The sequence below is a fragment of the Marivita lacus genome (assembly GCF_014637725.1).
GTDB lineage: Bacteria > Pseudomonadota > Alphaproteobacteria > Rhodobacterales > Rhodobacteraceae > Marivita > Marivita lacus.
Window position 1 is genome coordinate 1 of the sequence record NZ_BMFC01000017.1, and the last position, 55,778, is coordinate 55,778.

The following is a 55,778-nucleotide window of genomic DNA, read 5'->3' on the forward strand; positions in this document are numbered from 1 at the left end:
CATAGGCCCTGAATTCACCGAAATACTTCGTGATCGCCGCCGTCAGCGTCGTCTTGCCGTGGTCAACGTGACCAATCGTGCCAATGTTGCAGTGCGGCTTGCCGCGCTCAAACTTTTCCTTGCCCATCTCTTCAGACGCCTCGTGACTTGGGGGGTCCACCCGACCCGGTTTTCATCGCGGGCGATCTATGCGGAGAAAACGAGAAAATCAAGCCCAAACGAACCACCGCAGGCCGCGCCAATCCGGTGAACCGACTGCGGCGTCTTCAGCGTGTCACGGCGCCGGGAGCGTCCAGCGCAACCGGGGCCGTCATCGCTTGTTCAGGCCCGGATTGATCCACGTCCCTCGCCGCATCCGGGCTGCCCGAAAACCAGCCATCGCTCTCTTGCATTTCGCGCAGCCACACCTCGATCAGGCGGGCCGCCTCTTCGGCAAGACCGGTCAGTTGTTCTTCGCGGTTCTTCGAGATCCGCGATTCAAAGACCTTGATCACGTGGATTTGCTTGGGTTCGGGATTCATCTTGGACTGCACCGCGTCGTCCCAGACCGTCACGTTCAACGCCAGCGCCGATTTGCCGGGGATGATGGGCGGCGGCAGCGAATAGGCTTCGACGCTCACACCGAGATGGTAATACTTGTCGCCCTCGAACCTGCCAAACCGGTCGTCCAGCGCCTTCGTGACCGCAGTGATCCATTCCTCCTGCGTGGCGTCGCGCGACACCAGAAGCTTTTGCAGGTTGGGTGCGACAACGCCGATATGGGCGATGCTGAAATCGCCCAGAGGTTCCGTCGGCTCCGCCAGGTCGCGGGTGGAACTGCCGCATGCGGCAAGCGCTGCAAGCAATGGCAAGGCAACAAGAAAGCGGCGCATCGCGTCCCCCGGAAATGTCATTCCGCCCTTCTAGCCCAGCACGTCAGGCGGTGCAACGCGCCCACACTGGCGACCTGTCCTGCGCGCGCTAACTTCCTCGTGAGATGACAGAGATTTCGAACCCCACGAAGATGCCCACTGCGCCAGCCCTGCCGGTGCGGGCTGCACTTGTTCGCGAGCCGTTAAACGTTCTGCAAAGCTGGCAGGCCTCGCGGCAAAACCTGCTGACGATCATCCCCGAAGCGTCGACCCGTCAGGCCATTGTTTCAGGGCGCACCGGGACGCGATGGCACATGCTGACCGACCCGGCGGCGATCCGGCACGTTCTGCTGGAAAATGTCGATAATTATCCCAAATCCATCGTCACAAAGAACCTGCTGCGCCCCGCCATCGGCGACTCGCTGTTCATTGCAGAGGGCAAGCACTGGCGCTGGCAAAGGCGCACCGCCGCCCCCGCCTTTTCGCACCGCAACGTCGCGGCCCTTGCGCCCGTGATGACCCGCGCGGCAGAGCGGTCTGCGGATCGCATGGCACAGGTCGGCAACCGCGCGGTCAACCTGCTGGACGAGATGATCACCGCCACCTTCGACGTCATCTCGGACGTGACGTTTTCCGGCGACACCGGCTTCGACCGCACGGCCGTTCAGCGGGCAATCGACCTTTATATCTCGGACGCGGGCAAGGTATCGCTCTTCGACGTGCTGGGCCTGCCCGACTGGATTCCGCGCCCCGGCCGCAACCTTGCCGGCAATGGCATGGGCGACATGAAAGCCGCGGCCGATGCCGTGATCGATACCCGTCAGTCCAAGGGCAGGCAGACCCCGCCGGACCTGCTCGACCTGCTGCTTGAGAGCGAAGACCCCAAGACAGGCCGTCGCATGAGCACCGAGGAGATCCGCGACAACCTCCTGACCTTCATCGTCGCAGGCCACGAGACCACAGCGCTGACCCTCGCATGGTCGCTTTACCTCTGCGCCTTCGACCCCGCCGTTCAGGATCGAGCCCGTCTCGAGGCGCACTCCGTTCTGCAAGGCCGCGCCGCCACCGCCGACGACCTGTCCCGCCTGCCTTATATCCGGCAGATCATCGACGAGGCGCTGCGCCTCTATCCGCCTGCCGCCATCGTGTCGCGCACAGCGCTTGCTCAAGACACGCTCTGTGGCACGCCCATCCGTCCCGGCGACACCGTGATCATCCCGATCTACGCGCTGCACCGGTCCCACCTGCTTTGGGACGATCCCGACCGTTTCGACCCCGACCGCTGGGCACATGGCGCGAAACCCGACCGCTACGCCTATCTGCCCTTTGGCGACGGTCCCCGCATCTGCATCGGCGCCAGTTTTGCACTGCAGGAGGCCGTCATCATCCTGGCAACCCTGTTAGGGCGATTCCGTTTCAGATCGGTTAAGGGCGTCGACCCGGATCCGGTGATGATCATCACCCTGCGCCCCGAGGGCGGCGTCTGGCTCGAGGTCGACCCGCTCTAGATCACCGCTTTCTCGACCTGCGGCGCGCTGCTCGAAAGCCGATCATATCCGAACCCGCTCAGATCAAGCGTTTCATATCCACCAGAACACAGCCACTCAGCCAGCCCGCGCCCCATCGCCGGGGCCTGCTGCAAGCCGTGCCCGGAAAACCCGTTGATGAACAGAAAGTTGCGCACATCCGGATGCGGCCCCAGCACCGCGTTGTGATCAAACACGTTCATCTCGTAATGCCCGACCCAGCTATGGGTCAGCTTGATCGCCTCGAACTGCGGAATCCGTGCCGCCAGCAAGGGCCAGACTTCGGCCTCCCACAGCCCATGATCCATCTCGAAATCGTCGAAATCCACCGCCGGATCATCTCCGAAATGTCCGCCCGCCTGATAGGTGCCGCCGCCGTTCTCGCGCACATGCAGACCCGACGGATCAATCGTCAGCGGCAAGTCGCGGTCCAGCGGTGCCTCGGCCTTGAACACCCAGGACATGCGCTTGCGCGGCTCTACCGGCAGGTCGATCCCGGCCATTGCCGCCACGTGCCCGGCCCGCGGTCCGGCCGCGTTGATCACATGCCCGCAGGCGATCCGCGCGCCGCTTGCCAAAGCGACCGACCGGACGGAACCGCCCGCCACATCCATGCCGACAACCTCGTCCTCGACGTACTCCGCACCGCGTTCAATCGCCTGCCGCCGCATCCATTCAAAGACCGCCATGCTGTCGAAATAACCTTCGCCCCGCGTGTTGATCGACCCAAGCACGATGTCGTCCAGCGCGTAGAACGGATAAAGCTTGTGGATCTGCTCGGGCGTCAAAAGCCGCGTCGCGGCCCCTGCGGCCACCTGCACCGCAGCCCGATCGCGCAGATCATCGGCAAAACCGTCGGTGTCCGCCAGATAAAGATAGCCGAAACTCCGGATCCCCAGCTGCGGCACGCGCGTGTCGCCGCCCATGAATGCGCGCAGGTTGGTGATGAACTCCGCCCCGAACTGGCTGATCTTCACGTTCAATTCGGTCGAGAATTGCTGCCGGATGCACGAGGTCGAGGTGGCCGTGGCCGACCGCTCGAAACTCATGTCACGATCCAAGACAAGGATACGCCCATCAAAGCCGAGATCGGTCAGGAACCACGCAACCGCAGACCCCATGATCGCCCCACCGACGATCACGACATCATAGCTGTCCCGCTCCGGCATGGCGCCCATGGATCAGATCGCGGCCTTGCGGCTTTCGTCGAGGTAGATCTCGCGCAGACGCGCCGTGCGCGCGCCGGGTGTGCCATCGCCTAGGGCCACACCGTCGATCTCGACCACCGGCATCACGAAGGACGACGCCGAGGTGATGAAGGCCTCATCCGCCTTTTTTGCCTCGTCGATGGTGAAATTGCGTTCCTCCACCTGCATCTGCGCCTCTTTGGCGAAGCGCAGCACGGCGGCGCGGGTGATCCCGTGCAGGATGTCATTCGACAAGGCGCGGGTGACGATGGTGTTGCCGGTAATGATATAGGCATTGTTGCTGGTGCCCTCGGTCACATGCCCGTCCTGCACCATCCACGCATCATCGGCACCCGCCTTCTTGGCCATCATCTTGCCCATCGACGGGTAGAGCAATTGCACCGTCTTGATGTCGCGCCGTCCCCAGCGCACGTCCTCGATGGAAATGACCTTCATGCCCACCTTGGCCGCCGGACTGTCCGCCAATCCCGGCTTGTTCTGCGTGAACAGCACCACGGTCGGTTCCGTCGTTTCAGGATCGGGAAAGACGAAATCCCGGTCGCCGGGAGCACCGCGCGTGATCTGCAGATAGACCAAGCCGTCCTCGATCCCGTTCACCTTGACCAACTCACGATGGATCTCCAGCAGGTCACCGAACACCGCCGGCTTCTTGATGTCGAGCTCGTTCAGAGACCGCTCCAACCGCCTGGCATGGCCCGCGAAATCAATGAGCTTGCCGCCCAGCACGCTCGTCACCTCGTAGACCCCGTCCGCCATCAGGAACGCCCGGTCGAAGATCGACACTTTCGCCTCATCTTCGGGCAGGTAGTCTCCGTTCACATACACGGTGCGGGTCATGGGGTGGTCCTTCCGAAAGCAATTTCATGCAAGCCTGTGTCGATCCGGTTTAGCGGCGCGCGGCAGCGACTTTCAAGGTATTTCGCATATGCTGCCGACAGCGCGCAAAAAAGTCATTGACCGCGCCGCGCTCCAGACCTCCCATAGGTCGGACAGCACAGACAAAGACCCTGAATGCAAAGAGCTCCCGAACTTTCCGCCTATATCCGCGACGCCTTGCAATCGGGCCAATCGAAAGACGACATCGCCAAGGCGCTGCGCGCGGCCGACTGGACCGAGACCGAGATCGACGCCGCCCTGGCAGGCTGGCTGCATCAGGATGGCAAGCAGGCCGTACCGCGCCCGATGCGATCCACCGCGGCGCGCGATGCGCTGTTCTACAGCCTGCTCTTTGTGGTATTCGGCATGGTTGTCGGCAGCACGCTCATCCTCCTGTTTGCACAGATCAACATCTGGCTGCCCGAACCCGGCGAGCCTGCGGCCTACGGGCGACTGTCCGGACTGCGCTGGTCGATGGCTGCTCTGATTGTGTTTGTGCCGGTGTTCTGGGCTCTTGACCGCAAAGACCGACAAGCCACAGCCGCAGATCCCGCGCGCATGCATGGTGCCGTCCGCCGCTGGCTGTCCGCGCTGGCGATGCTGGCGGCGGCGATCACGCTTTTGGGTGACGCACTCAACCTGATCTACACTTGGCTGGACGGCCAGATCACCCTGCGCTTTCTGGTCAAATCCGCGATCGTGGCGCTGATTGCGGGGGTGGTTCTGGCCTATTTCCGCGAAACCCGCACCTTACCATCAGCGGCAATCCCACTTCCGGCGGGCTGGGTTCTGATCGGCGTGGCAGCCCTGTCTCTCGGTCTGACCTTTCGGCTTGTGGGCGGCCCGGCACAGGGCCAGATGGAACAGCGCGACCAGTGGCGGATGGCAGACCTGCGCATGCTGGCCAATGACGTCACCCAATGCCCCGAAATCGACCGCGCGAATCTGCCAGACACGCTCGACCCGATGATCTGCGCCCGCAATCCGGCGCGGCTTACTGGCTTTGCCCGCGAGATCACATATGACAGGACCTCGGCAACCGCGTTTTCGCTGTGTGTCCAGATCGAATATCCCTCCGCCGTGGACAGCTACGATGTGCGCCTCGACGCAAACACAGCCTGCATCGACCGGCGAACCGATTAGGCCTCACCCCCAGAGCAACGCGTCGGACGGGTGCACCCCGGCCTCATCGAAAAGCAGCCAATGCGCGCGGTCCGCAGCCAGCAGAAGCGGACCGTCAAGATCCGTGATCGCCGCCCCCTGCGCCACCAGCACCGCCGGGGCCATCGCAAGCGACGACCCGACCATGCAGCCGACCATCACGTCATAGCCCTCGGCGCGGGCTGCATCGCGCAACTTGAGCGCTTCGGTCAGCCCCCCGGTCTTGTCGAGCTTGATATTTACCATGTCATACTTGCCCGTGAGCTTGGGCAACGACCGACGGTCATGACAGCTTTCATCGGCACAGAGCGGCACAGGCCGGTCCACACCCAAGAGCGCGTCATCCTCACCGGCGGGCAAGGGCTGCTCGACAAGCGTCACACCCAGCCGCAAAAGATGCGGTGCCAGATCGGCATAGACCTCGGCAGACCAGCCTTCATTGGCATCCACGATGATCCGCGCCTCGGGCGCGCCCGCGCGCACCGCTTCCAGTCGCGGCATGTCATCGGGCGTGCCCAGCTTGATCTTGAGCAAGGGCCGATGGGCATGTTTCGCCGCCTGCGCCTGCATCGCCTCGGGCGTGTCGAGCGACAGGGTATACGCCGTCACCTCGGGCCCCGGCGCAGGCAGCCCTGCCAGCTCCCACACCCGGCACCCGGCCTGCTTGGCCTCGAGATCCCAAAGCGCGCAATCCACTGCATTCCGCGCCGCCCCGGCGGGCAGGGCCTCCTGCAACGCCAAACGGTCGATCCCCTCGGGCAAGGACCGGATCTGCGCCTCGACACTCTCCAATGTCTCGTCATAGCGCGCATAGGGCACACATTCGCCCCAGCCGGTCACGCCCTCCCGCGTCACGCGCACGGTCAACACCTTTGCCTCGGTCCGGCTGCCGCGCGAGATCGTAAAGACCTGCGCCAGCCGGAACACATCGTGCGTCACCTCGATCATGTGCACTTCCCCTGCTTCTTCTTTTTCCAAATATGCCAAAGCCACATGGCCAAGGGCGCATCGCTCGTGATGGTCAGAGCGCTGCCAAAGCCTCGGCCAAGCGGTCCGCCCCGTGCCGGAACGGATCGACGGCGGGAAGTCCCATCCGGTCCTCCAGTTCCTTGAGATAGGCCACAGCCTCGGCCTGACCCATATGCTGGGTGTTGATCGAAATCCCCGCCACCACGCAATCCGGATTGGCGATCCGCGCCAAAGGCAGCGCCGTGTCGCGCAGCGCCTCCAGCGAGGGCAGGTCATAGCCCGGCAGGCCACGCATATGCGTCCGCGTCGGTTCGTGGCACAGGATCAGCGCGTCGGGCTGCCCGCCATGGATCAGCGCCAGCGTCACGCCGGAAAAGGACACGTGGTAAAGGCTCCCCTGCCCCTCGATCACGTCCCAATGGTCGGCATCATTGTCGGGCGTCAGCCATTCGATGGACCCGGCCATGAAATCCGCCACAACCGCATCGAGCGGCACGCCATCCCCGGTGATCAGGATGCCGGTCTGCCCGGTGGCGCGGAACGTGCTCTTCATCCCCATGGCGCGCATGGACTTGTCCAGCGCCAGCCCGGTATACATCTTGCCCACCGAACAATCGGTGCCGACGCCCAGAACCCGCTTGCCCGACCGCTTCACTCCGTCCGCGATGGGATACTCGACCTCGGGCACCCGCACATCATGCAAGCTGCGTCCCGTGGCCTGGGCCACGGCCACCAGATCGGGCTCGTCACGCAACAGGTTGTGGAGCCCGGAGGCCAGGTCGAACCCCTCTTCCAGCGCCATCACCAGCACCTTCTTCCACGCCTGGCTGATCTTGCCGCCGCGGTTGGCAACTCCGACAACGAGCGTTTCCGCACCAGCCGCGCGGGCTTCGGCGAGGGTCATGTCCGTGAGACCCAGATCGGCCTTGCAGCCCTCCATGCGGAACTGGCCCACGCAATTCCCGGGCCGCCAGTCCTTGATCCCCTGCGCCACCTTGGCGGCAAGACCATCCGGCGCATCGCCCAGAAACAAAAGATAAGGTGTCTTGATCATCGTCGCCCCCTGACATGCGGTATGAGTACAGGAAGAATGACAGTGCCAAGCATCAATTGCATCGCCTCCAGCACCGGAATCAACGCCACTTGCACAAAATTTCTTCTCAATCAGGCCACTTCTTCGCAGAATCTTGCGCAGCCAGACATCGCTGCACGGCAGCAACAATGCCGCAGGTGCGAAATGCACTTGCAGAAATCCGCGTAATTTCATAACCCAACAGAGACTTCAAACGAAATATCCTTACCAAGAGGCGCCCATGTCCTTCCGCATCCAGCCCACGCCCCCCGCCCGTCCGAACCGCTGCCAACTCTTCGGCCCCGGCTCGCGCCCGGCGATCTTCGAAAAGATGGCCAGATCGGATGCGGACGTGATCAACCTCGATCTCGAAGACAGCGTCGCACCTTCGGACAAGGACAGCGCGCGCGAGAACATCATTCAGGCGATCGGTGACATCGACTGGGGCGACAAGACGCTCAGCGTGCGGATCAACAGTCTGGATACTCCGTTCTGGTACCGTGACGTGGTGGACCTGCTGGAACGCGCGCCCGACCGGCTGGACCAGATCATGATCCCAAAGGTGGGCTGCGGGGCCGATCTCTATGCGGTGGATGCGCTGGTCAGCGCGGTCGAGGCCGCCAAGGGCCGGACAAAGCGGCTTGGCTTCGAGGTCATCATCGAATCCGCCGCTGGCATCACCCATGTCGAGGAGATCGCCGCCGCCTCGCCGCGCCTGCAGGCGATGAGTCTCGGGGCCGCGGATTTCGCCGCTTCCATGGGGATGCAGACAACCGGCATCGGCGGCACGCAGGCCAATTACTACATGCTGCACGAAGGGGCGAAACACTGGTCCGATCCGTGGCACTGGGCACAGACCGCCATCGTCGCCGCCTGCCGCACCCATGGCGTGCTGCCCGTGGATGGCCCATTCGGTGATTTCTCGGATGACGAGGGCTTCCGTGCGCAGGCGCTGCGGTCGGCCACGCTGGGCATGGTGGGCAAATGGGCGATCCACCCCAAACAGGTGGCGCTCGCCAACGAAGTCTTCACCCCGACCGAAGCTGCGGTAACCGAAGCCCGCGAAATCCTTGCCGCGATGGAAGAGGCCAAGGCCAAGGGCGAAGGCGCGACGGTCTACAAGGGCCGCCTCGTGGACATCGCCTCGATCAAGCAGGCCGAGGTGATTGTGCGCCAATCGGAGATGATCGCGCCCAAGGGCTGACCTCCTTGCGCTTCATCACACAATGACATCAAAAGCAAACCGCCCCTGCGCCTGAAACAGCGCGGGGCGGTCGTCGCCAACTGCCAGAATTTTATGGTGGCGCCCGAGAATCTTCGTACGAAGATTCTCATCAACATCTTGCAAAAAAGTTGAGATCACTCGCGCCAGGACTTGCGCCCATGAACGCCGGTCTCGTCCAGAACACCCAGACGCTTGGCCTCGAAATAATACCCGCGCGCATACCATCCGACGGCGTCGGCCTCGTCCCCGTCAGACACAAGCCACGCCCCGCGCAGATACCGCACCGCGTAGCGCAGGTTGGTCTCCGCATCCAGCAGGTCCGAGGGCTGGCCCCGAAATCCCATCGTTCGCGCGGTTGCAGGCAGGATCTGCATCAACCCGAAATACGGCCCGTTCCGCGCCTCGGGACGATGCGTGCTCTCCCGCACCACCACCCGCTGCACCAAGGACACCGGCACCTCGTTCTCGGCCGCCGCCTTGACGATCAGCGCGCGCAGCTCCGGCGTTTCATTGGGATAAAGGTTCCGGGTCGAGACGGTCGATTCCATCGGCTCGGATGGCGCAGTGGAACAGGCTGCAAGGAAAAGCGCAGCACACAGGACCGAACAGGCAAATTGCAAATGTTTCATGCGCCAGCCTTGCGACGAACTCTGCGGCAAGGCAATCCCGTCTTTTGCGGCATCGGCAAGGCTTTGCTCAGCGCCCTGCCCCGGACGCCGTGGTCTCCAAATCCACCGGCAGCAACGCAGACCGCTTGCAGTCGCGGCGCATCCGCAACAATAAGGTCCGAACTTCACCGGACAATGCACCGCATGACACCTGACCTTTTCATAGCCCTTGCCAGTTTTGCCCTCGTCACCGTGATCACGCCGGGGCCGAACAACCTGATGCTCATGACATCGGGCGCGAATTTCGGTTTCCGCCGCTCGATCCCGCACATGCTGGGTGTGGGGCTCGGGTTCCCACTGATGATCGTGCCGGTTGGGCTTGGCGTGATGCAGGTCTTCGACCTCTGGCCGCTGTCCTACACGATCCTCAAGGTGCTGTCGGTGTTCTACATGCTCTACCTCGCATGGAAGATTGCCAATGCCGCACCACCCGATGATGCACCCAAGGCAGGCGGCACGCCGTTCACCTTCCTCCAGGCCGCCGCGTTCCAATGGGTCAACCCCAAGGCCTGGTCGATGGCGCTCGGCGCGATCACGCTCTACGCCACGGGACGCGACATCGCTGCCGTGCTCTGGGTCGCGGGCACCTATGTTGCCATGGGCTGTATTTCCACCACCACCTGGACGGTGATCGGTCAGCAACTGCGCCGCCTGCTCAACCGCCCCATCCGCCTGCGGGTCTTCAACTGGGCCATGGCCGGGCTCCTGGTGGCCTCACTCGTCCCGGTTCTCTGGACCTGACGCCAGAGGCACACAAATCTCGGTCTGCAGGGCCTCCGGCGCAACAGAGGTGGGATCATTGAGATACACCTCAAAAGAAGCATGCTCAGCCGGCAACCGACCCGATGCAGGCAGCGCCTTTCCGTAAAGCGCGTCCCACGCAGCCGGCAACCCCGCATAGGGTCCGATATAAAGCATCACCGCATGCGGCCCGCCAGGCAGAACGACCTCCTCCAACACATCCGGCATCTCGAAACCTGCGCCGACCTGCACCCCGGCGTGGCTTCTCAAATCGGCCTCCGGCACGGCAGAGGGATCCGAATGATAAACGCCGATCATGGGCCCGGCCTCTGCCCAAAGCCCGCGCGCCGTAAAGATCGCCGCAACTTCCTGAAATGCCCGACCAATGTCCTGATAAGCGCCCCGGTGCGGCAAGGCCGCCAACCTCACGGGCTCCCGTTCTCGAATGTCATACGCGACCATCTCTCTCCGTCCTTCTCTCAAAAGCTGAAATTCGCCTGACACCCCGGCCGCACGAAAAGCTGCGGGCGTCACCCCGAAATGCACCCGGAACGACCGTGCAAAGCTTTGGACGTTCCGATGCCCCGACCGCACCGCAATCACCGACACCGGCCATTCCGTCTGGATGAGCCAATGCGCCGCCTTGTGTGCCCGGATCCGCCGCACGGTCTGCGCGCAGGTCTCGCCGGTCATTGCCACAAAGACACGATGCCAATGAAACCGCGACATCGCCGCCACAGCCGCCAAGGCATCGAGCGATAGGTCCCCCGCGGGATTGTCATGGATGTATTGCACCACCCGTCTAAGCCGGGCCTCGTAGTTGATCACGTGCACCTCCCCCAATCATCGCCCCCTGATCCTGCCCCAGTCACAAGAGACAAATCTTGCGGAGCTTGTTCCTGCAGTCAGATTGCAAAAGCAGGCCGTCACGGCCATATAGCATCAAGTAACAACAGGCAGATCCACAATGACCAACTACCTCGATTTTGAAAAACCACTGGCCGAGATCGAAGGCAAAGCCGAAGAACTGCGCGCCATGGCCCGCAAGAACGAAGAGATGGACATCGAGGACGAGGCCCGCGCGCTCGACGCCAAGGCGCAGGCGCTGCTCAAGGATCTCTACAAGAAACTGACACCCTGGCGCAAATGCCAGATCGCCCGCCACCCCGAACGCCCGCATTGCACCGATTACATCGACGCGCTCTTCACCGAATACACACCGCTCGCCGGCGACCGCAATTTCGCCGATGACGACGCCGTGATGGGCGGTCTTGCCCGCTTCGACGACCGGCCGGTGGTGGTGATCGGCCACGAAAAGGGCCACGACACCGAAAGCCGCCTCAAGCGCAATTTCGGCATGGCCCGCCCCGAAGGCTACCGCAAGGCGGTGCGCCTGATGGATCTGGCCGACCGCTTCGGCATTCCGGTCATCACGCTGGTGGACACCCCCGGCGCCTATCCCGGCAAGGGTGCCGAAGAGCGCGGCCAATCCGAAGCGATCGCCCGCTCGACCGAAAAATGCCTCCAGATCGGTGTGCCGCTGGTCTCGGTGGTGATCGGCGAAGGCGGATCGGGCGGTGCCGTGGCCTTTGCCACCGCGAACCGCTTGGCGATGCTGGAACATTCGGTCTACTCGGTGATCTCGCCCGAAGGCTGTGCTTCGATCCTGTGGAAAGACGCCGAAAAGATGCGCGAAGCCGCCGAGGCGCTCCGCCTGACCGCGCAGGATCTGCTCAACCTCGGAGTCGCGGATCAGATCATTTCCGAACCCCTGGGCGGTGCCCATCGCGGCCGCGAACAGACCATCCAATCCGTCGGCAATGCCCTGCGCGCCATGCTGGCCGATCTGTCTGATCTCTCCCCGAAGAAACTCGTGGCGCAGCGCCGCCGCAAGTTCCTCGATATCGGCACCAAGGGTCTGGCGGCGTAAATGCGCGCTCTGATCCAACGGGTCTCCGAAGCCTCGGTCACCGTCGACGGGGAGGTGCTGGGCGAGATCGGTACAGGCCTGCTGATCCTGATCTGTGCCATGCAGGGCGACACCGAAGCGCAGGCCGAAAAGCTGGCCGCCAAGATCGCCAAGCTGCGCATCTTCAAGGATGACGAGGGCCGCATGAACCGGTCGCTGCTCGACATCGAGGGCCGCGCGCTGGTGGTGAGCCAGTTCACCCTCGCCGCAGACACCTCGCGCGGCAACCGCCCCGGCTTCTCCACCGCCGCCGCGCCCGACGACGGCAATCGACTATACGAGTATTTCGCGGGTCAAATGGCTGCACACGGCATCGCCGTGGCCATGGGCCGCTTCGGTGCGGACATGAAGGTGCGGCTTTTGAATGACGGGCCCGTCACCATCTGGATGGACACCGCCGACTGACCACAACCGGTTCGGCCTTTTTCACCCGCGCTTTGGCATATTTGGAAAAAGAAGAAGCAGCAGGTGGCACATGCGCCTTAACGCGCAATTAACCTTGACCGGGCATCAATGGCTGTACGGTACAGGCAGGCATGCCGATGACCGTAAAAGGAGAAGCCCCAACCCGAGGTCGACCAAGAGCCTCGCTCGAACAGGGTGCCTTGGGTGGGGTGGACCAAGCCCCGATTTCTTCTTTTTCCAAATATGCCAAACATGACCGACCACGGGTCCGACGCCTTCTTGGGCGTCACATCCCCACAGGCCCGAGCCGCAGGCGAGACACCCTGTCATGGCGGGCGCAGCCCGGCATGTCCTCAAGGTTCGCGCAGCGCCTCGCGCGATTTGTAAAGCGGTTTGAGCAGGTATTGCAGCACGGTCTTTTCCCCGGTGTGCAGCTCGACCGTCGCCTGCATGCCGGGGCGGATTTCAAGCTGACGCTGCCGGTCTGTCAGGGAGGTCTTGTCGACCCGCACGGTCACCTTGTAATGCGCCGGAGCCTCGGGGCGGCGTTCGTCCTTGAACGTATCCGCCGAGATCACGTCGACCCTGCCCTTCAACGATCCGTGGATGGTGAAATCATAGGCCGACAGCTTGATCGTCGCTTCCTGACCGGGGCGGATGCCGGCGATGTTCTCGGGCGCGACCTTGGCCTCGACATAGAGCTCCTCGCCCAGCGGGATGATCTGCAGGATCTCCTCACCCGGGCGCACAACGCCGCCGATGGTGGTGACCATCAGCTTGTTGACCACGCCGTGCATCGGGCTGACCAGAACGGTGCGGTTCAGCTGGTCCCGGGACGACCGCAGGTTCTGCCGCAGCGTCGCCAGTTCCTTGAGCGTTTCGGAAAACTCCTCTGCCCGCATCAATTCGGTCTGGGTGATGATCTCGTCCATCTTGATCTGCGCATCGGCATGCGCCTTGCGGGCACGGGTCACCTCGATCAGGGCGACGACCTTCTTGTCGAGAAGGTCCTCCATCAGTTTCTTTTCCTGCGCCGCCTGTTCCAGGACACGGCGCGCACCGTCATAGCGCGAGTTGAAATCAAGCTGACGCGCGGCCAGAAGCGCCTGTTCGGAAGCGGCCATTTCCGGGCTGCGTTCCCGCAACGCCCACGGCACGTCGAACTGCACCAGACCTGCCATTTCCGCCTCGATCCGCAACCGCCGGATGTCGAGCGCGGTGATCTGGTCTTCGAGGTCGTCCACGGACGACCGGAACTGCGTGCCGTAAAGCCGGGCCAGCACGTCGCCCTGCATGACCTCGTCGCCTTCCTTGACCAGCAGCTCCGCCAGAATCCCGCCTTCGAGGTTCTGGATGATCTGCGGGCGCGAGGTCGAGATGAACTCTCCCTCGGCGCGCACGATCTCGTCGATCCACGCATAGGCCGCCCAGACGACGAAGAGCCAGACCGCGGCCGCCGACAGCCAGATGACCATCGACGGGCCCCGCAGACGGCGGCCAAGCTGGGCGCTGAGATCGGTTGTGCTGACAGCCATCGCTTACGCCCCCTGTGCCGTGCGCAGGTGATCGAGCACCTGGTCGCGTGGGCCATCGACCACCAGCCGTCCCGAGGCCAGAACGCTGGTGCGGTCGGCCAGCGCGAGGATCGGCACCCGGTGTGTGGCGACAATCGCGGTGCGGTCGGCCAGCCAGATTTCCAGCCGCGAGATCAGCGTCTTTTCCAGCGTCTGGTCCAGCGCGGCGGTCGGTTCGTCCAGCAGGCACACATCGGGGTCCTGCAGCCACAGCCGCGCCCAGCCGATGGATTGCCGCTGTCCCACGGAAAGGCCTTCGCCACCGTCGCGGATGGGCAGGTCGAGCCCCTGCGGATGGCCCTTGACGAAGGGCCCCAGCCCGGCAAAATCCAGCGCCTCGAACAGCCGGTCGTCATCGCGCTCCATCATGTTGAGGTTCAGGTTGTCGCGCAGATTGCCGTGGAACAGCCGAACGTCCTGCCCCAGATACCCCAATGACCGGCGGATGTCGCGCATGTCGATCTGGCCCATGTCGGTGCCGTCGACCAAGATCGACCCGGATGTGGGCGCATAGAGTCCCGACAGCATCTTGAGCAGCGTGGATTTGCCAGACCCGTTGGTGCCCAGGATGGCCAGGGTCTGACCGGGCTGGATCACGAGGCTCGGAATATCCAGAACCGCAGGGCTTTCCGGGTCGTAGCGGAAGGTGACTTCGCGCAGTTCGAACCGGCCTTCGAGCTTTTCGCGGCGCAGGTACTTACGGTTTTCCTGCCGGTCCTGCGGCAGGTCGGCGATCCCGTCCAGCGCATCGAGTGCAGCCTTGACGTTGCCCCAGCGCGCCATGATGCCCGAAAGCTGTGTCAGCGGCGCCAGCGTCCGCGAGGTCAGGATGCCCACGGCGATGATCGACCCCACGGTGAATTCACCTGCAAAGACAAGGTAGGTGCCCGCGATCACGGCCCCCACATAGGTCGCCTGCTGCACGCCCTGGCTCCAGAAGGTCAAAGCGGCGGCAAGGCGGCGTTGTTCGGACGATTTCAGCGCCTGCACCGAGGTCAGCTCTTCCCACTGGCGGGCAAAGCGATCTTCGGCGCGCTGTGTCTTGATCGTGTCAAGTTCGGTGACTGTCTCGTTCAAAAGCCGCGACTGCTTGGTCGAGGCGCCCTGCATTTCGCGGGTGATGCGGATCATCTTCTTTTGCAGGAAGAAGCCGGGCAGCACCATCAGCAGCGCACCGGCGACCAGCACCCAGACCACGCTGCCCGCGATGGACCAGACCATCAGCAGGAACAGCACGATGAACGGAATGTCGGCCAACGCACCCACTGTGCCCGCCGTGAAGAACTCGCGCACCGAACTGAATTCGCGCATCGACGCGAAAAGCTGCGAGGGCGACCGCCCGGCCGCATCCGATCGCATGCCCAAGAGCCGGTTCAGCAATGTCTGCTGCACCCCGGTTTCGATCTGCCGCCCGGCCCCGTCCAGAAGCGTGGAGCGTGCCACCTTGAGAAACGCCTCCAGCATCAGCGCCATCGCGGCGCCGATGGCCAGCACCCACAAAGTGGCCGAGGATTGGTGCGGGATCACGCGGTCATAGACCTGAAGCGAGAACAGCGCGACCGACAGGGCCAACACGTTCGCCACGAAAGACCCAAGCGCGACCTCGCCGAACTGGCGGCGGTAATTGGAAAAGCTGCCCCAGAACCAATGGGCTTTCTCCCCCGCATCGGTATGCGTGTCCACCAGCGTCTGAACCGGCGCTTCCCCCCGGACCAGAACTCCGCTGTAGAAGGGCGCGAATTCCGCCACGTCGACGCGTTCGGTCTTGTCCTTGGCCGATGGGTCCCAGATCGACAGGGTCATGCGATCCTGTGACAGGACCAGCACCGCCTGCCCGTTGGTCATCAGCGCAATCGCGGGCCAGTGATCCGGCGTCGGGCGCGGCACATGCAGCCCCTGCGCCAGCATGCCCGCGGCCTTGGCCCCCGCGATCAGCGCGTCCTGCCCGACCCGCCCGTTGGCGTCCTGATGCAGGGCGATGGCCTCGTTGATGTCGCTCGCCACCGTGGTCAGACCCAGACGGCCCGCATAGGTGCGGATCAGGTCGGTCCGGGCGCGGACGCGGTCGGAATAACGCGGGGCGCGTTTGGGCTCATTCGCAGGCTTGACCCCCTGCGGAACCATCCGCAAAACCGCGTTCTTGGCGCGCCCGGACAGCAGGGTGATGTTGTTGACGCCGCTCAAATCTTTGCTCCATCCGCAAGAACGCCAAGTCGCTTGGCTGCATCCAGCTCGGCGCGGGCGGCCTGAAATTTCAGGTCGAGTTGTTTCTCAAGCGCCCGCAGGAAGGTCTCGTAGACGCTGACCACATCCATCACCTGACGCGTGCCCGCATCATATTGGCGCTGGAAGAGGTCGAGATTGGTCTTGGCCTGTGCTGTCAGCCCTTCGGCCTCGGCGGCTTGCCGCTTCAGCGCGGCGATGCTGCGCTGATCGGCTTCGATGGCGCGGCGCGAGATGTCCTCGGCCTCGGTCACCTTGCGGTCAGCGGTGATCTTGGTGGCTTCGATGGCCTGCAAGGAGGCACCGGTGCCGATGCCGAGCATCTGTTCGGTGTTCACGCTCAGCGCCAGACCTTCGCCGCCATTGCGCACACTGCCCCCGGCGGACAGCCCCGGCAGATGCGCCGCGCGGGCGATCCGGGCCTGCGCCAGTTGCCGGTCGCGTTCCACCTTGGCGCGCAGCACGTCAAGCGACTGGGTTGCAGGGGTTGCCCCCATCCCGCGCAAACCGCGCTGGTCCGCCAGCGACACTGCCGACAGTGCATTCAGCTCGGCCACAGCGCGGGTGGTCTTTTCCCGCGCCGCCGCATCGCGGGCGCGCAGATCCGCCAGCTTTTGTTTCAACACGTTGAGGTCAGAGAAATCCGAAACGCCGCCTTTGACGCGCTCGTTCATGACCCATTCGAACTGGCCCATGTCCCTGAGCGCCTGACCATAGAGGTCTGCCGCAGCACGGCCTTCTTCGGCCTGAAGATACAGGACCAGCCCGTCATGAACCCGGTCATTGCTGCTTTCCGACAATGCCACGGCAGCCAGTTCCACATCGGCCTTGGCAAGATCGCGTTCCGCCTTCTTGCGACCGTTGTCGAACAGCACCTGGTTGATCACCAGGTCGGCCACCAGGTCACCCAGCGATGTCAGCGTGATGCGCGGAGAAATCGTCGGCCACCAGTTCCTCGACGCAGCCTCGGCGCGCAATTGCGCCACCTGCAATTCGGCTTCGGCCACGCGGGCATCGGCGGCCAGCACACCGGCGGCCACCTGCGAATAGGGGCTGCCGGGAGTCAGTACGCTCTGACGTGTCGCCAGCTCTGCAATGATCGGAGACGCCTCTTGCGTCGTGACCGCCATGGATGCGGCAGTCTGTGTCTCGCCTGCGATGTCCGTGGGTGCGTCCGGTTGGGCGGACAGGAACCGCGACACGGTCCCGGCGCCCATGTCCTGCATACATCCCGAAAGAGCCGTTGCCGCAAGCAAAGCCCCTGCCAGTGCCCTTGTCTTCTGCCTCATGTCGATTGAGCCCCCGCCTTTGGCTTCTTTTTGTGTCGGGGCTCGGGCCGTCACCTCAACGGCCCGAACGAAATCATCCTCTTCCTCAGATTGAGACGTTGTTGATGTCCTCGTCGATCAGCAGGGTGGCATCGCCCAGTTCGTAGACGTTGAAGTTCGTGCCATCCTCAAAGCGCGAACCGGTGCGGGCGGCGCCGGTGATCCGGACGGTTTCGTCCGAGTTGCCCAAGACGCGCACCGTGTTGTCCTCGCCGGTAAGTGCAACGATCTGTGCCTCGGTGATGGTCAGCGTTGCCTCTTCGGTGAATTCGAGGTCGATCGTGTCGATCTCCCGACCGCCGATATTGCTGGCAAGGCTCACGTTGCTCCGGCTGACATCCGGGTCGCCAAGCACGACGTAGGTGCCCGTGCTGTTGCCCGCACTGTCGGTCGCGGTGACCACAAGATGGGATCCGTCCGGCACGACATTGTTGAAGGTGTAGCTGGTCTCGCCGGTAAAGCTGTTGTCCTGCTCGTTGAAGGCAACACTCTGCGCACCGCCCGAGCCGACCCGGACGATGGACACGTCATGGTCTGTGGTCTCGAGGATGATCCCGCGAGGCGCCTGGGTTTGATCCCAGGTGACCGCCGTCATGTCCGGCGCATCTGGGGCCACGTTGTCCACCACCATGGTCTCGGTGATGGACCTGGTGTTGCCCGCCCGATCCGTGGCCGCGATCTGGATCGACACGTTCTCGCCATCGGCGGTCGGGATCACGCTCGCGGGAACGGCGACGGACCATGTGCCGCCGCTGACCTGTGCGGTCATGCGCTGGCCACCAATGGTTACTTCGACGGTCGATCCCTGTTCGACCTGCCCGGTCAGGGTAAAGCCCTGCGCCGCTTCGGCTTCGCTCACCACGCCGTCGCTGCCACCCGGCTGGCTGGTCGAGGTCAGCGGCACCACTTCGGTATCCACCTGGAAGGTCTTGGAGGTCGTCGCGGTGTTGCCAGCACGGTCCTGCGTGCTGATCTGGGCGGTGGTGGTGTAGGTGCCATCCGGCAGTTCAAGCGATGTGAAGCGCGCAGTCCAGTTGCCCGCCGCATCGACGGTGGCCGGGCGGCTGACGCCTTCGACCACAACGGTGACCGTCGCACCCGGTTCGGTTGTCCCGCTCAGCGTCACGCCCTGCGTCTGTTCGGCGTCGTTGACGATGTTATCCGCCGTCACGGGGTTCGCGCTGACTGCAAAGTTGCGCACGAAGGTGTCGACCATCACCGTGTCGGAGCGCGTCAGCTCGTTGCCCGCCGCATCCACGGTATAGGCTGTGATCTGCGCCTCGTATTCGCCGGGGCGGATTTCACCCGGTGCATAATTCGCGCGCCAGATGCCGAACCCGTCTGTCTGCACGGTCTTCGTGACGCCATCCAGCGTAACATCGACAGCCTGGAACGGGGTCGAGGTGCCAGTGATCTGAACGCCATCCGACGCTTCGACCTGGTTGATCACATCATCGGTTTCGATCGGAGCCGGGCTGATTGTCAGAAGACCCGCATCGGTGTCGAACACGACGTTTCGGGTCTCGGTGGCCGTGTTGCCCGCAAGATCGGTCGAGCTTGCCGTGAGGATCACCGTCTGTTCGCCCGAAGGCAGTTCATTCGCCGAGAACGTCACCGTCCAGTTGCCGTTCGCATCGACGCTTGCATTGCGGGACGCACCACCGCCCAGCGCAACGGACACCGAAGCGCCCGGTTCGGTCGTGCCGGTCACGGTCATGCCCTGCATCGCCTCTTCGGCGTTCACGATGCCATCGGCACCTCCCGCCTGGCTGGTGATGTCGAAATTGCGCACCCAAGTGTCGAGGACAACCTGCCCGGTTGCGCTGCTGGTGTTGCCCACCTCGTCGGTCGAGGTCGCGTTGATCGTCAGGTTCTGTTCACCGACCGGGATCTCGGTTGCGGTAAAGGTCACGGTCCAATTGCCCTGCGCATCCACGAAGGCAGTGCGCGTGTAGCCGTTCATGTCAACCAAGACGGTCGATCCGGCATCGGTTGTGCCGGTAATCTGCACGCCGTCGGTGCGCTCTTGCGCGTTGATGATGCCGTCTGTTTCGATGGTCGTCGTATTGATCGTCACACCCGAGACCGTGTCGATCTCGATCCCGTCATTGATCGTGGTCGAGTTGTTGAAGCTGTCGGTCGCGATGACGGTGATGTTCTCGATATATTCGCCACGCTCGAAGGTCGAACTGGTGAGCGTCACGCTCCAGTTGCCTGCGGCATCCACATCCGCGACATGGCTGACGCCACCCGCGATGAGCACAACCGTCGCGCCGATCTCGGTGGTGCCTGTGACTGTCGTGCCGCCGTCGAATTCACTGTCTGTGATGATGTCGCCAAATGCCGTGGTGCCGCTGGTGATCGCAACCGGCGGAGGCGTGGTGTCGATGATCACCGTGGGGCCGTCCAGATCGGTTTCGCCGTCCGTGCCCGTGACCTTTACATCCACCTCGTATTCACCATCAGGCGGGAAGTTCGGCCCTTCGAAGACCACTTCCCATGTCCCGTCCGGCCCGGTGGTCGTGGTTTCCGTGTTGTCGCCGATCACGACGACAACCGTGTCGCCCTCGTTCGCGGTGCCGCTGACCAGAACCGTGCGGTCTTCTTCGGTCAGGCCATCGCCACCGATCACGTATTCGCCGTCATTGACGGTCGGAGCCCGAGGGCCGCCGCCTTCGCCCTCGTTGCCAATGAGCCCGCCGCCGCTACCGTCACCGCCGCCGTCACCACTGCCACCGATCACCGCCGCGCCGGTCGCAACCGCAGCACCGCCCGCCAGCCAGGGCAGCATGCCGCCACCCGCCAGAAGTCCCGCCGCCAGCATCGTCACGCCGCCTTCGTTTTCGGCGGCAACGTAATCCGCCGCAACCACATCTGCGCGATCAAAGAAGACAAGAGCGTCGTCCGGGCTCCATTTGCCCCAGGCCGCGACATCGGCGTATTGCGCAAACAGCGCCCCGCCATCCCCTTGGACAAAGGCCACTTCGCTCAGAACGCCGTCCGTGCTCAGGAACAGGCGACTGTTGCCGTCCCGCCCGAAATAATCCTCGAGAACGATCACCCGGCCATCGGCCAGCAGAACATGAAGATCGTTTTCCGCGCGGTCATAACTGCGCAGATCGGACCTGTGAATGTTCAGAGATATTTCGCGGCCATTAGAAGCGTCGATCAGATATCCGAGATCTTCTGCACCAACCACACCACGCTCGACCGCGCCCGCACTTGTACGGACCACGAAATTAATCGCGTTCATAACCACACCACTCTACCTCAAAACCGCCCGTTTTCGGGTTCGGCATATTTTTGCTCTATCTTTTGATAGATGAAAAAAACAATCGGGCAAAGCATAGAATGTGGCGAAATTTCGTTTTTTTCCCCCTAAGCGCAGAGTGTTGCGGGAAAAGCCCGCCCTGAATATGGTCAAATCTGGTCGATCACGCTCCGCGTCATGGCGGAATTTTGCGCAGCGAGCCCCATCCGAACCGCCCATGCACCATCCTCTATTGACACGTCCGGCACACCGCCGTTGCGCACGAGATCGAGGAACCGCGCGTGCTGGTAAAAGGTCGATCCGTTGTGGTCGCCCGCCTCGAGGATCGTAGGATCGACCGGGATATCCACCGCCTGCGGCCCCTTGGGATGGCGCGGGCTGATGATCACCTGCGGCACCGGCGGCGCGCCCAGATGGGTCGGCCAGAATCGCCCCGGCCCCGGAACGAAGGCCTCGATCTTGCCATTCGGCCCAACCGCGCTGATCTCTTCCTGATAGCGCGCGCCTTCGGCATACATGCACAGCTCCAGCATCGCCCGCGCGCCATTGGCGAAATCGACGATCACGTAGGCGCTGTCCCAGATGTCCGGCACCTCGCCGTTGTAGTGCTCGTCCAGATGGTTCACCTCCTGCCCCGCGCTTGCGGTCACGCGCACCGGATCGGACCCGAGGATCAGCCGCATCAGGTCGAAGAAGTGACAGCATTTCTCGACCAGCGTGCCGCCGGTGTTGCGGTTGAAGCGGTTCCAGTCCCCCACCTTGTGCAGGAACGGAAAGCGGTGCTCGCGGATGGTCAGCATCTTGACCCCGCCCGTGGCGCGCTGCACCTCTTCGGCAAAGGTCTGGATCGGCGGCATGTATCGATATTCCATCGCCACCCAGATCGGCGCGGGATAGCTGGCGGCGATCGCCTCGACCCGCGCGATGTCCGCCGCATCGGTATAAAGCGGCTTTTCCATCAAAAGCGGCAGCGGGTTGAGTTCCGCGATCTGCTCCAACGCGTCGATATGGCAGTGGTTCGGGCTGGCCACCAGAAGGCAGTCCAGATCATCGCGTGCCAGCAGATCGGCGATGGAGGATTCCAGCGTGGCACCCGGCACGATCGCCTTGGCCGCCGCCGCCATGATCTCGTCCGGCTCAAAGATCGCCGCCACCCGCGCGCCTTGAAGCAGGGCGATATTGCGCAGATGTTCCTGCCCCATCATGCCGCATCCGATAATGCCGTAATTCACAACGTCCATGGTGGTCCTTGAGGTGATGCGCGCGACGTGGCGCGGTCTAGGTGATGCGCGCCACGTAGCGCGCGACGTCCGTGTTGATCCAGTTCCACGAGGCTTCGGCCGCCTCGCCTTCGGGGCCGTAGCTGACCCGCGTTGCCCGCATGCAGGGCTGCCCGGCGGACGGCCCAAAGGCCGGCGGCGCCCAATCCGGCACCACCGCCAGATCAAGCCGGTCCACCGCCTTGGTGATCCAGAGCCCCAGCGTCTCGCGGTAGTAAAGATAGAGCGACTCGCGAAGTGCAATCGCGTCGATCACATCCGCATAAGACCCGTCCAGCCAGATCTCCTCGAGCACTGCAGGCACATTGTTCAAGCGCCGCAAGCGCCGGATGCGGTGACCCTCGGGTGACGCTCCAAAGCGCGGAAAGCCGTCAGGCTTGACACGCCTGTCCACCGACAAAAGCTCTGCCGTAGGCAGTCCGCCGCCCTCGATCAGTTCGACCCGGAAGAAGGCGTAGACGGAGTGCGCGTCGGGCTTGGCCCGCACGTAATTGCCCGACCCCTGCACACGTTCGAGCAGCCCCTGCACGGTCAATTCATCCAGCGACTTGCGCAGCGTGCCCACGGAAATGCCAAGACGCGCCGCCATCTCCCGCTCGGGAGGGAGGCGTTCGCCATCCACCAGCCGACCAGCCTGAATGTCACGGATCAGCAATTCGCTGATCTGGACGTATTTCGGCAGGGCATGGCTATCGGACATTTCTCGCACCAGCAATTGATACACTATTGATCTACATTTTTGGCGGTGCTACGCAAGAGGAAATGATACGTTGCGGAGACACCTTATGACCATCGTGCCGATCACCTCCCCCGACCTCAATGCGGTCGAGGTGTCGTGGTTTGCGGCCCTGTGTTCCGACGATTACCAGTTCCTCGGCGTGCCCGATGGCAGCCTGCGGTCAAGCTTCGCGCATTGTTCCAACATCGTGAAAGAGGCCGAGGCGCAGGGCTTTCGCAACATCCTGTGCCCGTCCTCCTACCAGGTGGGTCAGGACACGCTGTCCTTTGTCGCCGGTTGCGCACCGATCACCGAACAGATCAACATGCTGGCCGCCGTGCGCTGCGGCGAGATGCAGCCGATCATGCTGGCGCGCACCATCGCGACGCTGGATCACATGCTCGAAGGGCGTCTGACGGTGAACATCATCTCGTCCGATTTTCCCGGCGAAAAGGAAGACAGCAAACTGCGCTACCAGCGGTCCCGCGAAGTGGTCGAAATTCTGAAGCAGGCGTGGACCCAGGACAGCATCACCTACAAGGGCGAGGTTTACGACTTCGACGGCCTGACCACCGATCCCGCGAAACCTTACCAGACCGGCGGGCCGCTGCTTTACTTCGGCGGCTACTCCCCCGATGCGCTGGAACTCTGCGGCCAGCATTGCGATGTCTACCTGATGTGGCCCGAGCCCAAGGATCAGATCGCCCAGCGCATGAAGGATGTGAACGCGGTGGCCGAACGCTATGATCGCACGCTGGATTACGGGTTGCGGGTGCACGTGATCGTCCGCGACACCGAGGCCGAGGCCCGCGACTACGCGCAGCACATCGTCAGCCAGTTGGACGACGATCAGGGCAAGACGATCCGCGAACGGGCGCTTGATGCGACCTCGCTGGGCGTGTCGCACCAGTCGAAAAACCGCGAACTGGCCGACATGGAAGGCTTTGTCGAACCGCATCTGTGGACAGGTGTGGGCCGCGCGCGTTCGGGCTGTGGAGCCGCGCTGGTCGGATCCACCGATCAGGTGCTCAGCGAGTTGGAGCAGTACCAGAAGATGGGCATCCGCGCCTTTATCCTGTCGGGCTATCCGCATCTGGAGGAATGCCGCCACTTCGGCAGCCGCGTATTGCCCAAGATGAAAACAGTGCAACTGAACGAAGCCTATGGGCGCGTGCCGGATGGCACCCCGCTCACTCCGCTTGGTGCCGGGGAGCGCCGCTGATGCCCCGTCGCAAGTCACCAGAAATTAATGTAGAGCGCCCAGATTCTTCTACGAAGAATCTGTTACAGACCAGCGCAAGAAAATTCCGGGGGATACAGCGATGACCATGGACCGCGTCACACTCAACGACGCCCTCGACCTCAGCCGCCTTGTCTATGGCATGTGGCGGCTGGGCGACGATGCCGACACAAGCACGGACCATATCCGCAACAAGATCAGCGCCTGCCTCGATCAGGGCATCACCACGATGGATCAGGCCGACATCTATGGCGGCTACGAGGCCGAGGAGATCCTGGGAAACGCCCTCACACCCGAGCTGCGCAACCGGATCGAAATCGTCACCAAATGCGATATCGTGGCCCCGGTCGGGCGCTATGCCGATGCACGGGCCAAGCATTACGATACCTCCCGCGCGCATATCCTGTCCTCGGTTGATCATTCGCTGCGGCTGATGAAGATCGACCATATCGACCTTCTGCTGATCCACCGCCCCGACCCGCTGATGGACCACCATGAAACAGGCGCGGCACTGGACGAGGTTGTGGCAAGCGGCAAGGTCCGCGCGGTTGGTGTGTCGAACTTCCGCCCCTGGGATTGGGAGCTTCTGCAATCCGGCATGACAACCCAACTGGTCACGAACCAGATCGAGATCAGCCTGCTGCATCACGCGCCCTTCACCAATGGCGATATCGCGTTCCACCAGAAGAACGGCCAGCCGCCGATGGCGTGGTCGCCGCTGGGCGGGGGGGCGCTGTTCGATGGCAAGAACGCCGCGCTGCGCACCGCCCTGAAGACCGTTGGGGAAGATCACGGCGTCGATGAAGCCTCGGTTGCGGTCGCCTGGCTCTTGGCGCATCCCGCGCGCATTCTACCTGTCCTCGGCACCAACAATCTGGACCGGATCGCCCGTATCGGCGATGCTGCCCGCATACAGATCGACCGGGAGACATGGTTTGACCTTTACACCCACGCCCTTGGCCATGAAGTGGCCTGAGACACGCGATGAACGACTTGACCCATAGTTTCGATCCCGCACAGGACAACGCCCGCGAGTATCGCGCGGCGCTTGGCCGTTTCGGAACCGGTGTCACCGTCATCACCTGCGATACAGGTGACGGCCCCCTGGGCATCACGGCCAACAGCTTTGCCAGCGTGTCGCTCGACCCGCCTCTGGTGCTGTGGTCACCCGCGAAATCCTCGAGCCGGTACCCGTTCTTCATGGCGGCGGATCATTTCGCCATCCATGTGGTCGGCGCCGAACAAGCCGAGCTGTGCACGGCGTTTGCGCGCAACGGCAACCCGTTCGACCAGTTCGACTGGGACCGGGGCGATCACGATGTGCCCCTGCTCGACAACTGCCTGAGCCGGTTCGAATGCACCAAGGTGGCCGAACATGACGGCGGCGATCATTCCATCGTCGTGGCCCGCGTGCGCCTTGTGACAACGCGGGACGGAGACCCGCTCCTGTTTTTCAGTGGACGCTACGGAGGCTTTACGGAACCGACATAAACCGCCCCGATAACAGCAAAAAACGGGGCCACCGGCAGGGAGGCCGGTGTGGGAGAGGGAGGAGGCCGCATGGCCATTTTGCTGGGGCTTCTGGCTCCGTTTCAGATGTTCAACGACGTTGTGCTGCGCTTGGGCCGTGGCATTGCCATCGTTGCCATCGGCCTGATGGTCTGCGCCATCCTTCTGCAGGTGTTCTGTCGCTACGTTCTGGGCGACGCCCTGCCCTGGCCCGAAGAGGCCGCGATTTTCCTGATGCTCTGGATGACCGCCGTCATCGCGCCCTCGGCCTATCGCCGGGGCGGGTTCGTGGCGCTGGAGATCCTGTCCTCCGCCCTGCCCAAACGCGGTGCCGCCGTGCTGGCGCTGCTCCTGCTGCTGATCTCGGGCATGGTGCTCTATATCGGGGCGCAGATGGGGCTGAGCGAAATGTCCGGCCTTGCCGGCAAGTTCAAGAGCGCGTCGCTCAAATACCCGACACCGGATGGCTGGGTGAAGATGCCGAACTCCTGGCAGATCGCCTCCCTTGTGACCGGGCTCTGGCTGCTGTTCATCGTCAATATCGAATTGATCCTGCGCAATCTCATCACCCTGGCCGGAGGAGAAGACCGCTTGCGCTCCAACCTCGACGCCGAATTGACGGTGGAATAATCCCATGCTGGTCTGGTTCCTGCCCTTGTTCCTGCTGTTCCTGATGATCGGCCTGCCGGTGTTCTTCGGCATGCTGGCCGCCCCCGGCCTGCTGCTCTGGCTCAACGGTCAGGACCGCGACCTGATCCTGCTCTATCGCAACGTCTATAACGGCATGGCCAGCTTTCCGCTGATGGCGATCCCGTTCTTCATGCTGGCGGGCGAATTGATGAACCGGGGCGGCATCACCATGCGGCTGGTGGAATTCAGCCAGGCGATGATGGGCCATTTCCGCGGCGGCCTCGCGCATGTGAACGTGCTGTCCTCGATGCTGTTCGCGGGTCTGTCCGGCTCGGCCGTCGCCGACACCTCTGCGCTGGGGTCGATGCTGATCCCGGCGATGCAAAAAGAAGGCTACACCCGCAAATTCGCCGCCGCGATCACCGCTGCCAGTTCCGTCATCGGCCCGATCATCCCGCCCTCGGGCATCATGATCATCTACGCCTACGTGATGGGCGAGTCGGTCGCGGCGCTGTTCCTTGCAGGCATCATCCCCGGCATCCTCGTGGGCATCGGCCTGATGATCATGGTCAAGGTGATGGCCGACAAATACGATTTTCCCGCATCGCGCAGCAAAGCAAGCTGGGGCGAACGCGGTCAGGCGTCGCTCAAGGCGTTCTTCCCGCTGATGACGCCGGTGATCATCCTCGGCGGCATCCTCGGCGGTGTCTTCACCCCGACCGAGGCGGCGGCCGTGGCGGTGGGTTATGCGATCATCGTCGGCATGTTCATCCTGCGCACCCTGACGCTGCGCGACCTGCCCGACGTCTTCATGCGCGCCGCCATGACATCGGCCACCGTGCTGCTGCTCGTCGGCGCCGCGATGGCGTTCAAGACGGTGGTGTCGCTGTCGCACACGCCGGAAATCCTGGCCGAGTTCGTGCTGGGCCTCAGCGAGAACCCGTTGATCCTGCTGTTCCTGATCAACCTGCTGCTCTTCGTCGTGGGCATGTTCCTCGATGCGGGTCCCGCGATCATCATCCTTGGTCCGATCCTCGGGCCGATCTTTGTCGACCTGGGCGTCGATCCGATCCACTTCGCCATCATCATGTCCGTCAACCTGACCGTGGGGCTGGCCACACCGCCGATGGGGCTGGTGCTGTTCGTCGCGTCCAGCGTGTCGGGCGAACGGGTCGAGACCATCTCCAAGGCGATCCTGCCGTTTCTGGCGGTGGAGATCGTGGTCATTTTCCTGATAACCTTCATCCCCGAGATATCCATGACCATTCCGCGGCTCACCGGGTTCGCGGACTGACATCTGCGGGTCACATGGCCCGTGTAACCGACCCAAGAAAGCAACAGGGAGAACACCAATGCTCAAAGGTCTTACCACAGCGGCGCTGACAGCCGCCCTTCTCGCCGGGAGCGCGATCACCGCAGCGGCGCAGGATTTCACCATCCGGGCGACAGCGAACTCGAACGAGAACGACGAGGATTACGACGGTCTCGTGGTCTTCAAGAACCATGTCGAGAACGCCTCGAACGGGCGCATCGCGGTCGAGCTGTTCATCGGCACGCAGCTGTGCTCGGGCGGCGCGGAATGCCTTCAAGGTGTGTCCGACGGCTCCATCGACGTGTTCGTGACAACTTCGGGCGGTGCCGCGGGCATCTTCCCCTATGTGCAGGTGCTCGACCTGCCCTACCTGATGTCAGATGATCGCGTGGCGGAACACGTGCTGTCGGGGGATTTCACCCGCACCATGCGCGAGATGGCGCTTGAGGATTCGGGTGACACAATCCGCATCATGACCATCGGCAACACCGGCGGCTGGCGCAACTTCGCCAACACGCAGCGCCGCGTGACCCAGCCCTCCGACCTCGAAGGTCTCAAGATGCGCACCGTGGTGGCCGACCTGCCGCAGGAACTGGTCAAGGTGCTGGGCGCATCGCCCACCCCGATCAGCTGGCCCGAGCTGTTCACCTCGCTGCAGACCGGGGTTGTCGACGGCACCAAGAATGGCATCACCGACATCATGAGCATGAAGTTCCCGGATGCGGGCCTTCAGTACCTGACGCTGGACGGTCACGCCTACATGGGCGCGATCTGGGTGATGAACAACGAAAAGTTCATGTCCATGCCCGAGGACATGCGCCGCGTCGTGGTGGACGGCTTTGCAGCGCTCCAGCAGGCGACATTCGCGTCACCCAAGCGCAAGTCGATCACGGCCTATGAGGAATTCGTGGCCGGTGGCGGCGACCTGTACGTGCCGACCATCGAGGAAAAGGAAGCTTTCCGCGTTGCCGCAGCACCGGTGTTCGACTGGTTCCAGGCGAATGTCGATGGCGGCCCGGAAATCTATGAAGCCCTGACCAAGGCCGTGGCCGAAGCCGAAGCCGATCTGGCCGCGGAATATGAGGCCGATCTGAACTGATCCGGTTCTGAACGCAGGATCTGGCCTCGGAGGACACTCCGGGGCCTTTTTCGTTTGGGGCGGGTGGGCATGCCGGGCTGAAGCCCGGCCTACGGGTTTGGGTCCGGTCGGGACTGATCCCGCCGGTCTTTTAATCGTAGGCCGAGCATCTGCCCGGCTTCGCATCCATGTCTTTCAAGAAAGAAGCGGCGCCGCCCCGTTGGGCCTGACGGTTCTCTCAAATCCCCGATTGAACGGGCGACCTGTCCTCCGGGGCTGCCGGAGACTGTAAAGACCGGTCTCTCAAGGTCAGCCTTCCGGCAGTTGAGAGAAATGTCAGTGTCGTGTCGCGGCATGGGAGTGACCCTTCCCGCTCAAAGCGCTTTGTGGGCTGGGATATGGGGGATGGTTGGTTAAGGTTTGGGAAATGGGGCGTGCGATGGGGTTTGGGCGTAGGGTGCGTGAAATCACGCACCCTACAGCTCACACAAAATCCGCCACACTCCTGCCACTTGCCGCTGTTATCCCAGTCCGCAACATTCACCGAAACGGGTAGAGCCAGACCCTGTAGTCCTCCACGAGCTGTTGCGCATGTTCGATCTGTTCCGGCGTCATCTTCTTGACCACTTCCCCGATCGAGATCGCCGCGTCGGGGTCGCCTCCGATGGCGCTGAGCTGATACCACAGAAACGCGCGGACGAGATCGGGCGCGGGCAGGCCCTGACCGGTCTCGTAGTGCCGACCGACGCCCGATTGCGCGCCCGGATGGCCCTTAATCGCGGCGCGCAGGTGCCACTCAAAGGCGCGGACATGGTCCTGCTCGACGCCACGACCCAGCGCGTACATGGCGCCGATCAGGTCCTCGGCCTCGGCATTGCCCGACCGGGCGGCGGGCCAGAGCGCGTCATACGCCTCTTCAAAGCGGCCCTCTTCCATCAGGTCGCGGGCATCTTCGATATCGGCCTGCGCGGATGTGGCCAGCAGGCAACAGGCAAACATCCAATGGGTCAGCTTCATCTTGGTTTGCTCGTCTCTTTGTCTCTGGCCGCGCCAGCCGTGGCACACCCGATCAGCGCCGAAGATTTCATGGCCTTCGATGCCGATCAGGCGCGGCTGGGTCAACTGTTGTTCTACGACAAGATCCTGAGTGGAAACAGGAATATCTCGTGCGGAACCTGCCATCATCACGACCTTGGCGGCACGGACGGTCTGTCCTTGGGAATTGGCGAGGGCGGTGTCGGGCTTGGGCCGCGGCGCACGCCCGGTGACGGACCGGACCGGATCGCCAAGCGTATTCCGCGCAACGCGCCGGCGCTGTGGAACCTCGGGCACAAGGACGTGCGGGTGCTCTTTCATGACGGCCGGCTCGAGGTGTCGGAGATCTACGGCAACGGCTTTGACAGCCCGGCCGAGGCATTTCTGCCACAGGGCTTGGACACGATCCTTGCCGCGCAGGCGCTGTTCCCGCTGACCGCGCAGTTCGAGATGGCGGGCAACGTGGGCGAGAACGAGGTGATCGGCGCAGTGATGGACCGGGTCGATCTGGGCTGGCCGATCCTGGCCAAGCGGGTGCGCACGATCCCCGAATACGGCGAAATGTTCGTGCAGGCCTTTGACCACATCGACCGCCCCGAAGAGGTGACCATCGTCGAGATCGGCAATGCGCTGGCGGCCTTCATCGGCACCGAATGGGCGAATTACGACAGCCCCTATGATGCGTTCCTGACAGACGGCACTCCCCTGCCCACCGATGCGGAACGCGGGCGGCAGTTGTTCTTTGGCGCGGCGCGCTGTGCGCAATGCCACAACGGGCCGTTGCTGAGCGATCAGGATTTCCACGCGATGGCGCTGCCGCCGTTCGGGCCGGGACGCACAAGGAAGTGGGATCCGATCCCGCGCGATGTGGGGCGGATGGGCGCGACGGATGACCTTGATGATGCGTACCGCTTTCGCACCCCCGCGCTGCGCAACGTCGCACTGACCGCGCCTTACGGGCATAACGGCGCCTATACGAGCTTGCGCGACATGGTGCGCCACATGGCTGACCCGGTGTCGATGCGCGCGGGCTGGACGCCGGAGCGGGCCGCGTTGCCCGATGTGCCCTGGTTGCAAAAGATCGATTTCATCATCCAGTCCGACCGGCTGGAACTGCAACGCCAGACCGACACGCTGGATGTGCGCCCGGTGTCGCTGACCGATACCGAGGTGGACGATATCGTGGCGTTTCTAGAAAGCCTAACCGGGGCGACCGCGCTGACACGCCCGCTTGGCCGTCCTGCGCATGTGCCAAGTGGGTTGCCCGTGGACTGAGCGCCTTCAGGGCAGTTCTGCCGTCACGACGCCTTCAGGAATTCCCGCAGCAGCGGCTGTTGCGCCGGCTTCTTGGCAAGGCTTTTCAGCAGCTTGGCCAGTTTCGGTTCATTGACGCGTTTGGCGGCGCTTTTCGGGTTGAACCACCGGCGCTTGCGCTCGTGCCGTTCTTTCCAGTTGCGCAACAGACGGTCGACCACCATCGGATAGACATCGACCCTGCATTTCAGCAGGGACCCATTCGACAGTTTCTTCTTGTAGGTGTAGGTGCCGATCACCTCGGTCGCGATATAGCCGAGCGCGCCTGCCTCTTCGAGCGCTTCGATCTCGGCGGCATCCCAGGGTTTCTTGCCATCCATCGTCCAGCCCTTGGGCATGACCCAGCGCCCCGTATCGCGCGACGTGACCATCAGCACCTGAAAGGTGCCGTCAGACTTCCATCGCATCGGAAGCGCCGCGATCTGTCTGCCGAGATCTGCCATCAGGCTCACAATATCTGGTTGTAGATTTCACTATACACACAAGGTAGCCCAAAAGTACACAGCCAACAGGTTTTTTGTATATACATGGGGACCTTCACCCCCGATTTCAACGCGCACTCACAGACCGGATATGGCCTTCAGATGGGTCAGCACCTCGTCAACGCCGCGGTCATGACGGATCGCGGCAAAGACAAAGGGGCGGCCCTGGCGCATCTTCGTGGCGTCGCGGTCCATCACCTCGAGCGATACGCCCACATGCGGGGCAAGATCGGTCTTGTTGATGACAAGGATATCCGACCGGGTCAGCGCGGGGCCACCCTTGCGGGGAATGTCCTCACCCGCAGCCACGTCGATCACGTAGAGCGTCACATCCGCGAGTTCGGGACTGAACGTGGCCGACAGGTTGTCACCACCGGATTCGATCAGCACCACCTCGACATCCGGGTGACGGCGAACCATCTCGGCCACCGCCGCCAAATTGATCGACGCATCCTCGCGGATGGCTGTGTGCGGGCAGCCGCCGGTTTCCACACCGATCACCCTGTCGCGCGGCAGGATCTGCATGCGCATCAGCGCCTCCGCGTCTTCCTGCGTGTAGATGTCATTGGTGATCACGCCAACGGAATGGCTGTCTTTGAGCCGCTTGGCCAGCGCTGCGGTGAGCGAGGTTTTCCCCGCCCCAACCGGGCCACCGATGCCGACACGAAGGGGTCCGTTGCGGGTGGTCATGTGCGGAATATCCTTGGGCTGAGGGTCTCGTGACGCATCGCGGCGATATCGGCAGCAAAGCTCTGGCTGGTCAGGTCGTCAAGCGTTCCGGTCTCGGTCTGTGCTGCAATGTCGGAACAGAGCGGCGCAAGGGCCGACACGATCCGCTGCGCCTCGGTCTGGCCCAGCGCCATCAGACGTTGGCAGGCGGCAACCACGGCGGCGACCCAGGCGTGCAGATACACCTGCACCGCCATGGTCAGGGGCAGCCCCAGATGCCGGATGCCCACGCCCAGCGCGACCGGGTAGGTGAGGTTCGTGGCGTCGATGCCCCAATTGGCGCGCAACTGGTCGCAGAACGCCGCCCCCTGCGCGTCGATCTCCAAAAGCCGTTCGCGGCTGGGGCAGAACGCGCGGGCGGTCTGGTCCACCTCATGCGGGTCCATGCCGCTGGCCGCAGCCCGGATCAGCAGCGCATCGCTGATCCCGTTGCCGTCGCGCAGCATGTCCGACAGCCAGTCCTCGACCGTTCGGGGTGTGACAACCCCGTCGGCAATCGCCTGCTCCAGCCCGCTGGAATAGGCGAAGGCCCCGATGGGAAAGCCCGGCGACAGCCATTGCGCCAGCGTCAGGATCGGGTCAGTGCGCGTGTGCATGGGTGCGTCCATGGCCATAGGCCCCGCCTTCCGGGGTGAAGGGTTCGACCCGTTCGATCACCACAGCACCCAGCTTGCCGAGCATGTCGCGGATCACGTGATCCGGCTGGATCAGCAGACGCGTGGCCTCCACCTGACAGGGCGTGTGGCGGTTGCCGATATGCCAGGCAAGACGGACAAGGTTGTCGCCGGTGATTTCGAGCAGAGGCTCGGGGGCGGCCACCACTTCGATCTCGCGCCCGTCTTCGAGTTTCAGCGCACCGCCATGGTTGAGCGAGGTTGTGGTTTCGAGGTCCAGCAGGAAGTCGAGACCACCATCGGTGGTGAGAACGCGCCGCCGCAGGAACCGCGCCTCGTAGCTCAGGGATATGGTGTCGGCGGGGGTGCCGTGGGTGTGCGGATGGTAGGTGGAAACGGTGAGCATTTGGAGCTTCTCAGGTTAGCGATGTGGATGGCACGGCGCGACAACGCTCAGAACAGGAAATACCGCTGCGCCATCGGCAACACTTCGGCGGGTTCACAGACCAGCAATTCGCCATCGGCGCGCACTTCGTAGGTTTCGGGATTCACCTCGACCTTGGGCGTTGCGGTGTTGAGCTTGAGGTCGGATTTGCCGATTCCGCGGGTGTTCTGCACGGCGAGCGTCTTCTTGGCGATCCCCAGCAGTTCCCCGATGCCATCGGCCTGCGCCGCCTCGGAGACGAAGACCACGGCAGAGTGTTCGACGCTGCGCCCGTAGGCGCCCCACATGGGCCGCGAATAGACCGGCTGCGGTGTCGGGATCGACGCGTTGGGGTCCCCCATCTGCGCACAGACGATCGTGCCGCCCAGAAGCACCATTTCGGGCTTCACGCCAAAGAACGCCGGGTTCCAAAGCACGAGATCGGCACGCTTGCCTTCCTCGATGCTGCCGATATGGCGGCTGATGCCATGCGCAATCGCCGGGTTGATCGTGTATTTCGCGATGTAGCGGCGCACGCGCATGTTGTCGTTGTCGCCGGTTTCCTCGGGCAGGCGTCCGCGCTGCTTGCGCATCTTGTCGGCGGTCTGCCAGGTGCGGATGATCACCTCACCCACCCGGCCCATCGCCTGGCTGTCCGACGCGATGATCGAAAACGCCCCCATGTCGTGCAGGATGTCCTCTGCCGCGATGGTCTCGCGCCGGATGCGGCTTTCGGCAAATGCGATGTCCTCGGGAATGGATTTGTCGAGGTGGTGACAGACCATGAGCATGTCCAGATGCTCTTCCAGCGTGTTGACGGTGAAGGGACGCGTCGGGTTGGTCGAGGACGGCAGGACGTGTTCCTCACCACAGATCTTGATGATGTCCGGCGCGTGCCCGCCGCCCGCGCCCTCGGTGTGGAAGGCGTGGATCGTGCGGCCCTTCATGGCCTTGACGGTGTGTTCGACAAACCCCGATTCATTCAGCGTGTCCGTGTGGATCATCACCTGCACATCCATCGCGTCGGCCACCGAAAGGCAGCAGTCGATGGCGGCGGGCGTGGTGCCCCAATCCTCGTGCAATTTCAGCGCGCAGGCGCCCGCCTTGACCTGCTCTTCCAAAGCGGCGGGCAACGACGCGTTGCCCTTGCCGGCAAAGGCAAGGTTCATTGGAAACGCATCGGCGGCCTGCAACATGCGGCCGATATGCCACGGTCCCGGCGTGCAGGTTGTGGCCAATGTGCCATGCGCGGGGCCGGTGCCGCCGCCCAGCATGGTTGTCAGACCGGAATGCAGCGCGTCGTCGATCTGTTGGGGGCAGATGAAATGGATGTGCGAATCAAAACCACCGGCGGTCAGGATGCGCCCCTCGCCCGCAATCGCCTCGGTGCCCGGCCCGACGATGATGTTCACACCCGGCTGGGTGTCCGGGTTTCCCGCCTTGCCGATCCGGTAGATGCGCCCGTCACGCAGCCCCACATCGGCCTTGTAGATGCCGGTATAGTCCACGATCAGCGCGTTGGTGATGACCGTATCCACCGCGCCCTCGGCCCGCGTCGCCTGGCTCTGGCCCATCCCGTCGCGGATCACCTTGCCGCCGCCGAACTTGACCTCTTCACCATAACCCAGCGCGTTCGACCCGCTGCCTCCGCTTGTAGCGGCACCCACGGCCTCGGCGGTCAGGTCGCGCTCCACCTCGATGATGAGGTCCGTATCGGCAAGCCGAAGCCGGTCGCCCACGGTGGGGCCGAACATGGCGGCATAGTCGGCGCGTTTGATCTCTACTGGCATATCAGGCCCTCTTCGCTCCGTGTTTCGTCAGGCGCGTGTGTCTGGCGCGGGTCATCACAGATCCCCCATGACCTGCTGGTTGAACCCGATCACCCGGCGCTTGCCCGACAGCGGGATCAGCTGCACCTCGCGGCGCTGGCCCGGCTCGAAGCGCACGGCGGTGCCCGGCGCGATATCGAGCCTGTGCCCCCGCGCCGCATCCCGGTCGAACTCCAGAGCGGGGTTGGTTTCTGCGAAATGGTAATGGCTGCCCACCTGCACCGGCCGGTCACCGGTATTGGCCACCATCAGCGTGATCGCCGTGCGGTCGGCGTTGAGCGTCAGCGTTCCCTGCGCCGGGAACAGCTCTCCGGGGATCATTTGCGCGACCGGAACGTCGCAAGAGCCAAGCCGCCCGCCACCGCGATCAGGCCCAGCGCGCTGACAATCGCCAGCCAATGCGCGCCATCATGCGGATGCACATGCGCGCCGGGATGGGCCATCGCGGCGGACGTCCAGAGAAGTGTCACCGCACCAAAAGAAAGACCGTTTTTCATTGTCACACCTTTTCGCTTCTTCTTGTTCCAAATACTCATGTTCACCGGATCGGATTGTGCACCGTCACAAGCTTGGTGCCGTCCGGGAACGTCGCCTCCACCTGCACCTCGTGGATCATCTCGGGCACGCCCTCCATGCATTGATCGCGGGTGATGACCTGCGCACCCGCCTGCATCATGTCCGCGACCGACCGCCCATCGCGGGCGCCTTCGACCACCGCATCGGTGATGAGCGCGATCGCTTCGGGATGGTTCAGCTTCACGCCGCGTTCGAGCCGCTTGCGCGCCACGATGGCGGCCATGGCCACCAGCAGCTTGTCTTTCTCACGAGGGGTCAGGTTCATCTGTCATAGTCTCCAGGAGCGCGGCAGGGCGTCACCGCTCAGCCGATCAAGAACGGGGATCAGGGTGCGGCGGAGCTCGAAGCCGTCGTGCGCCAGCGCCCGCAGCACCAGTACGCCGTCCCGCACAAGCGACACGCCCGCCGTTGCTGGCAACATGGCGCGGATGGAACCCAGATGCGTCTCGGCCTCGGGCGCCGCGAAAACCACAAGCGCCATGGCGCGCGCACCACCGCCAATGGCGGGTTTGTCGAGGATCGCGCAGATATCGCCGTTCAGCGTACTCGCGTCGCGGAACACCAATTCGCCGTCACGTTCCAGCGTCAGGCTGTCGGCAAAGCGCGCCTGCGAGACCACCTCGCCCATGGCCAGCCGGCCAAAGAGCACCGGCTCGACCAGCAGCAGACGCGCATCGGCGGCCATCCTGATGCTCAGCGACCGGCGCAGCGCGCCGTTCTGGAACAGGATGGTCTCCTGCGGCAGCCAATCGACACGCGCACCAGCCTCGACCGTCACGATATTGCGCACCCGTGCGGTCGTGTCATCGGCGGTGCGGTAAACACGTTCGGCGGCCTGTGTCGTCAACCGCAACCGCGCGCCCGCCTGCGCGGTCGCTCCGATCGAGAGCGTGTCACCGCCGGTCAGCCCGCCGGAGGTGTTGAGGATGATACCTTCAACCGCATCGCGCGCCGGCGTCATGAGTATCTTGGCCGACCCGGTCTGGTGCAGATCGGCAAGTGCCGAAATCCCCCCCGCGCGCAGCTTTGCGGCGATGTGCAGCTTGCCATGGGATCGGGGCGGCAAGGTGTTGAGGGCGGTCAAATGGGTCATGGTTCCGAGACGCTAACAATCCGTCGGCACGGAGTTCCAACGCATTTCACGGGCGCGCATCAAAACTGATGAAAAGCAGGGCAGAAAGCGGCCCGACGCAGGGCAAGTTGCCCGCAAATAAGGCGAAATTTCCAATTACGCTCTTTATTCGGGCAAACGTGAAACCGCGTCTTCAGGACGCAGGTGCGCAGTCGGGCACTTGGCTCAGCATCCACTCGCGGGACGGGCGCACCCCTTCGGGAAAGCCCTGCAACACCTCGTCCACCACCTCGGCGCTCAGCCCGGCGACCTCGCAGGAATAGTCCGAGAAGGTGCCCTCGGGGTTGTCCACCTGCCAGTCGCGGAAATCCTGCGCCTCAAAGGCCATTGCAGCCCCTGCCCCGACCACGGGAACCGCCACAAGCACGCGGCGCAACCGCGCCTTGGCCTTGGTCTTGGCCACCGCGCGGGCAAGATCCTTGCGATGCTTCATAGCCGCCGCCGACGCACCGGCCGTCACGCTGGCCACCTGCGCGGTCAGGGTCAGCGCTTGCAAACCCAGCGCCACGGTGCTGAGGGCCAAAGCGCCACACAGCCAAATGAGCAGAACTGAATTGCGCAACCATCTCAACAGGCGGAACACGGGGCTAGCGCAGGCTTTGCAGCAGGGCTTGCGACGGTGTGCCGGTGACCGGCAGCCCCCGGCTGGACTGGTAGGCCCGGATCGCCGTTTCGGTGTTGGACCCGATCACGCCATCGGCGCCCTGTGTGTCGAAACCGCGCGCGGTCAGGCGTTGTTGCAGGCTGATCCGGTCGGTTTTGGTCAGACCGTTGGCATCCGGGGGGAACGGCGTGCGCAGCGGTCCGGCACCGCCGATCCGGTCGGACAGGTGCCCGACCCCGATCGCGTAGGCGTCGGAATTGTTGTAGCGCTTGATCACCCGGAAATTCGCAGTTGTGGCAAAACGCGGCCCACCCGCTTGCGGCTGGAGCGATCCGTTGGGCGACTCGCCTCCCCAGCCCAGACCGCGCTGCCAGCCATTGCGTTGCAGGTACGCGGCGGCCGAGGCCAGCGCATCGCTCGGATCATCCGACCAGATGTCGCGCCGCCCGTCGCCGGTGTAGTCCACCGCGAATTGCTGGTACGAGGTCGGGATGAATTGCGTGTGTCCCATAGCACCAGCCCAGCTTCCGGTCAGTTGCGCCGCAGGGATATCGCCGTTCTGAACGATGCGCAGCGCCGCGATGAGCTGCTGTTCAAAGAACTGCCCGCGCCGCCCGTCAAAGGCCAGCGTCGAGGTGGCCGAGATCACCGGCACCTCGCCGCGCCGTTCGCCGTAAAAGCTTTCCAGCCCCCAGATCGCGGTGATGATCCGCGCATCGACGCCGTAGCGGTCCTCAAGCGCGGTGAGCGTGCCGCGATGGCGGGCAAGCGCTGCTCTGCCCTTTTGCACCCGCTCGTCAGAGGCGGCGATGGCAAGATAATCCTCGAGACTGCGGCTGAATTCGGTCTGGTTGCGGTCACGCGTGACGACCCCCGGCAGATAGCCTGCGCCGCGAAACGCCACATCGAGCGTGGGTCGCGTGATGCCCTGTGCCACGGCCCGTTCGCGGAACGACGCCACCCACGCGTCATAGGCGGGGTTCGGCACGGGCCTGAGATCGGCAGGCAGGCCGTTTGGTGTGCTGGCGCCGCTTGGCATGCTGCGCGAACAGGCGGTGAGGCCAAGGCTGGCCAGCCCCAGCCCGAATAGGCGTCGATTGATCTGCATCGGTCTGCTCACCTCTGGTTGTTTTTGCCCGCAGTGTGCGGGCAGTTCGGGATTCTCACAATGGTGCAAAATGGCCTGCCCCCGGATCGGCGGATGCCCGCAAATCGGGCAGGGGCGAGGTCTGGCGCGGCATGGCTGCGGGAGGTCTCTTTTCTTTTGCATCAAACCCGGCCAGTCTTGGCGCATCGTAGAAGGAGGGACCGATGGACGCCAGTTTCTCGCGCCGCAAATTGCTGACACCGGCTGAATTGCGCAGCCTGACGGAACGCTCTGACCTGCACGGTGCGGTTCAAATGACCAGCCATGTGAGTGCCATCTTGATCGTAGCCTATCTGCACGCCTTGGCAATGAACACCGGATGGGTCTGGGTGACGGGGTTTGCGCTGGGTGTGCTGCTCAACTTCCTTTACGCAGCACAGCACGAGTTGAGCCATGCAACGGTGTTCAGGACACGCCGGCTGAACGAGGTGTTCGGCCGCATCATCGGTTTCCTCCAGATTTTCCCGCGCGACTATGACCAGATCATGCATTTCGCCCATCACCAGCACACGCAGGACTGGGAGCGTGATGGCGAATTGGTGCGCGAGCCTTATACGCTGACCACCTACCTGCTGTGGCTGTCGGGCATCACCTATTGGCGCAACCGCGTCTTCGGCGTTGTTCGGCGCGCGCGGGGTGTGATCGTGGAGCCCTATATCCGCCCCGAGGAAGAGGCCAAGGTGATCCGTGAAAGCCGCATTCATCTTGGGCTCTACGTTCTGATCGGGGTTGTGTCCGTTGCAGCCGGAAGCTGGGCCGCGCTGACCTTCTGGTTGATCCCGATGATCCTGACCAAGCCGGTGCACCAGTTGCAGAACACCATCGAACATCTGGGCCTGAGCCACGAGAGCGATATCCTCGAAAACACCCGGTCCACCCGTGCCAACGCGTTGATCCGCTGGCTCTGCTGGCAAATGCCCTATCACACCGCGCATCACACCTTTCCCGCCGTGCCGTTCTGGAAGCTGCGCGCGTTGAACGACAAGATCGAAAGCGCTGCGGGCGAGGTGCACCGGATGGGCTGGATCGAGTTCCAGATCGAGGTGATCCGCAAGCTGAGCGCCAGGGATGAAAGCCAGTATCCGATGAACGAGGTCTGGATCGTGCCGATGACCGGCGGACGCACCCGCCGGGTGCCCGCCGAGTGAGGCGGCTTCAGGTCTACACCTCGCTCTGGGCGATGCAGCCGCACGACCCGACGGGCGTGAAACTGCCCTATGATCAGGTCTGCGAGATGGTGGCCGGTGCCGGGTTCGATGGCATGGCCATCGACTTGGGCGCGTCGGATGTTTCGGTCGCTCATGCGGTGCGTCCACATATGGAAACCAATGGCCTGACGCCGTTGATCGTGGCCTTCCCAAAGACGATAGACAGCCTCGAGGACACGCTGCACATGGCCACCGATTTCGGTGCGCCCTTTGTCGATGTGATCGGTCAGGTCATGCCCATCGCGCTGGAGGACATGGCGCCGGTGATCGAGACATGGATTGCGATGTCCAACCGTATCCGAATGCCGATCCAGTTCGAGACCCATCGCAACTGCATCACCAACGATCTCTACACCACGCTGCAACTGCTCGACCGTATCCCCGAGATGCGCATTTGCGCCGATCTGTCCCACTACGTCGTGGATCGCGAGTTCTGGTTTCCCATGTCGGATCATGACCTTGGCCTGATCTCCCGTATCCTCGAACGCTCCGACAGCTTTCAGGGGCGTGTCGCCAGCCGCCAACAGATCCAGCTGCAACTCGACTTCCCGCAGCACCGGAAATGGGTTGACCTGTTCAAGGGCTGGTGGCGCGAAGGCATCGCCGACTGGCGCGCGCGCAACGCCTCGGGCGACTGCATCTTCGTCTGCGAACTGGGCCCGCCCGAATACGCGATGACCGACGCAGAGGGCCGCGAAATGTCCAACCGCTGGCACGAGGCGCAGGTGATCCAGCGCTGGGTCCGCGAGATTTGGGAGGATCTGGGCGGCGACACCTGAACCGCGTTCGGATTTGACACCCCGGCGTTTCGTGCCACAGTGCGCGCGATCAAGAGTTCAGGATACCACATTCCCATGACCACCCCCTGCATCATCTGCGTTGCCATCACCGGATCGGTTCCCACCAAAGCCGACAACCCCGCAGTTCCGACCAGCGTGTCGGAACAGATCGAAAGCACCCACGAGGCGTTCGAGGCAGGGGCCAGCATCGTGCATGCCCATGTGCGCAACGACGATGGAACTCCGACCTCCGACCCGGAGCGGTTCGCCCTGCTCAAGGAAGGGGTCGAGAAACACTGCCCCGGCATGATCATCCAGCTGTCGACAGGCGGACGGTCCGGCGCGGGCAAGACGCGCGGTGGCATGCTGCCTCTGGCCCCTGACATGGCGTCGCTGTCGGTCGGGTCGAACAACTTTCCGACCCGCGTCTACGAGAACCCGCCAGACCTCGTGGCCTGGCTCGCCTCGGAAATGGTCACCCATGGTGTGAAACCCGAGATCGAGGCGTTCGACCTGTCGCACATCTTCCGCGCCGACGCGATGCACAGGGCCGGCGAGATTGCCGATACACCTTACGTGCAGTTCGTGATGGGCGTGAAGAATGCGATGCCCGTCGACCGCGAGGTGTTCGATTTCTACGTCCACACCGTCAAGCGCCTCTTCGGCGAAAACGCACCGTGGTGCGCCGCGGGCATCGGGCAGAACCAGATCGTGCTGAACGACTGGGCCATCTCTGCAGGCGGCCATGCCCGCACCGGGCTCGAGGACAACATCCGCATTGACCGCAACACGCTGGCGCCATCGAACGCCGCGCTGGTCAAACGCACGGTTGCGGTCTGCGAGACCTACGAACGCCCCGTGGCCACATGGCAGCAGGCCCGCGAGATGCTGGGTTTGCGACCGGTCGCGGCCTGAACCACCCCCGGCTTCTCTGGTTCAAAAATATCTCGGGGGAGGCCGCCAAAGGCGGCCGGGGGCAGCGCCCCCTGTTTCCGTTGACGGAAACACGCGATGCGTCAACGCATCGTCTTTCATCGCCGAAAAAAGAAAACCCCCGCACCAAAGATGCGGGGGTGTCCGATTTCCGAACCGATCGCGTGGATCAGTCGTTGTCGCCCGACTTGAGCGCTGCGCCAAGGATGTCGCCCAGCGATGCACCCGAAGCCGACGAGCCATACTGCTCGACCGCTTCCTTTTCTTCGGCGATCTCGCGTGCCTTGATCGACAGGCCCAGACGACGGGTCTTGCTGTCCACGTTGGTCACGCGCACATCGACCTTGTCACCAACCGAGAAACGCTCGGGGCGCTGTTCGGCACGGTCACGGCTGAGGTCGGAGCGGCGGATGAAGGACTTCATGCCCTCATATTCCACTTCGATCCCGCCTTCTTCGATCGCGGTCACCTGAACGGTGATGATCGAGCCACGCTTGGTGCCACCAACGGCTTCGGCGAACTTGTCACCGCCCAGCGCCTTGACCGACAGCGAAATACGCTCTTTCTCGACATCCACTTCGGTGACGACGGCCTGAACCATGTCGCCCTTGCGGTAGTTCTGGATCGCGTCTTCGCCACGCTCGTCCCAGCTGAGGTCGCTGAGGTGAACCATGCCGTCGATGTCGCCTTCGAGGCCGACGAACAGACCGAATTCGGTGATGTTCTTGACTTCGCCTTCGACCTCGGTGCCCTCGGGGTGTGTTTCTGCAAACACTTCCCACGGGTTGCGCATGGTCTGCTTGAGACCCAGCGACACGCGGCGCTTGGCACCGTCGATTTCCAGGACCATGACTTCGACTTCCTGCGAGGTCGACACGATCTTGCCCGGATGGACGTTCTTCTTGGTCCAGCTCATCTCGGACACGTGGACAAGGCCTTCGACACCCGGCTCCAGCTCAACAAATGCGCCGTAATCGGTTATGTTGGTCACGCGGCCCATGTGCACCGATTCGAGCGGATACTTGGCAGCGACCAGATCCCACGGATCTTCCTGCAGCTGCTTCATGCCGAGGCTGATGCGGTGCGTTTCCTTGTTGATCTTGATGACCTGAACCTTGACGGTCTCGCCGATGGCGAGGATTTCCGACGGGTGGTTCACACGGCGCCATGCCATGTCGGTCACGTGCAGCAGGCCGTCCACGCCACCCAGATCGACGAATGCGCCGTACTCGGTGATGTTCTTGACGACGCCGTCCACAGCCTGACCCTCGGTCAGGTTGCCGATAACCTCGGCGCGCTGTTCGGCGCGGGATTCCTCGAGGATCGCGCGGCGCGATACAACGATGTTGCCCCGGCGACGGTCCATCTTGAGGATCTGGAACGGCTGCTTGAGACCCATGAGCGGGCCTGCGTCGCGCACGGGGCGCACATCGACTTGGGAGCCGGGCAGGAAGGCCACGGCGCCGCCGAGATCGACGGTGAAGCCGCCCTTGACGCGGCCAAAGATCGCGCCTTCGACGCGGGCATCGTCTGCATAGGCCTTTTCAAGGCGATCCCATGCTTCTTCACGGCGCGCCATCTCGCGGGAGATGACCGCTTCGCCGCGCGCGTTTTCCGCGGAGCGCAGAAACACCTCGACCTCGTCGCCGACAGAGATGTCGGGCGCTTCGCCGGGGTTTGCAAATTCCTTGAGATCAACGCGGCCTTCCATCTTGTAGCCGACGTCGATGATGGCCTGGCCCGCTTCGATTGCGATGACCCGGCCTTTCACAACGGACCCTTCGTCCGGTGTGTCCATTTCGAGGCTTTCATTCAAAAGCGCTTCGAATTCTTCCATAGATGCGTTCTGAGCCATGTGGCGTCTTTTTCCTTTACGTATCATTTTTCTGGCCGTGCGGTTGTCTCCGCCGGTCTGGGGTGATGTCCGCACTTGCGGCGAACGGGATTGGTCAAGGCAATCGCAAAACAAAGAGGGCCGGTGTGTGCCGACCCCTGCTCAATCTTCGTCTCGCGGCATTGTTTGCCTTTTAGCGACGCGTGGGCCATAGCAGAGCGCGCGACACAGCGCAAGACCGACACGCGCCGGAACCCCGATTTGGCGGGCTTGCGCGCAGTGTCTGGCCGATCAGCCCGCGCGACGTGCCGCCACCGCGTCAATGGCCGCTGCGATGGCCGCATCGATGCTCAGGTCGGAGGTATCGAGGATCACTGCATCCTCGGCCGGGCGGAGCGGTGCATCGGCGCGGTTCATGTCGCGGTCGTCGCGCGCCTTCACATCCGCCAGCACGGTGTCGAAATCGGTCTGAAAGCCACCTTCGGTGAGTTCGGCCAGCCTGCGCTGTGCGCGCACTTCGGCGCTGGCGGTCACGAAGAGCTTGGCCTCGGCGCGGGGACAGATCACGGTACCGATGTCCCGCCCGTCCAGAACGGCGCCTCCGGATCGCCGCGCGAAGGCGCGCTGGAAATCCAGCAATGCTGCGCGCACCTCGGGGATCACCGCAACCCTGGACGCTGCCTGCGCCACTTCGGCGGTGCGCAGATCGGGATTGTCGAGGTCACCTGCCACAAGGCTTTGTGCCGCCGTGATAGGGTCTTCGCCCAGCAACATGCGCGCGCCGACCGCCCGGTAGAGCAGCCCGGTGTCCAGATGCACCAGATCGAAATGGGCCGCGACCGCCTTGCTGATCGTGCCTTTGCCTGCGGCGGCGGGGCCATCAATGGCGACTGTGAAGGGTTGCATCATGTCGGTTTCCGAAAGGTCATGTAATGCGGCATGCGCCCTTCGCGCAGCGCTTTCATCTCGTAGCGGGTGGAGTACCAGTCGCCCCACGGGTGCCGCCAGTCGCCCGGACCATCGGCCAGCCATTCGAACCCGGCCTTGGGCACTTCGATCAGGGTCTGGCGCACATAGTCGGGAATGTCGGTGGCGACGCGAAACTCCGCCCCCGGAGCGAGAACGGCGTAGAGCGGTTGAAGGTGGTTCTGCGTGACGAAGCGCCGCCGGTGATGGCGTTTCTTGGGCCATGGGTCCGGATAGAGCAGGAACGCCTTGTCCACCGATCCTTCGGGCAAAACGTCGAAGATATCGCGCGCATCGCCGGGATGCACCCGCAGGTTGGTCACACCCGCATCGCGCACCTTGCCCAGAAGCATCGCCACGCCGTTGATGAAGGGCTCGCATCCGATGATGCCCACATCCGGATAGGTCTGCGCCTGATGGACAAGGTGTTCGCCGCCGCCGAACCCGATCTCGAGCCAGACGGGTTTGTCGCCGAAATGCGCCTTGAGATCGAGCGGTGTGCGGTCGGGGTTTTCCTCCCAGGAGACAGCTCCTGGGCTGAGCGCATCGAGATCGCTTTCGAGGTAATCCTTCTGGTTCGGGCGCAGGGTCTTGCCCTTGAACCGTCCGTAGAAATTGCGCCAGGGCGCGCCCGAGGGGTGTTTGGTATCCGTCATGGCGCGCGGTGTAGCGATTGCGCCGGGCTCTCGCAACGGAGGTCTTTGGTTTTTGTCGGCATCACGGATCGATGCGGATCGACCCCAGCACGTCGAGCCGGTCACCTGCGTGGCGCACGACAAGAACTTCGCCGGACCGGGTGGTCTGGCCGGTCAGCGCGCTGATGTTGACCTGGTGGGTGACGACGAAGGGCCGATCCGAACGGTCGGCCAGAAGGGTCAGCGCCTCGGCGGTCTGGCTGTCACGGGTCGAGAAATCCTGAAAGAAGGAGTTGAAGGCGGGCACGTCCTGCACCGGGCCTAGGTTCAAAAGCTCGGCAGTCTCACGGCAGCGGCACCACTGGCTGGTCAGCACCACGCCGAACGCCTGCCCCCGGTCGCGGAACGCCTGACCGATGCGCGCCGCCTGATCGCGTCCACTCTGGTCGAGATTGCGCTGGGTGCTGCAATCTCCGACGGTCATGTTGGCAGGATCGCCGGTTCCGGGGGCCAGCGCGTGGCGCATGATGGTGAACGCGCCGGGTGTGTCCAGCGCGTCCCAATCATTGGCGACCACGATCCCCGGCCACAAAAGGCCGAGGATCAGGATCAGTCGGTGGATCATAGCTGCGCGTCGAGGAACGATTGCAGGCCGTCCCAGCTTCCCTGATCGGCGTCGAGGTCATAGTCGCTCGATCCGTAAACGGTAAAGCTGTGGCGCGCGCCGCCGAACACCTGCGCACCGTGATCAACACCTGCGGATTGCAGCTGGTCCAGCAGGGACGCCAGGTCCGCCATGCCCGAAACCGGATCGGCAGAGCCGTGGAACAGCATGATCGGCGCGGATGTGGCGGAATAATCCTGACCTTCCGGCGTGCCCAGACCGCCATGGAAGCTGACGAACCCGTCAAGGTCGGCACCGGCGCGCGCGGCTTCGAGAACCGCTGCGCCACCAAAGCAATAGCCCATCATGACGTGGGTGTCGGTGGCGCCCGGAATATTGGCAGCCTCTTCGATGGCGCCCATCAGGCGCATGCGAAAGGCGTCGCGGTCGCTGTACATGGCGCCGGACAAGGCGCGGTATTCGTCGACGCTTTGGGGGTCTTCGTCGGCACCGTATACGTCGATGGCAAAGGCGGTGTAGCCCAGCGCGGCCAGCATTTCGGCGCGGCGCTCCTCGTACTCGGTCATGCCGTCCCAGTCGTGCACGATGAGGATGGTGCCCTTGGGGTCAATCGCGGTGTTGGTGGCGACGTAGCCTTCGTATTCCCGGTCACCCACGGTATAGCGGTGATAGTCAGCGGAAATCTCGGCCTGTGCAGCCGTTGCGGTCAGGGCCAGTGTGGCCAGGCTTGATCGGATCATGTCGGTCTCCTCTTTTTCGTCTCGAATGCCTTTGAAGCATAGCGCCGACACGCAAAAGAAAAGGCCGAAGGACCGGAACGCGGGTCGGACAAGGCTGCCCGACCCGCAGTGTGGTGCGTCAGACGGACGCCTTGAGCGCGTCCACCAGATCGGTGCGTTCCCAGCTGAACCCGCCATCCGCTTCGGGCGCACGGCCGAAATGGCCGTAGGCTGCGGTGCGTTCGTAGATCGGCCTGTTCAGCTGCAGATGCGTGCGAATGCCACGCGGGGTCAGGTCCATCACCCGTGGGATCGCCGCCTCGATGGCCGATGCCTCGATCTCGCCGGTGCCATGGGTGTCGGCATAGATCGACAGGGGCCTGGATACACCGATCGCGTAGCTGAGCTGGATCGTGCAGCGTTCGGCAAGTCCCGCGGCGACCACGTTCTTGGCCAGGTACCGCGCGGCATAGGCTGCGGACCGGTCCACCTTGGTCGGATCCTTGCCGGAGAACGCGCCGCCACCATGCGGGGCAGCCCCGCCATAGGTGTCGACGATGATCTTGCGGCCCGTCAGGCCCGCGTCGCCATCCGGCCCACCGATCACGAAGGTGCCCGTGGGGTTGACCCACCATTCGGTGGCGTCGGTGATCCAGCCCGCAGGCAGGACCTCGCGGATATAGGGCTCCACGATGGCACGGATGTCGGCAGAGCTTTGGCTTTCATCGGCGTGCTGGGTCGAAAGAACGATCGAGGTCACGCCCATCGGCTTGCCGTTCTCGTAGCGCACCGAGACCTGCGACTTGGCATCGGGGCGCAGCAAAGGCTCTGCGCCGGATTTCCGCACCTCGGCCAGACGTTTCAGGATCGCGTGGCTGTAAAGGATCGGCGCGGGCATGAGCGCGTCGGTCTCGTTGGTGGCGTAGCCGAACATGATGCCCTGATCGCCTGCCCCTTCATCCTTGTCACCGCTGGCGTTCACGCCCTGCGCGATATGCGCCGATTGCTGGTGCAGCAGGTTGGTGATCTCGCAGGTGGCGTGGTGGAACTTGTCCTGCTCGTAGCCGATGTCCTTGATGCAGGCGCGCGCGATGTCGGGGATGCGCTCCATGTAGGTTTGCAGGCGGGACTGGTCAGACAGCCCCACCTCTCCACCGATGACGACGCGGTCGGTCGTGGCAAAGGTTTCGCAGGCCACCCGCGCTTCGGGTTCTTCTGACAGGAATGCGTCGAGGATTGCGTCCGAGATACGGTCGCAGACCTTATCCGGGTGGCCCTCGGAGACGGATTCCGAGGTGAAGATGTAGTTCTGTCTGGACATGAGTGCTCCATTGGGATCTGCCGTCACGTCAGGAAGCCGTTGTGACGGGAATGAGGCTCTGGGTTAAGGCCGCGTCACGGTGCGGTCAATGGGTCTGCGACGTTTCAGGGTCAACAGAGTCGCAAATGCCACGATGAGCGCCAGAAATGCCGTCCAATCGCCGGTGCGGCTGTAGAGTGTCGGCGCAAGCGGTGCGGGCAGCGGCACGTCGAGGAACCCCGCACGGCCCAGTGGAAGCGAGTCCACGATGCGGCCGGCCGGGTCGATCATCGCCGAAATGCCGGTATTGGCCACGCGGATCATCGGCAGCCCCTGTTCGATGGCGCGCAGACGGGCCTGTGACAGGTGTTGCTGCGGACCGGCATTGATGCCGAACCACGCGTCATTGGTGATCTGGAGCAGCATGTCAGGGCGCGACGGCGCGCCGTTCACATCCTGCGCAAACACAGCCTCGTAACAGATCAGAGGAAGGGCTTTGCCCAGGGGTCCAAGGTCGATCAGCGCAGGCCCCGGCCCCGCCGAATAGCCGGCATCCGCCCGCGCGGCGAGGCCGAGGATGTTGAACCGCGCAAAGAGGGGTGCTGCGGGCATGTATTCGCCAAAGGGCACAAGGTGGTGCTTGTCGTACAAGTCAGCCACCTGTCCCGTACCGTCCAGCGTGACGAGGGAATTGTAGTAGCGTCCCTGCTCTTCGCGCTGGATGCCCAGAACCACGGGCGTGCCAGCAGCGGCATCCGCGATCACTTCAAATGCGTAGCCTGCGTCATCGAGAAGGCTGGGCACTGCGGTTTCAGGCCAGACGATCAGGTCGGGTTTGGGCAGTTGCGCCGTAAAATCCACCTGACGGTTGAAGAACATCGGGATGAAATCGCGGTCCCATTTCTGGTGCTGCGGTGCGTTCGGCTGGATCAGGCGCACGGTCGGTCGGTCCGCGAGGTCGGAGGCGGCGGGTGTGATGACTGCCCCCGTCCCCCACATCGCGACCAGTGTGACAAGGCCCGTTGCCGCGTATTTCAAAGATCGCCGCGTGAGACCACCTGCCAGCAGTGCCGCGACCAGAGTTGTCACCACGGTCAGCCCGTGTGGTCCGATCACCGAATGCCATTGTGCCACCGGGGTCGGTGCCCAGAGATACCCCACCAGCCCCCATGGAAATCCGGTCAGGACATAGGCCCGCGCCAGTTCGATCCCCGCCCAGCAGAGGGCAATCGCAAACGGACCACGCGTCAGCCGTCGCCCGCCCCAGAACGCAACCGCCCAGAGCAGCGCCAGGCCCGCCGCCATGCCGACAAGCGCGAAAGGTGCCATCCAGCCGGTCGTGGCCGCGTCCACCCGGAACGGCTCGAGGATCCAGTGCAGCGAAACCGCAAAATAGCCGACGCCAAAGAGCCAGCCTGTCCAACCTGCGGACTTCGCTGCCGTGTCGTATTGGGCAAGCCACAGCACCGCCACAAGCGCCACGAGGGCGATCCACCAGAGATCGAACGGCGGCTGGCCCAGCGCGAAACACGCGCCAAGGCACAACGCCCCCAGGCGGCGGATCAAAACCATGCGATCAGGCAGTGCTCACGGTGGCCGCCTCGACAACCTCGCGGGCCCTGGCGGTGTCGCCCTTGGCGGTTGTGCTGAGACGGACGCGCATCCGCTTGATCCGGCGCGGATCGGCATCGATCACTTCGAATTCCGGGCCTTGCGGATGTGGCACGACCTCTCCGCGTGCAGGCACGTGACCGGCCAGCATGAAGACCAGACCACCCAGTGTGTCGATTTCCTCTCCGTCGATATCGTCGTGATCGGTCAGGTTCAGCCCGATCTCGGCCTCGAATTCCTCAAGCGGGGTGCGGGCAAAGGCCATGTAGACCCCCGGCTTTTCGCGGGTGAAATTGTGGTCTTCATCCAGATCATGTTCGTCCTCGATTTCCCCGACGACCTGTTCGATCAGGTCCTCGATGGTCACGAGACCGTCCACGCCGCCATATTCGTCGATCACCAGCGCCATGTGCCGACGTTCGGTCTGCATCTTGGCCAGCAGCACACCGATGGGCATGGAGGGCGGCACGAACAAAAGCGGGCGCACCATCTGGGCCAGATCGAAATCGGTGCTCTTGCCATTGAAGCCGTGCTTGAGCGCGAGGTCCTTGAGATGCGCCATGCCAACAGGGGTGTCGAGCGTGCCGTTATAGACCGGCAAGCGTGTCAGCCCGCTTTCGCGGAAGACATCGACCAGTTCTGGCAGGGTTATGTTGTCCGGCACGGAGGTGATGTCGGCGCGTGGCACCGCGACATCCTCGACCCGCATGCGGCGCAGGTTCATCATGCCATCAATCGGAGACATTGACCGGGTGCTTTCCGGCTCTGGCGACATGTCGGCCACCTGTGCCGTTCCACCAAGCCAGCTGCGCAGACGGGAGAAGACTCCACGTCCCGGTTGAATTTCTTTCATCTCCCGCGCGCGATGCGCCGCGTTAGACGAGTCGTCGTTGTCGCCCATTTTTTCCTGTTCCGGTGAAGGCCTGTTGGCCCGTACTATTCCCTATATGGGTCCGCAACACCCATTTTGCCAAGTATCCGGGTTTCCAACCCTTCCATGAGCGTGGCATCGCGGTCACGAACGTGATCATAACCCAGAAGATGTAACACGCCGTGAACAATCAAATGCGTGACGTGATCGGGCAGTGTCTTGCCCGCCGCGTCAGCCTCTTGCAGGCAGGTGTCATAGGCGATGGCGATGTCTCCAAGGCTTTCGCCCATCATCGGATCGGGGGGCGGCGGCGGGCTTGGCTGGCCGCCATCTTCGTCCGGCGCAAGGTCGCTTGAAGGCCAGCTGAGCACATTGGTGGGTGTCGGTTTTTCGCGGAATTCGGCATTGAGTTCCGCGATGCGCGCATCGTCGCAGGCGAGCACCGCGATCTCGTAGCCATCTGCCGGAAAACCCAGGAATTCCAGCGTGTTGACTGCCGCGTTTTCGGCCAGAGTATCCAGCCCCGCCGCCTCCCAGCGGGGGTCTTCGATCACGATGTCGGTCAGTGTGGTCACGGGTCATCCATTGGGAGCCAGCCCGCCGTCCATTGTGCGCGCACCAATGGCGCAAAATGAACGGCTCCCCGGCATATTTGGAAAAAGAAGAAGCTCAGGGCGATTCAGCGTCTTTCTCGTAGGCTTCGATGATCGCTGCCACAAGCGGGTGGCGGACCACGTCCTTGGAGGTGAAGTAGTTGAAGCTGATCTTGGGGATGGATTTAAGCAGCCGTTCGGCATCGGCAAGCCCCGAGGCGACGCCGCGCGGCAGGTCGATCTGGGTGCGGTCACCGGTGATGACCATGCGCGAACCTTCGCCGAGACGGGTCAGAAACATCTTCATCTGCATCGACGTGGCGTTCTGCGCCTCGTCCAGAACCACGAAGGCATTGGACAGCGTCCGGCCGCGCATGAAGGCGAGCGGCGCGATTTCGATCACCTTTTCCTCGATCATCTTGGCAAGCTGCTTGCCCGGCAGAAAATCGTTCAGCGCGTCATAGAGCGGCTGCATATAAGGATCGACCTTGTCCTTCATGTCGCCGGGCAGGTAGCCCAGCTTCTCGCCCGCCTCGACCGCGGGGCGCGACAGGATGATCTTGTCGACCTGGCCGGTGATTAACATGTTCACACCGACGGCAACCGCCAGATAGGTCTTGCCGGTGCCTGCCGGGCCGATGCCGAAGGCCAGTTCATTGTCAAAGAGTGACCGGACATACGCCTTTTGCGCGTCGGTGCGCGGCTCCACCAGTTTCTTGCGGGTCTTGATCTCGACCGGGCCGCCTTCGAACATTTCGATCTGGGCATCGGGACCGGGATCGTCGGGCGCCATGCGGAATTCGCGGTCGATATCGCCGGGTGACACGCTGCGCCCCTGTTCAAGCCGCTGGTAGAGCGCCAGAAGAACATCGCGTGCTTCGGCCTGCGCGTCGGACGGGCCGTGAATCGTCAACTGATTCCCCCTGCGCAGGATCTGCACCCCGAGCCGGGTTTCGATTTCGGTCAGATTGCGGTCGTATTCGCCGCAAAGGTCGATGAGCAAACGGTTATCTGGGAATTCTACGAGCGCTTCTGACAAGGTGTCTGTGGTCACGCGGGTCTCCGGTGCAAAGGTGTCAGGATCAGGGTGTCAAGTTCCGTCACGCAGTGCAAGCGGTCACCCCTCCCGTCACAATACGTCTCCGAACGCGGTGCCACCTTTGAAGTCACCAATCGCCGTATTGCGTTCCAAAGCGTTGCCCGAGCAGACCGGCGTTCCATCCCTGTTGAGCCGTGGCGACAGGTAGCCCTCGACACCGTCGTCGATGATCCAGTGGTCACAGCCGTTGGGATCGATCCAGATGCCAGCTTGCAACTGGCTGAGCGGTTTGCTGTCAAAGCCGCGATCAACTCTTTTGTTGTCGCCGACGCTTTCACACCCGGCGAGGGCGGCACAGAGACCGGCGAGGGTGATGATACGGATCATGGCGGGGTTCCTCAGCGCAGGCACAGGATGTCCACCCGGCGGTTTTCGGCCATTCCGGCGGCATTTGCATTGCTGGCGACAGAGCGGCCTTCTCCGAAACCGCGCACCGAGTAGACGCGGGCACCCGCCTGCTGGGCGACCTGCCCCACCGCGCGGGCGCGCCGTTCGCTGAGCGCCATGTTGGAGGCGTCGGAGCCACGGCTGTCGGTGTGGCCTTCGATGACAAAGCCGTTGGCCGGGTTGTCGGCAAAGAAGCGGCGCAGGCTGTCGGCCCCACCCGGTGCGATTGTGGCGCTGCCGGTGGCGAACATGGTGTCGGTGGGCACAACTGCACAGCGGCTGACAGTGTGGCAGACAGGCGTGCCGTCGCGGCGCAGATGCGGGCTCATGAAGCCTTCGACGCCATCATCCATCACCCAGTGTTCGCAGCCGTCGGGGTCGATCCAGATGCCGGGGACATAGCGTTCGGCCTGCTGCGCCGACGCGAAGTGCGGCACTGCCAGCGCGATACCGATCATCAATGCGCACACCCGCCTTACCATTCCCGACACTCCCGACACCGATGTTCAGCGCGGCCGTGGCCTGCTGATTCATTGGTATACTACCAAAGACTGCGGTTCAGGAAAGAGGCAACCTCAACATATCGTGTGTTCACCACAGATGATGTGTCATTCCACCAACGCGCCCTTGAGCGAATTGCGCCCCGAAGCGATGATCCTGACCTGGCGCAAATCACCGGGCTCGAGCCCGTCTGCCTGAACATGGACCGCGTGCAGGTGATCGGATTTGCCGACCATCTGACCCGGAAAGCGGCCGGGCTTTTCGAACAGAACGCCAACCGTCTTGCCCACCATCGCGTCCTGCGCCGCCTTTTGCTGATCGAAGATCAAGGCTTGCAGCCGCTGCAACCGGTCATCCTTGACGTCTTCGGGAAGCTGGTCGCGTTCCGCCGCCGGGGTGCCGGGGCGGGTCGAGTATTTGAAGCTGTAGGCATAGCCGTAATTGCAGGCCCGGATGATGTCCAAGGTGGCCTGAAAATCCTCTTCGGTCTCTTCCGGGAACCCGACGATGAAGTCGCCGGACAGCAGCAGGTCTGGCCGCGCGGCGCGCATTTTGTCGATGATCGCGAGGTAGCTTTGTGCGGTGTGCTGGCGGTTCATCCGCTTGAGGATGCGGTCCGAGCCGGATTGCACGGGCAAATGCAGGTAGGGCATCAGCTTCGGGCAAGTGGCATGTGCGTCGATCAGGTCGTCGGTCATGTCGTTGGGGTGGCTGGTGGTGAAGCGGATACGCTTCAGCCCGTCGATATCGTTGAGCGCCCAGATCAGGCGGGCCAGCGACCAGTCGCCGCCGTCACCCGCGCCGTGATAGGCGTTGACGTTCTGGCCCAGCAGCGTGATCTCGCGCACGCCGCGATCGACCAGACCACGGGCCTCTGTCAAAATGCGATCCGCCGGGCGGCTGACTTCGGCACCGCGCGTGTAGGGCACGACGCAGAAGGCGCAGAACTTGTCGCAGCCTTCCTGCACCGTCAGGAACGCCGTGGGGCCGCGTTTCGCCTTGGGGCGGTTCTTGAGAACCTCGAACTTGTCCTCTTCCGGGAAATCGGTGTCGAGCGCCTTTTCACCCTTGCGCGTCCTGGCTTCAAGTTCTGGCAGGCGGTGATAGCTTTGCGGGCCAACCACCAGATCGACCATCGGCTGTCGGCGCATGATCTCCTGCCCCTCGGCCTGCGCGACACAGCCTGCAACGCCGATCTTGAGATCGGGCTTTGCCTCCTTCAGACCCTTGTAGCGCCCCAGTTCGGAATAGACCTTTTCCGCCGCCTTTTCACGGATGTGACAGGTGTTCAGCAGGATCATGTCCGCATCTTCGGGCGTCAGCGTTTCGACATATCCCTGCCCACCCAGCGCCTCGGCCATGCGTTCGCTGTCATAGACGTTCATCTGACAGCCATAGGTCTTGATATAGAGCTTCTTCGGTTCGGACACGGGCCAATCCTCCGGGGCAGGTTCAGGGCGTCGCGATACCGCATCTCACCCCTGTCTTGCAATGCACGGTTTTTTCATCGACTCTGTGCAAAATTCCCGCAGAGGCCCCCTCATGCGCTACGCAGGCATCAACGATTTCCTTTCTCAAAGCCCCGGCGTGCTGGCCAAGGGGCCGATTGCGCTGGTCTTTGCCGAAGATGCGGTCGAGATCGACAGCACCTTGCGGCACAACCTGCATCTTGGCTTCAAGGGCAACATCCTGTTCATGCCCGCCGAGTTCGCTCTGGCAGAGGATATCGCGGATCAGGTCATCCGCATCGACAACGACATCACGCGACGGGGCAATCGCGAAGAGATCGTGAATGCCATCATCGCCAAGGCGCCGGGCGTGTGGTTCTACGTGTGCTACAACGCGGAATACCTGTTTTTCCCGTTCTGCGAGACGCGCACCGTCGGGGAATTGCTGGCCTTTCACACCGAGGAACGGCGTGACGCGATGCTGTGCTACGCCATCGACCTTTATGCGGGCGATCTGGACACGCATCCAAGCGCGGTCAGCATCGACAATGCCTATATGGACCGGTCAGGCTATTATGCGCTGGGGCGGGCCGATCCGATGACAACCTACCCCAAGGAGAGGCAGCTTGATTTCTTTGGCGGGTTGCGCTGGCGTTACGAGGAACACGTGCCCCCCGAGCGGCGCAAGATCGACCGGATCGCACTGTTCCGCGCGAAACCGGGGCTGGCGCTGCGGGCCGATCACACGTTCAACGACGAGGAATACAACACGTACGCCTGCCCGTGGCACAACAACCTGACGGCGGCGGTGGCGACGTTCCGCACGGCCAAGGCTCTCAAGCGGAACCCCGGATCGGCCTTCGAGATCGAGACCTTCCGCTGGCACAATTCGGTGCCGTTCGAATGGCATTCGCGGCAATTGCTGGATCTGGGGTTGATGGAATCGGGCCAGTGGTTCTGAGAGAGGTCAATCAGCCACGGGCACATCCAGCGTGACAATCGTGCCCACGGCACCGCGCGTGACCTGAAGCGTTGCCTGCAGGCCCTCGCACAGGCCCTGTACGATGCGGCCGCCCAGACCGTCCGAATTGGGCCATGTCGCGCCATCAGGCAGGCCGATCCCGTCATCGGTCACCATCGCGCGCATGCCCCCATTGTCGGTGCGCATGACGCGCAGTTCCACCAGACCGGATGCCTGGTCGCGAAACGCGTGCTGCATCGCGTTGGTCAGCACTTCGGACAGGATCAGACCGATTCGCACGGCGGTTTCGGTATCGACCATCAGCGGTTCAACATGGATGTTCATCCGCACGCCCGGACGGCTGTCGAGATAGGCAATCGCATTCGCCACGCGACCCAGATAGGCGCCCAGCTTGATCTTGCCGTCATTGCGTTCCAGCGTGGCGGCCGACATTTCCTCGTAGAGCAATTGCAGGCTTTCGACGCGGCGCGACAGGTCCTTGAATTCGTCGGGCGCGGAACTGTTGCGCGCCTTCATGCGGATGAGGCCGAGGATCATCGCCAGGTGGTTCTTGACCCGGTGCTGGAT

The 55,778-nt window shown here is 63.2% G+C and carries 57 protein-coding genes and 1 riboswitch (1 of these 58 running past the window's edge); of the genes, 17 read left to right on the plus strand and 40 right to left on the minus strand.

Annotated features, from left to right (window positions below; genetic code table 11):
* Together IEV82_RS20365 and IEV82_RS20370 are read right to left on the minus strand one after the other, a co-directional pair.
* Window positions 1-127, minus strand: a 127-nt coding sequence (locus IEV82_RS20365; RefSeq protein WP_229747950.1) for a GTP-binding protein, incomplete at its 3' end; no start/stop codon positions are given.
* A gap of 139 nt (window positions 128-266) precedes the next feature.
* Window positions 267-893, minus strand: coding sequence for a hypothetical protein (locus IEV82_RS20370; protein WP_229747940.1), 627 nt, complete (start codon window positions 891-893; stop codon window positions 267-269).
* 110 nt (window positions 894-1,003) lie between these two features.
* On the opposite strand from IEV82_RS20370, the gene IEV82_RS20375 reads away from it, so the two are divergent.
* A complete protein-coding gene (locus IEV82_RS20375; protein WP_188483926.1) occupies window positions 1,004-2,359 on the plus strand; it encodes a cytochrome P450 in 1,356 nt (451 codons plus the stop codon).
* On the opposite strand, the gene IEV82_RS20380 is transcribed toward IEV82_RS20375, so the two are convergent.
* Window positions 2,356-3,555, minus strand: a complete 1,200-nt coding sequence (locus IEV82_RS20380) for an NAD(P)/FAD-dependent oxidoreductase (protein ID WP_188483927.1) — start codon at window positions 3,553-3,555, stop codon at window positions 2,356-2,358. The genes IEV82_RS20375 and IEV82_RS20380 overlap by 4 nt on opposite strands.
* A 3-nt stretch (window positions 3,556-3,558) precedes the next feature.
* Complete coding sequence (locus IEV82_RS20385; RefSeq protein WP_188483928.1) at window positions 3,559-4,422, minus strand: D-amino-acid transaminase; 864 nt, start codon at window positions 4,420-4,422, stop codon at window positions 3,559-3,561.
* A gap of 174 nt (window positions 4,423-4,596) precedes the next feature.
* Here IEV82_RS20385 and IEV82_RS20390 point away from each other — a divergent pair, with 174 nt between their 5' ends.
* Entirely contained in the window at window positions 4,597-5,604 is a 1,008-nt protein-coding gene (locus IEV82_RS20390) for a DUF5671 domain-containing protein (protein ID WP_188483929.1), read from the plus strand.
* 3 nt (window positions 5,605-5,607) lie between these two features.
* Here IEV82_RS20390 and dgcA read toward each other — a convergent pair whose 3' ends face one another.
* Both dgcA and dgcN read right to left on the minus strand, forming a co-directional pair.
* Window positions 5,608-6,570: an N-acetyl-D-Glu racemase DgcA gene (gene dgcA / locus IEV82_RS20395; protein ID WP_188483930.1), complete on the minus strand. Its 963-nt coding sequence runs from the start codon at window positions 6,568-6,570 to the stop codon at window positions 5,608-5,610.
* Between the two features lie 73 nt (window positions 6,571-6,643).
* The gene (dgcN, locus tag IEV82_RS20400; protein ID WP_188483931.1) at window positions 6,644-7,645 is read right to left on the minus strand and encodes an N-acetyltransferase DgcN; all 1,002 of its coding nucleotides are present in this window, start codon (window positions 7,643-7,645) and stop codon (window positions 6,644-6,646) included.
* 259 nt (window positions 7,646-7,904) lie between these two features.
* On the opposite strand from dgcN, the gene IEV82_RS20405 reads away from it, so the two are divergent.
* Window positions 7,905-8,867 carry an L-malyl-CoA/beta-methylmalyl-CoA lyase gene (locus tag IEV82_RS20405; RefSeq protein ID WP_188483932.1) on the plus strand — a complete coding sequence of 321 codons (963 nt, stop codon included), beginning with the start codon at window positions 7,905-7,907 and terminating at the stop codon, window positions 8,865-8,867.
* A 155-nt stretch (window positions 8,868-9,022) separates the two neighbouring features.
* Here IEV82_RS20405 and IEV82_RS20410 read toward each other — a convergent pair whose 3' ends face one another.
* Window positions 9,023-9,517, minus strand: a complete 495-nt coding sequence (locus tag IEV82_RS20410) for a lytic transglycosylase domain-containing protein (protein ID WP_188483933.1) — start codon at window positions 9,515-9,517, stop codon at window positions 9,023-9,025.
* Between the two features lie 183 nt (window positions 9,518-9,700).
* On the opposite strand from IEV82_RS20410, the gene IEV82_RS20415 reads away from it, so the two are divergent.
* A complete protein-coding gene (locus IEV82_RS20415) occupies window positions 9,701-10,297 on the plus strand; it encodes a LysE family translocator (RefSeq protein ID WP_188483934.1) in 597 nt (198 codons plus the stop codon).
* Here IEV82_RS20415 and IEV82_RS20420 read toward each other — a convergent pair.
* Window positions 10,271-11,125: an AraC family transcriptional regulator gene (locus IEV82_RS20420; RefSeq protein ID WP_188483935.1), complete on the minus strand. Its 855-nt coding sequence runs from the start codon at window positions 11,123-11,125 to the stop codon at window positions 10,271-10,273. The genes IEV82_RS20415 and IEV82_RS20420 overlap by 27 nt on opposite strands.
* Window positions 11,126-11,264: 139 nt before the next feature.
* On the opposite strand from IEV82_RS20420, the gene IEV82_RS20425 reads away from it, so the two are divergent.
* Window positions 11,265-12,227: an acetyl-CoA carboxylase carboxyltransferase subunit alpha gene (locus IEV82_RS20425; RefSeq protein ID WP_188483936.1), complete on the plus strand. Its 963-nt coding sequence runs from the start codon at window positions 11,265-11,267 to the stop codon at window positions 12,225-12,227.
* Complete coding sequence (dtd, locus tag IEV82_RS20430; protein WP_188483937.1) at window positions 12,228-12,671, plus strand: D-aminoacyl-tRNA deacylase; 444 nt, start codon at window positions 12,228-12,230, stop codon at window positions 12,669-12,671.
* 353 nt (window positions 12,672-13,024) lie between these two features.
* On the opposite strand, the gene IEV82_RS20435 is transcribed toward dtd, so the two are convergent.
* The 6 genes from IEV82_RS20435 to IEV82_RS20460 form a co-directional block, all read right to left on the minus strand.
* The gene (locus tag IEV82_RS20435) at window positions 13,025-14,206 is read right to left on the minus strand and encodes a beta-barrel domain-containing protein (RefSeq protein WP_188483938.1); all 1,182 of its coding nucleotides are present in this window, start codon (window positions 14,204-14,206) and stop codon (window positions 13,025-13,027) included.
* 3 nt (window positions 14,207-14,209) lie between these two features.
* A complete protein-coding gene (locus tag IEV82_RS20440) occupies window positions 14,210-16,369 on the minus strand; it encodes a type I secretion system permease/ATPase (RefSeq protein ID WP_188483985.1) in 2,160 nt (719 codons plus the stop codon).
* A gap of 56 nt (window positions 16,370-16,425) precedes the next feature.
* The gene (locus tag IEV82_RS20445; protein ID WP_188483939.1) at window positions 16,426-17,757 is read right to left on the minus strand and encodes a TolC family protein; all 1,332 of its coding nucleotides are present in this window, start codon (window positions 17,755-17,757) and stop codon (window positions 16,426-16,428) included.
* Window positions 17,758-17,842: 85 nt separating this feature from the next.
* Window positions 17,843-21,049: an Ig-like domain-containing protein gene (locus tag IEV82_RS20450; RefSeq protein WP_188483940.1), complete on the minus strand. Its 3,207-nt coding sequence runs from the start codon at window positions 21,047-21,049 to the stop codon at window positions 17,843-17,845.
* A 167-nt stretch (window positions 21,050-21,216) separates the two neighbouring features.
* Window positions 21,217-22,308 carry a Gfo/Idh/MocA family protein gene (locus IEV82_RS20455; RefSeq protein WP_188483941.1) on the minus strand — a complete coding sequence of 364 codons (1,092 nt, stop codon included), beginning with the start codon at window positions 22,306-22,308 and terminating at the stop codon, window positions 21,217-21,219.
* Between the two features lie 37 nt (window positions 22,309-22,345).
* Window positions 22,346-23,047 carry a GntR family transcriptional regulator gene (locus tag IEV82_RS20460; RefSeq protein WP_188483942.1) on the minus strand — a complete coding sequence of 234 codons (702 nt, stop codon included), beginning with the start codon at window positions 23,045-23,047 and terminating at the stop codon, window positions 22,346-22,348.
* 85 nt (window positions 23,048-23,132) lie between these two features.
* On the opposite strand from IEV82_RS20460, the gene IEV82_RS20465 reads away from it, so the two are divergent.
* The 6 genes from IEV82_RS20465 (at window position 23,133) to IEV82_RS20490 (ending at window position 28,855) form a co-directional block, all read left to right on the plus strand.
* Window positions 23,133-24,287 carry an LLM class flavin-dependent oxidoreductase gene (locus IEV82_RS20465; RefSeq protein WP_188483943.1) on the plus strand — a complete coding sequence of 385 codons (1,155 nt, stop codon included), beginning with the start codon at window positions 23,133-23,135 and terminating at the stop codon, window positions 24,285-24,287.
* Between the two features lie 106 nt (window positions 24,288-24,393).
* On the plus strand, window positions 24,394-25,281 hold the full coding sequence (locus IEV82_RS20470) for an aldo/keto reductase (protein WP_188483986.1): 888 nt from the start codon (window positions 24,394-24,396) through the stop codon (window positions 25,279-25,281).
* An 8-nt stretch (window positions 25,282-25,289) separates the two neighbouring features.
* The gene (locus tag IEV82_RS20475; protein WP_188483944.1) at window positions 25,290-25,796 is read left to right on the plus strand and encodes a flavin reductase family protein; all 507 of its coding nucleotides are present in this window, start codon (window positions 25,290-25,292) and stop codon (window positions 25,794-25,796) included.
* Between the two features lie 69 nt (window positions 25,797-25,865).
* Window positions 25,866-26,444, plus strand: coding sequence for a TRAP transporter small permease (locus IEV82_RS20480; RefSeq protein ID WP_188483945.1), 579 nt, complete (start codon window positions 25,866-25,868; stop codon window positions 26,442-26,444).
* 4 nt (window positions 26,445-26,448) lie between these two features.
* Complete coding sequence (locus tag IEV82_RS20485) at window positions 26,449-27,738, plus strand: TRAP transporter large permease (RefSeq protein WP_188483946.1); 1,290 nt, start codon at window positions 26,449-26,451, stop codon at window positions 27,736-27,738.
* A 58-nt stretch (window positions 27,739-27,796) separates the two neighbouring features.
* Complete coding sequence (locus IEV82_RS20490) at window positions 27,797-28,855, plus strand: TRAP transporter substrate-binding protein (RefSeq protein WP_188483947.1); 1,059 nt, start codon at window positions 27,797-27,799, stop codon at window positions 28,853-28,855.
* A 519-nt stretch (window positions 28,856-29,374) separates the two neighbouring features.
* On the opposite strand, the gene IEV82_RS20495 is transcribed toward IEV82_RS20490, so the two are convergent.
* A complete protein-coding gene (locus tag IEV82_RS20495; protein WP_188483948.1) occupies window positions 29,375-29,851 on the minus strand; it encodes a tetratricopeptide repeat protein in 477 nt (158 codons plus the stop codon).
* Here IEV82_RS20495 and IEV82_RS20500 point away from each other — a divergent pair.
* A complete protein-coding gene (locus tag IEV82_RS20500; protein WP_188483949.1) occupies window positions 29,837-31,144 on the plus strand; it encodes a cytochrome-c peroxidase in 1,308 nt (435 codons plus the stop codon). The genes IEV82_RS20495 and IEV82_RS20500 overlap by 15 nt on opposite strands.
* 23 nt (window positions 31,145-31,167) lie before the next feature.
* On the opposite strand, the gene IEV82_RS20505 is transcribed toward IEV82_RS20500, so the two are convergent.
* The 11 genes from IEV82_RS20505 to IEV82_RS20555 all read right to left on the minus strand — a co-directional run bounded on the left by IEV82_RS20505 (window position 31,168) and on the right by IEV82_RS20555 (window position 38,681).
* Window positions 31,168-31,626: an NUDIX hydrolase gene (locus IEV82_RS20505; RefSeq protein ID WP_188483950.1), complete on the minus strand. Its 459-nt coding sequence runs from the start codon at window positions 31,624-31,626 to the stop codon at window positions 31,168-31,170.
* A gap of 117 nt (window positions 31,627-31,743) precedes the next feature.
* On the minus strand, window positions 31,744-32,355 hold the full coding sequence (gene ureG, locus IEV82_RS20510; RefSeq protein ID WP_188483951.1) for an urease accessory protein UreG: 612 nt from the start codon (window positions 32,353-32,355) through the stop codon (window positions 31,744-31,746).
* Window positions 32,352-32,990, minus strand: coding sequence for an urease accessory protein UreF (locus tag IEV82_RS20515; protein ID WP_188483952.1), 639 nt, complete (start codon window positions 32,988-32,990; stop codon window positions 32,352-32,354). Before IEV82_RS20515 ends, ureG begins: the two co-directional genes overlap by 4 nt.
* On the minus strand, window positions 32,974-33,414 hold the full coding sequence (locus tag IEV82_RS20520) for an urease accessory protein UreE (RefSeq protein ID WP_188483953.1): 441 nt from the start codon (window positions 33,412-33,414) through the stop codon (window positions 32,974-32,976). Before IEV82_RS20520 ends, IEV82_RS20515 begins: the two co-directional genes overlap by 17 nt.
* A 47-nt stretch (window positions 33,415-33,461) precedes the next feature.
* Window positions 33,462-35,222 (minus strand): urease subunit alpha, encoded by a 1,761-nt coding sequence (gene ureC / locus IEV82_RS20525; protein WP_188483954.1) that lies wholly within the window; start codon window positions 35,220-35,222, stop codon window positions 33,462-33,464.
* Between the two features lie 54 nt (window positions 35,223-35,276).
* Window positions 35,277-35,582 carry an urease subunit beta gene (locus tag IEV82_RS20530; protein WP_188483955.1) on the minus strand — a complete coding sequence of 102 codons (306 nt, stop codon included), beginning with the start codon at window positions 35,580-35,582 and terminating at the stop codon, window positions 35,277-35,279.
* A complete protein-coding gene (locus IEV82_RS20535) occupies window positions 35,579-35,758 on the minus strand; it encodes a hypothetical protein (protein WP_188483956.1) in 180 nt (59 codons plus the stop codon). The genes IEV82_RS20530 and IEV82_RS20535 overlap by 4 nt, the downstream gene beginning before the upstream one ends.
* A 41-nt stretch (window positions 35,759-35,799) precedes the next feature.
* Window positions 35,800-36,102 (minus strand): urease subunit gamma, encoded by a 303-nt coding sequence (locus IEV82_RS20540; protein ID WP_188483957.1) that lies wholly within the window; start codon window positions 36,100-36,102, stop codon window positions 35,800-35,802.
* Window positions 36,103-36,105: 3 nt separating this feature from the next.
* Entirely contained in the window at window positions 36,106-36,930 is an 825-nt protein-coding gene (locus tag IEV82_RS20545) for an urease accessory protein UreD (RefSeq protein ID WP_188483958.1), read from the minus strand.
* A gap of 172 nt (window positions 36,931-37,102) precedes the next feature.
* A complete protein-coding gene (locus tag IEV82_RS20550) occupies window positions 37,103-37,492 on the minus strand; it encodes a hypothetical protein (protein WP_229747941.1) in 390 nt (129 codons plus the stop codon).
* A gap of 64 nt (window positions 37,493-37,556) precedes the next feature.
* A complete protein-coding gene (locus tag IEV82_RS20555; protein ID WP_188483960.1) occupies window positions 37,557-38,681 on the minus strand; it encodes a lytic murein transglycosylase in 1,125 nt (374 codons plus the stop codon).
* 203 nt (window positions 38,682-38,884) lie between these two features.
* On the opposite strand from IEV82_RS20555, the gene IEV82_RS20560 reads away from it, so the two are divergent.
* The 3 genes from IEV82_RS20560 (at window position 38,885) to IEV82_RS20570 (ending at window position 41,622) form a co-directional block, all read left to right on the plus strand.
* Window positions 38,885-39,868, plus strand: coding sequence for a fatty acid desaturase (locus tag IEV82_RS20560; protein WP_188483961.1), 984 nt, complete (start codon window positions 38,885-38,887; stop codon window positions 39,866-39,868).
* A complete protein-coding gene (locus IEV82_RS20565; RefSeq protein WP_229747942.1) occupies window positions 39,865-40,707 on the plus strand; it encodes a sugar phosphate isomerase/epimerase family protein in 843 nt (280 codons plus the stop codon). The genes IEV82_RS20560 and IEV82_RS20565 overlap by 4 nt, the downstream gene beginning before the upstream one ends.
* A 75-nt stretch (window positions 40,708-40,782) precedes the next feature.
* Complete coding sequence (locus IEV82_RS20570) at window positions 40,783-41,622, plus strand: 3-oxoadipate:acetyl-CoA acetyltransferase (protein ID WP_188483962.1); 840 nt, start codon at window positions 40,783-40,785, stop codon at window positions 41,620-41,622.
* Window positions 41,623-41,809: 187 nt separating this feature from the next.
* On the opposite strand, the gene rpsA is transcribed toward IEV82_RS20570, so the two are convergent.
* The 13 genes from rpsA to miaB form a co-directional block, all read right to left on the minus strand.
* The gene (rpsA, locus tag IEV82_RS20575) at window positions 41,810-43,522 is read right to left on the minus strand and encodes a 30S ribosomal protein S1 (protein WP_188483963.1); all 1,713 of its coding nucleotides are present in this window, start codon (window positions 43,520-43,522) and stop codon (window positions 41,810-41,812) included.
* A gap of 243 nt (window positions 43,523-43,765) precedes the next feature.
* On the minus strand, window positions 43,766-44,383 hold the full coding sequence (locus tag IEV82_RS20580) for a (d)CMP kinase (protein WP_229747944.1): 618 nt from the start codon (window positions 44,381-44,383) through the stop codon (window positions 43,766-43,768).
* Window positions 44,380-45,096, minus strand: coding sequence for a tRNA (guanine(46)-N(7))-methyltransferase TrmB (gene trmB / locus IEV82_RS20585; protein ID WP_188483964.1), 717 nt, complete (start codon window positions 45,094-45,096; stop codon window positions 44,380-44,382). Before trmB ends, IEV82_RS20580 begins: the two co-directional genes overlap by 4 nt.
* A gap of 61 nt (window positions 45,097-45,157) precedes the next feature.
* Window positions 45,158-45,700 (minus strand): histidine phosphatase family protein, encoded by a 543-nt coding sequence (locus IEV82_RS20590; protein WP_229747945.1) that lies wholly within the window; start codon window positions 45,698-45,700, stop codon window positions 45,158-45,160.
* Window positions 45,697-46,440: a dienelactone hydrolase family protein gene (locus tag IEV82_RS20595; protein ID WP_188483965.1), complete on the minus strand. Its 744-nt coding sequence runs from the start codon at window positions 46,438-46,440 to the stop codon at window positions 45,697-45,699. The genes IEV82_RS20590 and IEV82_RS20595 overlap by 4 nt, the downstream gene beginning before the upstream one ends.
* 118 nt (window positions 46,441-46,558) lie before the next feature.
* Window positions 46,559-47,740 carry a methionine adenosyltransferase gene (gene metK / locus IEV82_RS20600; protein WP_188483966.1) on the minus strand — a complete coding sequence of 394 codons (1,182 nt, stop codon included), beginning with the start codon at window positions 47,738-47,740 and terminating at the stop codon, window positions 46,559-46,561.
* Window positions 47,741-47,743: 3 nt separating this feature from the next.
* A riboswitch (SAM-SAH riboswitch) is annotated at window positions 47,744-47,791 on the minus strand.
* A 12-nt stretch (window positions 47,792-47,803) separates the two neighbouring features.
* On the minus strand, window positions 47,804-49,291 hold the full coding sequence (gene lnt, locus IEV82_RS20605) for an apolipoprotein N-acyltransferase (protein ID WP_188483967.1): 1,488 nt from the start codon (window positions 49,289-49,291) through the stop codon (window positions 47,804-47,806).
* Window positions 49,292-49,295: 4 nt separating this feature from the next.
* The gene (locus IEV82_RS20610; protein ID WP_188483968.1) at window positions 49,296-50,231 is read right to left on the minus strand and encodes a hemolysin family protein; all 936 of its coding nucleotides are present in this window, start codon (window positions 50,229-50,231) and stop codon (window positions 49,296-49,298) included.
* 35 nt (window positions 50,232-50,266) lie between these two features.
* The gene (ybeY, locus tag IEV82_RS20615) at window positions 50,267-50,776 is read right to left on the minus strand and encodes an rRNA maturation RNase YbeY (protein WP_229747946.1); all 510 of its coding nucleotides are present in this window, start codon (window positions 50,774-50,776) and stop codon (window positions 50,267-50,269) included.
* A gap of 94 nt (window positions 50,777-50,870) precedes the next feature.
* Complete coding sequence (locus tag IEV82_RS20620; RefSeq protein WP_188483969.1) at window positions 50,871-51,848, minus strand: PhoH family protein; 978 nt, start codon at window positions 51,846-51,848, stop codon at window positions 50,871-50,873.
* Window positions 51,849-51,923: 75 nt separating this feature from the next.
* Complete coding sequence (locus IEV82_RS20625) at window positions 51,924-52,220, minus strand: hypothetical protein (RefSeq protein ID WP_188483970.1); 297 nt, start codon at window positions 52,218-52,220, stop codon at window positions 51,924-51,926.
* An 11-nt stretch (window positions 52,221-52,231) separates the two neighbouring features.
* Window positions 52,232-52,738: an OmpA family protein gene (locus IEV82_RS20630; protein ID WP_229747947.1), complete on the minus strand. Its 507-nt coding sequence runs from the start codon at window positions 52,736-52,738 to the stop codon at window positions 52,232-52,234.
* A gap of 150 nt (window positions 52,739-52,888) precedes the next feature.
* On the minus strand, window positions 52,889-54,211 hold the full coding sequence (gene miaB, locus IEV82_RS20635) for a tRNA (N6-isopentenyl adenosine(37)-C2)-methylthiotransferase MiaB (protein ID WP_188483972.1): 1,323 nt from the start codon (window positions 54,209-54,211) through the stop codon (window positions 52,889-52,891).
* Window positions 54,212-54,323: 112 nt separating this feature from the next.
* On the opposite strand from miaB, the gene IEV82_RS20640 reads away from it, so the two are divergent.
* Window positions 54,324-55,190 carry a hypothetical protein gene (locus IEV82_RS20640; protein WP_188483973.1) on the plus strand — a complete coding sequence of 289 codons (867 nt, stop codon included), beginning with the start codon at window positions 54,324-54,326 and terminating at the stop codon, window positions 55,188-55,190.
* A 6-nt stretch (window positions 55,191-55,196) separates the two neighbouring features.
* On the opposite strand, the gene IEV82_RS20645 is transcribed toward IEV82_RS20640, so the two are convergent.
* Window positions 55,197-55,778, minus strand: the 3' portion of a protein-coding gene (locus tag IEV82_RS20645; protein ID WP_188483974.1) for a PAS domain-containing protein. It continues 441 nt past the right edge of the window; 582 of the gene's 1,023 nt are visible here — the last part of the coding sequence; its start codon lies off the right edge, out of view; it ends in the stop codon at window positions 55,197-55,199.

What these genes read in the sequence shown, in the direction of transcription:
- IEV82_RS20485 (WP_188483946.1), top strand. Translation starts at nt 26,449, where the DNA reads ATGCTGGTCTGGTTCCTGCCCTTGTTCCTGCTGTTCCTGATGATCGGC.
- IEV82_RS20580 (WP_229747944.1), bottom strand. Translation starts at nt 44,383, where the DNA reads ATGATGCAACCCTTCACAGTCGCCATTGATGGCCCCGCCGCCGCAGGC.
- IEV82_RS20475 (WP_188483944.1), top strand. Translation starts at nt 25,290, where the DNA reads ATGAACGACTTGACCCATAGTTTCGATCCCGCACAGGACAACGCCCGC.
- ureC (WP_188483954.1), bottom strand. Translation starts at nt 35,222, where the DNA reads ATGCCAGTAGAGATCAAACGCGCCGACTATGCCGCCATGTTCGGCCCC.
- IEV82_RS20535 (WP_188483956.1), bottom strand. Translation starts at nt 35,758, where the DNA reads ATGAAAAACGGTCTTTCTTTTGGTGCGGTGACACTTCTCTGGACGTCC.
- IEV82_RS20480 (WP_188483945.1), top strand. Translation starts at nt 25,866, where the DNA reads ATGGCCATTTTGCTGGGGCTTCTGGCTCCGTTTCAGATGTTCAACGAC.
- IEV82_RS20540 (WP_188483957.1), bottom strand. Translation starts at nt 36,102, where the DNA reads ATGAACCTGACCCCTCGTGAGAAAGACAAGCTGCTGGTGGCCATGGCC.
- ureG (WP_188483951.1), bottom strand. Translation starts at nt 32,355, where the DNA reads ATGACCACCCGCAACGGACCCCTTCGTGTCGGCATCGGTGGCCCGGTT.
- IEV82_RS20610 (WP_188483968.1), bottom strand. Translation starts at nt 50,231, where the DNA reads ATGGGCGACAACGACGACTCGTCTAACGCGGCGCATCGCGCGCGGGAG.
- lnt (WP_188483967.1), bottom strand. Translation starts at nt 49,291, where the DNA reads ATGGTTTTGATCCGCCGCCTGGGGGCGTTGTGCCTTGGCGCGTGTTTC.
- IEV82_RS20390 (WP_188483929.1), top strand. Translation starts at nt 4,597, where the DNA reads ATGCAAAGAGCTCCCGAACTTTCCGCCTATATCCGCGACGCCTTGCAA.
- IEV82_RS20375 (WP_188483926.1), top strand. Translation starts at nt 1,004, where the DNA reads ATGCCCACTGCGCCAGCCCTGCCGGTGCGGGCTGCACTTGTTCGCGAG.
- IEV82_RS20495 (WP_188483948.1), bottom strand. Translation starts at nt 29,851, where the DNA reads ATGAAGCTGACCCATTGGATGTTTGCCTGTTGCCTGCTGGCCACATCC.
- trmB (WP_188483964.1), bottom strand. Translation starts at nt 45,096, where the DNA reads ATGACGGATACCAAACACCCCTCGGGCGCGCCCTGGCGCAATTTCTAC.
- IEV82_RS20370 (WP_229747940.1), bottom strand. Translation starts at nt 893, where the DNA reads ATGACATTTCCGGGGGACGCGATGCGCCGCTTTCTTGTTGCCTTGCCA.
- IEV82_RS20450 (WP_188483940.1), bottom strand. Translation starts at nt 21,049, where the DNA reads ATGAACGCGATTAATTTCGTGGTCCGTACAAGTGCGGGCGCGGTCGAG.
- IEV82_RS20625 (WP_188483970.1), bottom strand. Translation starts at nt 52,220, where the DNA reads ATGATCCGTATCATCACCCTCGCCGGTCTCTGTGCCGCCCTCGCCGGG.
- IEV82_RS20555 (WP_188483960.1), bottom strand. Translation starts at nt 38,681, where the DNA reads ATGCAGATCAATCGACGCCTATTCGGGCTGGGGCTGGCCAGCCTTGGC.
- IEV82_RS20455 (WP_188483941.1), bottom strand. Translation starts at nt 22,308, where the DNA reads ATGGACGTTGTGAATTACGGCATTATCGGATGCGGCATGATGGGGCAG.
- dtd (WP_188483937.1), top strand. Translation starts at nt 12,228, where the DNA reads ATGCGCGCTCTGATCCAACGGGTCTCCGAAGCCTCGGTCACCGTCGAC.
- IEV82_RS20640 (WP_188483973.1), top strand. Translation starts at nt 54,324, where the DNA reads ATGCGCTACGCAGGCATCAACGATTTCCTTTCTCAAAGCCCCGGCGTG.
- IEV82_RS20465 (WP_188483943.1), top strand. Translation starts at nt 23,133, where the DNA reads ATGACCATCGTGCCGATCACCTCCCCCGACCTCAATGCGGTCGAGGTG.
- IEV82_RS20380 (WP_188483927.1), bottom strand. Translation starts at nt 3,555, where the DNA reads ATGGGCGCCATGCCGGAGCGGGACAGCTATGATGTCGTGATCGTCGGT.
- IEV82_RS20630 (WP_229747947.1), bottom strand. Translation starts at nt 52,738, where the DNA reads ATGATCGGTATCGCGCTGGCAGTGCCGCACTTCGCGTCGGCGCAGCAG.
- dgcA (WP_188483930.1), bottom strand. Translation starts at nt 6,570, where the DNA reads ATGATCGAGGTGACGCACGATGTGTTCCGGCTGGCGCAGGTCTTTACG.
- IEV82_RS20425 (WP_188483936.1), top strand. Translation starts at nt 11,265, where the DNA reads ATGACCAACTACCTCGATTTTGAAAAACCACTGGCCGAGATCGAAGGC.
- rpsA (WP_188483963.1), bottom strand. Translation starts at nt 43,522, where the DNA reads ATGATACGTAAAGGAAAAAGACGCCACATGGCTCAGAACGCATCTATG.
- IEV82_RS20435 (WP_188483938.1), bottom strand. Translation starts at nt 14,206, where the DNA reads ATGGCTGTCAGCACAACCGATCTCAGCGCCCAGCTTGGCCGCCGTCTG.
- IEV82_RS20470 (WP_188483986.1), top strand. Translation starts at nt 24,394, where the DNA reads ATGGACCGCGTCACACTCAACGACGCCCTCGACCTCAGCCGCCTTGTC.
- IEV82_RS20530 (WP_188483955.1), bottom strand. Translation starts at nt 35,582, where the DNA reads ATGATCCCCGGAGAGCTGTTCCCGGCGCAGGGAACGCTGACGCTCAAC.
- IEV82_RS20570 (WP_188483962.1), top strand. Translation starts at nt 40,783, where the DNA reads ATGACCACCCCCTGCATCATCTGCGTTGCCATCACCGGATCGGTTCCC.
- IEV82_RS20545 (WP_188483958.1), bottom strand. Translation starts at nt 36,930, where the DNA reads ATGACCCATTTGACCGCCCTCAACACCTTGCCGCCCCGATCCCATGGC.
- dgcN (WP_188483931.1), bottom strand. Translation starts at nt 7,645, where the DNA reads ATGATCAAGACACCTTATCTTTTGTTTCTGGGCGATGCGCCGGATGGT.
- IEV82_RS20410 (WP_188483933.1), bottom strand. Translation starts at nt 9,517, where the DNA reads ATGAAACATTTGCAATTTGCCTGTTCGGTCCTGTGTGCTGCGCTTTTC.
- IEV82_RS20515 (WP_188483952.1), bottom strand. Translation starts at nt 32,990, where the DNA reads ATGCACACGCGCACTGACCCGATCCTGACGCTGGCGCAATGGCTGTCG.
- IEV82_RS20595 (WP_188483965.1), bottom strand. Translation starts at nt 46,440, where the DNA reads ATGATCCGATCAAGCCTGGCCACACTGGCCCTGACCGCAACGGCTGCA.
- IEV82_RS20385 (WP_188483928.1), bottom strand. Translation starts at nt 4,422, where the DNA reads ATGACCCGCACCGTGTATGTGAACGGAGACTACCTGCCCGAAGATGAG.
- IEV82_RS20505 (WP_188483950.1), bottom strand. Translation starts at nt 31,626, where the DNA reads ATGGCAGATCTCGGCAGACAGATCGCGGCGCTTCCGATGCGATGGAAG.
- IEV82_RS20560 (WP_188483961.1), top strand. Translation starts at nt 38,885, where the DNA reads ATGGACGCCAGTTTCTCGCGCCGCAAATTGCTGACACCGGCTGAATTG.
- IEV82_RS20440 (WP_188483985.1), bottom strand. Translation starts at nt 16,369, where the DNA reads ATGGTTCCGCAGGGGGTCAAGCCTGCGAATGAGCCCAAACGCGCCCCG.
- IEV82_RS20590 (WP_229747945.1), bottom strand. Translation starts at nt 45,700, where the DNA reads ATGATCCACCGACTGATCCTGATCCTCGGCCTTTTGTGGCCGGGGATC.
- IEV82_RS20405 (WP_188483932.1), top strand. Translation starts at nt 7,905, where the DNA reads ATGTCCTTCCGCATCCAGCCCACGCCCCCCGCCCGTCCGAACCGCTGC.
- IEV82_RS20445 (WP_188483939.1), bottom strand. Translation starts at nt 17,757, where the DNA reads ATGAGGCAGAAGACAAGGGCACTGGCAGGGGCTTTGCTTGCGGCAACG.
- metK (WP_188483966.1), bottom strand. Translation starts at nt 47,740, where the DNA reads ATGTCCAGACAGAACTACATCTTCACCTCGGAATCCGTCTCCGAGGGC.
- IEV82_RS20500 (WP_188483949.1), top strand. Translation starts at nt 29,837, where the DNA reads ATGGGTCAGCTTCATCTTGGTTTGCTCGTCTCTTTGTCTCTGGCCGCG.
- IEV82_RS20415 (WP_188483934.1), top strand. Translation starts at nt 9,701, where the DNA reads ATGACACCTGACCTTTTCATAGCCCTTGCCAGTTTTGCCCTCGTCACC.
- IEV82_RS20490 (WP_188483947.1), top strand. Translation starts at nt 27,797, where the DNA reads ATGCTCAAAGGTCTTACCACAGCGGCGCTGACAGCCGCCCTTCTCGCC.
- IEV82_RS20460 (WP_188483942.1), bottom strand. Translation starts at nt 23,047, where the DNA reads ATGTCCGATAGCCATGCCCTGCCGAAATACGTCCAGATCAGCGAATTG.
- IEV82_RS20520 (WP_188483953.1), bottom strand. Translation starts at nt 33,414, where the DNA reads ATGCTCACCGTTTCCACCTACCATCCGCACACCCACGGCACCCCCGCC.